Origin of the sequence: Wolbachia endosymbiont (group B) of Schoenobius gigantella, from assembly GCF_964031005.1 — a bacterium.
In the GTDB taxonomy this organism is placed as follows: Bacteria; Pseudomonadota; Alphaproteobacteria; order Rickettsiales; family Anaplasmataceae; genus Wolbachia; species Wolbachia pipientis.
Genome location: NZ_OZ035002.1, coordinates 1,499,457 through 1,557,127, shown reverse-complemented (window position 1 = coordinate 1,557,127; position 57,671 = coordinate 1,499,457). Strand labels below are relative to the sequence as shown.

At 35.3% G+C, this 57,671-nt stretch carries 44 protein-coding genes and 12 pseudogenes (2 of these 56 cut by a window edge); 24 read left to right on the top strand and 32 right to left on the bottom strand.

Annotation, left to right across the window (positions count from 1 at the left end; all coding sequences use genetic code 11):
• The 4 genes in view from ACQH2O_RS07335 to ACQH2O_RS07320 are tightly spaced (at most 4 nt apart) and all read right to left on the bottom strand, a layout consistent with a single transcriptional unit that may run on beyond the window.
• A protein-coding gene (locus ACQH2O_RS07335; protein WP_425385180.1) for a complex I subunit 4 family protein crosses the window boundary here: on the bottom strand, window positions 1-1,397 show its 5' portion. 46 nt of this gene lie to the left of the window's left edge; the window shows 1,397 of its 1,443 coding nt (coding positions 1-1,397); its start codon is at window positions 1,395-1,397; its stop codon lies beyond the left edge, outside the window.
• Window positions 1,398-1,400: 3 nt separating this feature from the next.
• Window positions 1,401-3,248, bottom strand: a complete 1,848-nt coding sequence (nuoL, locus tag ACQH2O_RS07330) for an NADH-quinone oxidoreductase subunit L (protein ID WP_022626390.1) — start codon at window positions 3,246-3,248, stop codon at window positions 1,401-1,403.
• A 4-nt stretch (window positions 3,249-3,252) separates the two neighbouring features.
• Window positions 3,253-3,561, bottom strand: a complete 309-nt coding sequence (nuoK, locus tag ACQH2O_RS07325) for an NADH-quinone oxidoreductase subunit NuoK (RefSeq protein ID WP_010962953.1) — start codon at window positions 3,559-3,561, stop codon at window positions 3,253-3,255.
• The gene (locus ACQH2O_RS07320; protein ID WP_010962952.1) at window positions 3,552-4,139 is read right to left on the bottom strand and encodes an NADH-quinone oxidoreductase subunit J; all 588 of its coding nucleotides are present in this window, start codon (window positions 4,137-4,139) and stop codon (window positions 3,552-3,554) included. The genes nuoK and ACQH2O_RS07320 overlap by 10 nt, the downstream gene beginning before the upstream one ends.
• Window positions 4,140-4,351: 212 nt before the next feature.
• Here ACQH2O_RS07320 and ACQH2O_RS07315 point away from each other — a divergent pair, with 212 nt between their 5' ends.
• Window positions 4,352-4,780 (top strand): WD_0964 family protein, encoded by a 429-nt coding sequence (locus ACQH2O_RS07315; protein WP_010082321.1) that lies wholly within the window; start codon window positions 4,352-4,354, stop codon window positions 4,778-4,780.
• A 127-nt stretch (window positions 4,781-4,907) separates the two neighbouring features.
• On the top strand, window positions 4,908-6,824 hold the full coding sequence (locus tag ACQH2O_RS07310) for an ATP-dependent helicase (RefSeq protein ID WP_425385179.1): 1,917 nt from the start codon (window positions 4,908-4,910) through the stop codon (window positions 6,822-6,824).
• 223 nt (window positions 6,825-7,047) lie between these two features.
• Here the strand turns inward: ACQH2O_RS07310 and ACQH2O_RS07305 are convergent, their stop codons facing one another.
• The 6 genes from ACQH2O_RS07305 to ACQH2O_RS07280 all read right to left on the bottom strand — a co-directional run bounded on the left by ACQH2O_RS07305 (window position 7,048) and on the right by ACQH2O_RS07280 (window position 11,124).
• Window positions 7,048-7,191, bottom strand: a complete 144-nt coding sequence (locus ACQH2O_RS07305; RefSeq protein ID WP_022626389.1) for a Putative reverse transcriptase — start codon at window positions 7,189-7,191, stop codon at window positions 7,048-7,050.
• A gap of 162 nt (window positions 7,192-7,353) precedes the next feature.
• Window positions 7,354-7,590 carry a hypothetical protein gene (locus ACQH2O_RS07300; RefSeq protein WP_238513961.1) on the bottom strand — a complete coding sequence of 79 codons (237 nt, stop codon included), beginning with the start codon at window positions 7,588-7,590 and terminating at the stop codon, window positions 7,354-7,356.
• A gap of 179 nt (window positions 7,591-7,769) precedes the next feature.
• The gene (locus ACQH2O_RS07295) at window positions 7,770-7,973 is read right to left on the bottom strand and encodes an IS5 family transposase (protein WP_007549940.1); all 204 of its coding nucleotides are present in this window, start codon (window positions 7,971-7,973) and stop codon (window positions 7,770-7,772) included.
• Between the two features lie 91 nt (window positions 7,974-8,064).
• The gene (locus ACQH2O_RS07290) at window positions 8,065-9,231 is read right to left on the bottom strand and encodes an aspartate kinase (protein ID WP_010962950.1); all 1,167 of its coding nucleotides are present in this window, start codon (window positions 9,229-9,231) and stop codon (window positions 8,065-8,067) included.
• Window positions 9,232-9,323: 92 nt separating this feature from the next.
• A complete protein-coding gene (locus ACQH2O_RS07285; protein ID WP_425385178.1) occupies window positions 9,324-9,488 on the bottom strand; it encodes a hypothetical protein in 165 nt (54 codons plus the stop codon).
• Between the two features lie 169 nt (window positions 9,489-9,657).
• Window positions 9,658-11,124 (bottom strand): hypothetical protein, encoded by a 1,467-nt coding sequence (locus tag ACQH2O_RS07280; RefSeq protein WP_208571710.1) that lies wholly within the window; start codon window positions 11,122-11,124, stop codon window positions 9,658-9,660.
• Between the two features lie 135 nt (window positions 11,125-11,259).
• Between ACQH2O_RS07280 and ACQH2O_RS07275 the strand changes: the two genes are divergently transcribed.
• Window positions 11,260-12,534 carry an APC family permease gene (locus ACQH2O_RS07275; protein ID WP_010082345.1) on the top strand — a complete coding sequence of 425 codons (1,275 nt, stop codon included), beginning with the start codon at window positions 11,260-11,262 and terminating at the stop codon, window positions 12,532-12,534.
• 213 nt (window positions 12,535-12,747) lie between these two features.
• Here ACQH2O_RS07275 and ACQH2O_RS07270 read toward each other — a convergent pair.
• Both ACQH2O_RS07270 and ACQH2O_RS07265 read right to left on the bottom strand, forming a co-directional pair.
• Window positions 12,748-13,708 (bottom strand): annotated as a pseudogene (locus tag ACQH2O_RS07270) (IS110 family transposase).
• A 320-nt stretch (window positions 13,709-14,028) separates the two neighbouring features.
• A complete protein-coding gene (locus ACQH2O_RS07265; RefSeq protein ID WP_015589289.1) occupies window positions 14,029-14,481 on the bottom strand; it encodes a hypothetical protein in 453 nt (150 codons plus the stop codon).
• A 140-nt stretch (window positions 14,482-14,621) separates the two neighbouring features.
• Between ACQH2O_RS07265 and ACQH2O_RS07260 the strand changes: the two genes are divergently transcribed.
• Window positions 14,622-15,656: an aspartate-semialdehyde dehydrogenase gene (locus ACQH2O_RS07260; RefSeq protein WP_010962945.1), complete on the top strand. Its 1,035-nt coding sequence runs from the start codon at window positions 14,622-14,624 to the stop codon at window positions 15,654-15,656.
• Window positions 15,657-16,538: 882 nt separating this feature from the next.
• Here the strand turns inward: ACQH2O_RS07260 and ACQH2O_RS07255 are convergent.
• Window positions 16,539-17,039, bottom strand: a complete 501-nt coding sequence (locus ACQH2O_RS07255; RefSeq protein ID WP_010082340.1) for a Smr/MutS family protein — start codon at window positions 17,037-17,039, stop codon at window positions 16,539-16,541.
• 92 nt (window positions 17,040-17,131) lie between these two features.
• On the opposite strand from ACQH2O_RS07255, the gene rlmB reads away from it, so the two are divergent.
• From rlmB to ACQH2O_RS07235, 4 genes are all read left to right on the top strand, one after another.
• Window positions 17,132-17,896, top strand: a complete 765-nt coding sequence (gene rlmB, locus ACQH2O_RS07250) for a 23S rRNA (guanosine(2251)-2'-O)-methyltransferase RlmB (protein WP_038199241.1) — start codon at window positions 17,132-17,134, stop codon at window positions 17,894-17,896.
• Between the two features lie 79 nt (window positions 17,897-17,975).
• Window positions 17,976-18,698, top strand: coding sequence for a Bax inhibitor-1/YccA family protein (locus ACQH2O_RS07245; RefSeq protein WP_010962942.1), 723 nt, complete (start codon window positions 17,976-17,978; stop codon window positions 18,696-18,698).
• Window positions 18,699-19,235, top strand: a complete 537-nt coding sequence (locus tag ACQH2O_RS07240) for a cytochrome c oxidase assembly protein (RefSeq protein WP_010082343.1) — start codon at window positions 18,699-18,701, stop codon at window positions 19,233-19,235. It begins immediately after the preceding gene.
• A 170-nt stretch (window positions 19,236-19,405) separates the two neighbouring features.
• Window positions 19,406-20,383, top strand: a complete 978-nt coding sequence (locus tag ACQH2O_RS07235; RefSeq protein ID WP_038199239.1) for a quinone oxidoreductase family protein — start codon at window positions 19,406-19,408, stop codon at window positions 20,381-20,383.
• Between the two features lie 348 nt (window positions 20,384-20,731).
• Here the strand turns inward: ACQH2O_RS07235 and ACQH2O_RS07230 are convergent.
• From ACQH2O_RS07230 to ACQH2O_RS07220, 3 pseudogenes are all read right to left on the bottom strand, one after another.
• A pseudogene (locus ACQH2O_RS07230) lies at window positions 20,732-20,890 on the bottom strand (IS5 family transposase); the annotation flags it as partial.
• Window positions 20,891-20,912: 22 nt separating this feature from the next.
• A pseudogene (locus ACQH2O_RS07225) lies at window positions 20,913-21,745 on the bottom strand (IS5 family transposase).
• 61 nt (window positions 21,746-21,806) lie between these two features.
• Window positions 21,807-22,501 (bottom strand): annotated as a pseudogene (locus ACQH2O_RS07220) (transposase); the annotation flags it as partial.
• Between ACQH2O_RS07220 and ACQH2O_RS07215 the strand changes: the two are divergent.
• A complete protein-coding gene (locus tag ACQH2O_RS07215) occupies window positions 22,397-22,786 on the top strand; it encodes a hypothetical protein (protein WP_179943772.1) in 390 nt (129 codons plus the stop codon). The pseudogene ACQH2O_RS07220 and the gene ACQH2O_RS07215 sit on opposite strands and share 105 nt — an antisense overlap.
• Window positions 22,787-22,811: 25 nt before the next feature.
• Window positions 22,812-23,794, top strand: a pseudogene (locus tag ACQH2O_RS07210) (IS4 family transposase); the annotation flags it as partial.
• Between the two features lie 193 nt (window positions 23,795-23,987).
• Here the strand turns inward: ACQH2O_RS07210 and ACQH2O_RS07205 are convergent.
• Window positions 23,988-24,919, bottom strand: a pseudogene (locus tag ACQH2O_RS07205) (IS110 family transposase).
• A gap of 216 nt (window positions 24,920-25,135) precedes the next feature.
• On the opposite strand from ACQH2O_RS07205, the pseudogene ACQH2O_RS07200 reads away from it, so the two are divergent.
• The 4 genes and pseudogenes from ACQH2O_RS07200 to ACQH2O_RS07185 form a co-directional block, all read left to right on the top strand.
• A pseudogene (locus ACQH2O_RS07200) lies at window positions 25,136-25,543 on the top strand (IS4 family transposase); the annotation flags it as partial.
• Between the two features lie 378 nt (window positions 25,544-25,921).
• Window positions 25,922-27,313 carry a hypothetical protein gene (locus tag ACQH2O_RS07195; protein ID WP_425385177.1) on the top strand — a complete coding sequence of 464 codons (1,392 nt, stop codon included), beginning with the start codon at window positions 25,922-25,924 and terminating at the stop codon, window positions 27,311-27,313.
• 177 nt (window positions 27,314-27,490) lie between these two features.
• Window positions 27,491-27,838 carry an IS630 transposase-related protein gene (locus ACQH2O_RS07190; RefSeq protein ID WP_022626382.1) on the top strand — a complete coding sequence of 116 codons (348 nt, stop codon included), beginning with the start codon at window positions 27,491-27,493 and terminating at the stop codon, window positions 27,836-27,838.
• 167 nt (window positions 27,839-28,005) lie between these two features.
• Window positions 28,006-28,341: a transposase gene (locus ACQH2O_RS07185; protein WP_049973597.1), complete on the top strand. Its 336-nt coding sequence runs from the start codon at window positions 28,006-28,008 to the stop codon at window positions 28,339-28,341.
• A gap of 416 nt (window positions 28,342-28,757) precedes the next feature.
• Here ACQH2O_RS07185 and ubiB read toward each other — a convergent pair whose 3' ends face one another.
• Together ubiB and ACQH2O_RS07175 are read right to left on the bottom strand one after the other, a co-directional pair.
• Entirely contained in the window at window positions 28,758-30,188 is a 1,431-nt protein-coding gene (gene ubiB / locus ACQH2O_RS07180; RefSeq protein WP_070356945.1) for a 2-polyprenylphenol 6-hydroxylase, read from the bottom strand.
• Window positions 30,185-30,925, bottom strand: coding sequence for a metal ABC transporter ATP-binding protein (locus ACQH2O_RS07175; RefSeq protein WP_038199232.1), 741 nt, complete (start codon window positions 30,923-30,925; stop codon window positions 30,185-30,187). Before ACQH2O_RS07175 ends, ubiB begins: the two co-directional genes overlap by 4 nt.
• Between ACQH2O_RS07175 and ACQH2O_RS07170 the strand changes: the two genes are divergently transcribed.
• Window positions 30,917-31,798, top strand: coding sequence for a zinc ABC transporter substrate-binding protein (locus ACQH2O_RS07170; protein WP_010962934.1), 882 nt, complete (start codon window positions 30,917-30,919; stop codon window positions 31,796-31,798). The two genes, ACQH2O_RS07175 and ACQH2O_RS07170, sit on opposite strands and share 9 nt — an antisense overlap.
• 224 nt (window positions 31,799-32,022) lie before the next feature.
• On the opposite strand, the pseudogene ACQH2O_RS07165 reads toward ACQH2O_RS07170, so the two are convergent.
• Window positions 32,023-32,866: pseudogene (locus tag ACQH2O_RS07165) on the bottom strand (IS5 family transposase).
• On the opposite strand from ACQH2O_RS07165, the gene ACQH2O_RS07160 reads away from it, so the two are divergent.
• Complete coding sequence (locus ACQH2O_RS07160) at window positions 32,762-33,052, top strand: hypothetical protein (RefSeq protein ID WP_425385396.1); 291 nt, start codon at window positions 32,762-32,764, stop codon at window positions 33,050-33,052. The pseudogene ACQH2O_RS07165 and the gene ACQH2O_RS07160 overlap by 105 nt on opposite strands.
• A 188-nt stretch (window positions 33,053-33,240) precedes the next feature.
• Here the strand turns inward: ACQH2O_RS07160 and ACQH2O_RS07155 are convergent, their stop codons facing one another.
• Together ACQH2O_RS07155 and rpmG are read right to left on the bottom strand one after the other, a co-directional pair.
• Window positions 33,241-33,516 (bottom strand): helix-turn-helix domain-containing protein, encoded by a 276-nt coding sequence (locus tag ACQH2O_RS07155; RefSeq protein ID WP_010082632.1) that lies wholly within the window; start codon window positions 33,514-33,516, stop codon window positions 33,241-33,243.
• 25 nt (window positions 33,517-33,541) lie between these two features.
• Window positions 33,542-33,742 (bottom strand): 50S ribosomal protein L33, encoded by a 201-nt coding sequence (gene rpmG / locus ACQH2O_RS07150; protein WP_010082633.1) that lies wholly within the window; start codon window positions 33,740-33,742, stop codon window positions 33,542-33,544.
• A gap of 149 nt (window positions 33,743-33,891) precedes the next feature.
• Here rpmG and ACQH2O_RS07145 point away from each other — a divergent pair, with 149 nt between their 5' ends.
• The 5 genes and pseudogenes from ACQH2O_RS07145 to ACQH2O_RS07125 all read left to right on the top strand — a co-directional run bounded on the left by ACQH2O_RS07145 (window position 33,892) and on the right by ACQH2O_RS07125 (window position 40,818).
• Window positions 33,892-35,655 carry an Rne/Rng family ribonuclease gene (locus ACQH2O_RS07145; RefSeq protein WP_095742804.1) on the top strand — a complete coding sequence of 588 codons (1,764 nt, stop codon included), beginning with the start codon at window positions 33,892-33,894 and terminating at the stop codon, window positions 35,653-35,655.
• A gap of 86 nt (window positions 35,656-35,741) precedes the next feature.
• Window positions 35,742-37,664 carry a molecular chaperone DnaK gene (dnaK, locus tag ACQH2O_RS07140; RefSeq protein WP_010962930.1) on the top strand — a complete coding sequence of 641 codons (1,923 nt, stop codon included), beginning with the start codon at window positions 35,742-35,744 and terminating at the stop codon, window positions 37,662-37,664.
• Window positions 37,665-37,743: 79 nt separating this feature from the next.
• Window positions 37,744-38,028: a BolA family protein gene (locus tag ACQH2O_RS07135; RefSeq protein ID WP_010962929.1), complete on the top strand. Its 285-nt coding sequence runs from the start codon at window positions 37,744-37,746 to the stop codon at window positions 38,026-38,028.
• A gap of 7 nt (window positions 38,029-38,035) precedes the next feature.
• Window positions 38,036-39,269, top strand: a pseudogene (metC, locus tag ACQH2O_RS07130) (cystathionine beta-lyase).
• Window positions 39,244-40,818, top strand: coding sequence for a UDP-N-acetylmuramoyl-L-alanyl-D-glutamate--2,6-diaminopimelate ligase (locus ACQH2O_RS07125; protein ID WP_070356941.1), 1,575 nt, complete (start codon window positions 39,244-39,246; stop codon window positions 40,816-40,818). Before metC ends, ACQH2O_RS07125 begins: the two are co-directional and overlap by 26 nt.
• Window position 40,819: 1 nt before the next feature.
• Here ACQH2O_RS07125 and ACQH2O_RS07120 read toward each other — a convergent pair whose 3' ends face one another.
• From ACQH2O_RS07120 to ACQH2O_RS07095, 6 genes are all read right to left on the bottom strand, one after another.
• Entirely contained in the window at window positions 40,820-41,674 is an 855-nt protein-coding gene (locus ACQH2O_RS07120) for an ankyrin repeat domain-containing protein (protein WP_182282677.1), read from the bottom strand.
• A 67-nt stretch (window positions 41,675-41,741) separates the two neighbouring features.
• Window positions 41,742-42,467: a ComF family protein gene (locus tag ACQH2O_RS07115; protein WP_208571762.1), complete on the bottom strand. Its 726-nt coding sequence runs from the start codon at window positions 42,465-42,467 to the stop codon at window positions 41,742-41,744.
• A gap of 227 nt (window positions 42,468-42,694) precedes the next feature.
• Window positions 42,695-43,009, bottom strand: a complete 315-nt coding sequence (locus ACQH2O_RS07110) for a hypothetical protein (protein WP_010082388.1) — start codon at window positions 43,007-43,009, stop codon at window positions 42,695-42,697.
• 54 nt (window positions 43,010-43,063) lie between these two features.
• The gene (uvrA, locus tag ACQH2O_RS07105) at window positions 43,064-45,859 is read right to left on the bottom strand and encodes an excinuclease ABC subunit UvrA (protein ID WP_095742771.1); all 2,796 of its coding nucleotides are present in this window, start codon (window positions 45,857-45,859) and stop codon (window positions 43,064-43,066) included.
• A 616-nt stretch (window positions 45,860-46,475) separates the two neighbouring features.
• Entirely contained in the window at window positions 46,476-46,988 is a 513-nt protein-coding gene (locus ACQH2O_RS07100; protein ID WP_022626376.1) for a hypothetical protein, read from the bottom strand.
• A 95-nt stretch (window positions 46,989-47,083) separates the two neighbouring features.
• A complete protein-coding gene (locus ACQH2O_RS07095) occupies window positions 47,084-50,182 on the bottom strand; it encodes a phosphoribosylformylglycinamidine synthase subunit PurL (protein ID WP_425385176.1) in 3,099 nt (1,032 codons plus the stop codon).
• Window positions 50,183-50,281: 99 nt separating this feature from the next.
• Between ACQH2O_RS07095 and ACQH2O_RS07090 the strand changes: the two genes are divergently transcribed.
• A complete protein-coding gene (locus tag ACQH2O_RS07090) occupies window positions 50,282-53,080 on the top strand; it encodes a WPE palindromic element domain-containing protein (protein ID WP_425385395.1) in 2,799 nt (932 codons plus the stop codon).
• A 117-nt stretch (window positions 53,081-53,197) separates the two neighbouring features.
• Here the strand turns inward: ACQH2O_RS07090 and ACQH2O_RS07085 are convergent.
• Window positions 53,198-53,798, bottom strand: a pseudogene (locus tag ACQH2O_RS07085) (transposase); the annotation flags it as partial.
• 57 nt (window positions 53,799-53,855) lie between these two features.
• On the opposite strand from ACQH2O_RS07085, the gene ACQH2O_RS07080 reads away from it, so the two are divergent.
• Both ACQH2O_RS07080 and ACQH2O_RS07075 read left to right on the top strand, forming a co-directional pair.
• A protein-coding gene (locus ACQH2O_RS07080) for an IS5-like element ISWpi1 family transposase (RefSeq protein ID WP_094189578.1) occupies window positions 53,856-54,688 on the top strand; the annotation gives its coding sequence in 2 pieces (ribosomal slippage) (window positions 53,856-54,225 and window positions 54,225-54,688; 834 coding nt in all).
• A 232-nt stretch (window positions 54,689-54,920) separates the two neighbouring features.
• A pseudogene (locus tag ACQH2O_RS07075) lies at window positions 54,921-55,304 on the top strand (IS66 family transposase); the annotation flags it as partial.
• A 28-nt stretch (window positions 55,305-55,332) separates the two neighbouring features.
• On the opposite strand, the pseudogene ACQH2O_RS07070 reads toward ACQH2O_RS07075, so the two are convergent.
• From ACQH2O_RS07070 to pnp, 3 genes and pseudogenes are all read right to left on the bottom strand, one after another.
• A pseudogene (locus ACQH2O_RS07070) lies at window positions 55,333-56,184 on the bottom strand (IS630 family transposase).
• Window positions 56,185-56,273: 89 nt separating this feature from the next.
• Window positions 56,274-57,106 (bottom strand): IS5-like element ISWpi1 family transposase gene (locus ACQH2O_RS07065; RefSeq protein ID WP_264374449.1). Its coding sequence is split into 2 segments (ribosomal slippage): window positions 56,274-56,737 and window positions 56,737-57,106, totalling 834 coding nucleotides; the frame shifts between segments, so codons are not numbered across the junction.
• 59 nt (window positions 57,107-57,165) lie between these two features.
• Window positions 57,166-57,671: the end of a polyribonucleotide nucleotidyltransferase gene (gene pnp, locus ACQH2O_RS07060; protein ID WP_425385175.1), read on the bottom strand. The gene runs 1,768 nt beyond the window's last position; the window shows 506 of its 2,274 coding nt (coding positions 1,769-2,274); its start codon lies beyond the right edge, outside the window; the stop codon is at window positions 57,166-57,168.

Here is a 57,671-nt window from a genome sequence, read left to right as displayed (position 1 = left end):
AAATAATTCAGTGCAAGGGTTGGGTAAAATCCAAGCAAAATAACAAACACTGCAAGCAGAATTAAGACAGAAAATTCTATGCTATCCAAACGGTTATTTAATAATTTAGAATAGCTAACCCCCCATATTATTTGCTTACATAAATTCAGCATATAAACTGCGCTTAAAATAGTGCCAAGTGCGATAAATCCTGTAAAAAACCCTATGCTCTTAAACATTCCAACCATAGCCAAAAACTCACCTGCGAACCCAGATGTTCCAGGTAGCCCTATTGAAGCCATTGAAAATAAAATGAACATAAAACCAAATTTTGGCATTGTGTTTACTATGCCAAAATATTTTGCAATCTCCAAAGTTCCAGTTCGAGTATATAGCATTCCAACACATAAAAATAAAGCAGCAGAAATAAGGCCATGACTAATCATTTGAAATATGCTACCCAGTACTCCTTCCTCACAAAATGAAAAGAGGCCAGCAGTAACGATCCCCATATGTGCTATTGAAGAATAAGCTATTAACTTCTTTATATCATCTTGAGCAAACGCAACTAGAGAAGCATATATCACCGCAATAATGCTCAGCACAACAACGAAATTTGAAAAATACAAACTTGCCTGAGGAAGAATTGGAATAGAAAACCTTAAAAATCCATATCCCCCCATTTTAATAAGCAAGCCAGCTAAAATCACAGATCCAGAAGTTGGTGATTGCACATGTGCATCAGGAAGCCAAGTGTGAAATGGAAACATCGGTACTTTTATTGCAAAAGAAATAAAAAATGCAATCCACAGCAATGACTGCACTTCAAGATCAAGGCTTGGCACTAATGTAGCTAATTTTTGTATATTAAACGTTCCAAAAATGTTATAGATGTAAACCAATCCAAGTAGAAATAATAATGAGCCAGTTAATGTATAAAGAAACAACTTAAACGTTGCATATACCCTGTGTTTTCCTCCCCAGATGCCAATAATAAAGAACATTGGTATTAAAACAGCTTCAAAAAACACATAAAAGCTTATAGCATTCAGTGAAACGAAAAAACCGACTACAAAACTCTCAAGCAGTAGAAACAATGCCATATAGGCTTTTAGGGTCGTATAACTCATTTTGCAGTTGTAGAGTATACAAATTACAAACAAGAAAGTTGTAAGCAGAAGGAAAAGCAACGATATACCATCTATCCCTATTCCAACATTTCTAATTGGGTAGCTGACAAACTGAAAGTCCGCATTGTTATAATCAAATTCTATACAAGCTACAATGCTAAGCAAAAATGGAAGTACAGCAAAAAATAGAGCAAGGAATCTTAAGTGTATAGATTGATGATTAATCCTGATTAAGGATAAAATCAACGCTCCTATCAGTGGAAGCAAGAATATACTAAGTAACAACACCTTCTATTTAATTCCAATAATATATAAAGCACCGATTATTAGAGTAACAAACATAATAAATGCATAATCAAATATATAACCAGTTTGTAACTTTATAGAACTTTTTGAACATTCATTAACCAACCTTACAACACCATTTGGTCCAAATGAATCAATAGCCTTAACATCAAACTTCCATAGAAGCCTAGATATAAACCTTATCGGTGCAATTATAACAAACTCATACACCTCATCAAAGTACCATTTATTCTGCAAAAACTTAAGTAAAAATTTACTCTTAATTTGCCTAATTACTTGATATTGGTAAATTAGGTACGCAAGTGCTATTCCACTTAGGCTTGCTAAGGTTGGCAGTAGTTTTATAAAGAAATTATGAACTCCATGCTCATCAATCATCACTAAACTTGATTTCCAAAACGCATTACTAGTTATGTTCAAAATATTTGCTCCCCATATTCCAGAAAATACTGATCCAAAAGCGAGTATCAGTAATGGTATAAGCATAATCTTTGGTGCCTCATGTATATTAATTTTACTTTGTTTTTGGCTGTGGAACACAAGAAGCAATAACCTCCAAGAGTAAAACGCTGTGAAGAATGCAACAACTAAGCTTATTACAAAAGCAAAGCTATCCGTGCTATAAGCATGTTCAATTATCAAATCCTTTGAATAAAAACCTGCAAATGGGAATATCCCAGAAAGCGCAAGAGATCCAATCCACATGAGAGCGTAAGTGCAAGGGATTTTCTTCCAGCAATTTCCCATTTTCTGAATGTTTTGCTCATGATGCATTGCATGAATCACATTGCCAGCACCAAGAAATAGTAGAGCTTTAAAAAAAGCGTGTGTCATTAAATGAAAAATAGCAACATTGTAAGCAGAAAGCCCACATGCCATGAACATATAACCAAGTTGACTGCAGGTTGAATAAGCAATTATTTTCTTTATATCGTTCTGAGTAATTGCAACGGTGGCTGCAAAAAAAGCAGTGAGTGCTCCAACGATAACTATTAATTCTCGTGCCACATTTGATAACTCAAACAATGGAGAACACTTTGCTACTAAAAATATACCTGCTGTTACCATCGTTGCTGCGTGAATAAGTGCAGAAACAGGAGTTGGCCCTTCCATTGCATCTGGCAACCAAACATGTAAACCAAGCTGTGCAGATTTACCCATACAGCCAATAAAAAGTAATATGCATATTATATGAGTTACTTTGAATTCACAGCAGAATGCCCTAATGTTCTGCGTGCCAAGAAGATCAGTTGTGTCAAAAACTTCAGTAAAATTCAAAGAGTGAAATGTATAATAAATAAGAAAGATTCCAATCAATAGTGCAAAGTCTCCTACCCTATTCACAACAAATGCTTTAATTGCTGCATTATTTGCAGAATATTTTTGGAACCAAAATCCTATGAGTAAATAAGAACATAGGCCAACCCCTTCCCAGCCAAAAAAAAGCTGCACGAAATTATCGCTTACAACCAGCACAATCATGCAAAACGTAAATAGCGATAGGTAAGAAAAAAACCTCGACTTCCCCTTATCATGCTCCATATAACCGATAGAGTAGAGATGTACTACCAGTGAAACGGTGGTAATAACAATAAGCATTAAGGATGAGAGAGCATCCACACTAATTGCCCAATTTACTTTTAAGATGCTCAATGAAAACAAAGGAAATAAACTCAAGTGATAATTTTCAGAGAAGGTGAGAAAAACATACCAAGATAAAACTGCAGATATTCCAATCCCTGCCGTTGTAACTAACTGACTTTTTCTAAAAAGTGCTGCAAATAGCGAACCAAAAAGTGGCAAAAATACTATTAATTTCAGTATATCCATCATACTTTCATTCTTTCATTAAATTTGCTTGTTCAACATCTATATTGCCACGGCTTCTATAATATACAACCAATATTGCAAGCCCAACTCCTGACTCTGCTGCCGCAACAGTCAACACAAACATCACAAAAATTTGCCCAACTATATCATTCATAAAGGCAGAAAAAGCAACTAGATTGATGTTAATCGCCAACAATAATATTTCTATTGATAACAATATATTGATTATGCTCTTACGGTTGATGAAAATACCGCACACCCCAACAGTGAACAAAATAGCAGCAACTATCAAAAAATGATTTAATCCTATTTCCATTCCACTCCTTTTCCAAATTTAGCCTTAACCAATTTTACAGATGAAGATTGCGTCAATTGCTTTAATACATTCTGTTTTTTAACTCCTTTTTTCTTGTCCTGCAAAGTAAGAGCAATTGCACCGACAATTGCAACAAGTAGCAAAATTCCAGAAAGATGAAAAGCGTACATGTAGTCAGTGTAGAGCAAATTACCGATAGCTTTCACGTTATTGGCATTATAGTTTATAACATTACTTATATTCAGCGTTGAGCTGCGGATTACAAAACTGATAATCAAAAAAAACACACCACACAATATAGCACCAAGAGTGAAATGCTTCGCAAAACCCTGGCGCAATCTTATGTAGTCAATATCGAGCATCATAACTACAAAGAGGAACAACACTGCAACTGCACCGATGTATACTATCAGTACCATCATAGCGATGAATTCAGCTCCAAGGAGAATGAAAAGCACTGCAGAGTTAACGAAGGTGAAAATTAAAAATAATACTGCATGCACAGGATTTCTTACACTAATTACGCATACAGCAGATAAAATGCTAAGAATTGCAAAAAAATAAAAGAAAAAAGGCATTGATACTTTAACTGCAACAATAGTTACTAATTTAAAGTGACTATCGTTGTAAAGTCAATATTATATTAAACGTTTGAAAACATTGTACTACAAAGCTCCAGCTCCATTTTAAATTATTATACAGAGCGCTTTCTAAGTGCTTAATCAATACACTAAGTCCTTAATTTATCAATATATAATATGTGTATGTTAGTAATTAATGGCGGCTCAAAATGTACAACATATTTGGTTATTTTAAAAGCAACAATAGTTCTAACGCACAAAGTAGCAGACTAGATGGAGAAAGTTATCAATACACCACAAGAGACTATATGACAATTTACTTTAATAACACACTAGCAAGTTTCAGTAGATCATTGAGAGAATTTAAAGAAAAAGCGTATGGATTTATGTATGATATCGGAACTTGGTTGAAAGAAACATATGAAAATCTCACTGAACGACCTGCAACGCATAATCGCTATACCCCAAAAGAAAAACCCCTTGTTGAAGTTGAAGAAATAGAAATGAAGGAACTAAACCGTACATATAAGCCATTCCAAACTCCACTTATCCACCCAACAAGCAGAAGTTCTGGTGCCAATACCTCAAATCAAGTTGTTGTTACTCGACATACACCTGAAACTACTAAAACAAAATAGATGTAAAACCTACGTTTAAATATGTAGTACTTGAGTGAAGCATTCTTTAACTGTTCTATTCAATAAAACCTTTACAATATTTCAATCATAGGTTTAACTTTACGAAGTTATAATCTATAGGGCTACGATGAACGATTATCTCTCACTGCTAAATCCAGAACAACAATCAGCTGTAACTAACATAGATGGACCAGTTTTGATACTGGCAGGAGCCGGGACGGGAAAAACAAGAACGATTACTTCAAGAATAGCACACATAATTAGAAACGGTCACGCTTATTCTGATGAGATATTAGCAGTTACATTTACAAATAAAGCAGCAAATGAGATGGTATCAAGGGTACTTGAGCTAACGGGCACAAACATACCATGGCTTGGCACTTTCCATGCAATTGCAGCAAAAATCTTGCGCCTGCACGCAGAAATTGTGGGCTTAAACCCCAATTTTACAATCATTGGTGTGGATGACCAATTACAGGTAATAAAAAATATTATCAATGAAATAAATCCTGATTACCTATCAGAAAAATGTAAGACCATTATGAATATTATTCAGCAATGGAAAGAGAAGTGCTTATTGCCATCTGAAGTGGAAGATATTCAATCATTTAGGCCAGTATATGTAACTGCACTCAAAGTCTATCACCAGTATCAGGAAAGGTTGAAATTCCTTAATTCTGTCGATTTTGGTGACTTATTGCTATATAACATACAGCTCTTTAATCAAAAGACCGAAGTTCTGTCCTACTACCAAAACAAGTTTAAATATGTTATGGTAGATGAATATCAAGATACAAATGCGATACAATATCTTTGGCTAAAATACCTTGCAAAAGAGCACTCAAATATTTGCTGTGTAGGAGATGATGACCAGTCGATATATAGTTGGCGTGGTGCAGAAGTTGAAAATATTTTGAAGTTTTCTGATGATTTTAAAAATGCAAAAACCGTTAAACTAGAGTGTAACTACAGGTCAACATCCCACATACTTGCAACTGCGTCATATGTTATCAATCACAATAAGACTCGCTTAGAAAAAAAATTGTGGACAACAAACATTGAAGGGGAAAAGTTAAATCTAATAAAATTATGGGATGGGAAAGCTGAAGCAAGGTTCATAAGCGAACAGATATTGAAACTCAATAAATACAGATTTAGTGACATTGCAGTGCTGGTAAGGGCCACTTTTCAAACTAGAGTTCTCGAAGAGTATTTTATAAAATATTCAATTCCCTACAAGATTATAAGTGGCGTAAAATTCTACGAACGTCAGGAAGTCAGGGATATAATTGCATATTTAAGACTTGTTACAAACAATAACGATGACTTAGCTTTCGAAAGGATAGTAAATCGGCCAAAAAGAAGCATAGGAGCTACAACTCTAAAGAAAATATACACGACTGCTCAGGATAACAAAATTTCTTTTTTTGAGGCAGCAAAAATATTAGTTAATAGTAATCAGGTAACCGAAAGAATTAAACTCTCACTCAACGATTTTTTAAATAAAATTAAAGCTTGGGAAGAAATAGTAAGCGTAAAACCACTGCATGAATTCGTTAAAATCGTAGCAAACCAATCAGGATATATTGAAATGCTTGAAAATGAGGAGGTAACAGGCTTAGCACGAATAGAAAATGTTAAAGAGCTCATCTCATCTTTAAAAAATTTCGATAATGCCACAACTTTCTTGGAGCATATAAGTCTGGTGATGGAAGTGGATAATATGAATAACGATGACACCGTATATGTTATGACTCTTCATGCAGCCAAAGGACTTGAATTCCCGTGCGTGTTTCTACCTGGTTGGGAAGAGGGATTATTTCCTCATCAAAGATCTTTTGATGACAAAAGTGGTAAAGCTTTAGAAGAAGAAAGGAGACTCGCATATGTTGGCATAACCAGAGCCAAAGAAAGGTTAATCATTTCATGTGCAGATAGGAGGGAAATTAACAACCAGTGGCAACCGATGCGCACTTCTCGGTTCATTAAAGAATTGCCAAGAGAAAATGTTGAGGTAATTAAAAGCAACATTGCCTACTGTTGAAGCTATAATTGCAGATAAACATATCTTACAAATCTGAATTACTTTAACTATATGTTTCTCCTGGCAAAAATTCTGTAACCGTTCACACTTAATTCTTCAATCTCATACCAATTTCTATTACATAACAAACAAATAGACAATAGAAGTGAGAAGGTTATACTAAGGCAGTATAATGATGGAGTTTTGGAATAGCATTGGTATCAGGTTGCAATTTTAGCTTACATTATGCCAATCTTTCTTCAATTGCTGCTCGCATAAATTCTGCCTGTCTTTTAGTTCTGCAGTGCACTATCGCATCATCCACATATCTTTCAAATGGTACTGTTGGGTGATTTTGTTTCATCCATATATCAAATGCATGGTGCATAAATATGTTTGAAATGATTGGGCTTATTGAACCTCCTTGCGGAACTCCTTTTTTCCCTAACTACCTTACTGCCATCTGCTTGCTGAATAGGGGATTTCATCCACCTTTCAACATACAGTATGACCCATTTGCAGTCTGTGTGCTTCTTGATAGCCTGCAGTGCTAAATTGTGGTCCAGATTGTCGAAAAATCCTGTAACATCAACAGCTTTCTTGGTAATCGTATCCTGTCTCCAATAAACAGCGGTTTTGCTATGTATCCTTGATCAGCAAAAAACTTACGTAAAGTTGGAGCCTTGTATTTAGCTTGAGTGAAAAGATTTAGAGCACCATCACGATCTTGAACACTTGCACTATGAACATCAGCCGCAATAATTAAGCCCACTGTATCTACAACAATATGACGTTTTCTACCCTTTATTTTTTTTTCAGCATCATATCCTCTGGATCCCCTTTTTGAGTGGTTTTTACTGATTGACTGTCAATTATTCCTACTGAAGGTGTTTCATTTTTACCAAACATTTTTCTTACCTCTTTTACTAGCATATTATGTATTTTTTCCAATTTGCCATTACTACGTCACCTGAGAAAATAGTCATACACCGTCTTCCATGGAGGAAAATCTTTCGGCAGCATTCTCCATTGACAACCACCTCTCATTATATACCTTATTGCATTAATAATTGTTCTGATATTGTGCTTTCTTGGCCTCCCTATCTTTCCTTGTGCAACATGTGGCTCCAAAATTTCCCATTCCTTATCACTTATATCACTTGGATACAATTTTCCCTCCTATTTTTTACTTACACTATCATATTTTTTTCCTCATTCCTTTTTAAGACATACTCTTAGACAACTGGACGTCAAGCCTATCCTAGTGCTGCATATCAAGCTCATACTCAGTATGTAAATCTTTGACTAAAGCTACAGCGCATTCTTTTTGAACAATTATACTGATTTTGATTTCAGATGTTGTGATAGCAAGTATTTCTATCTTTTTTTCGCTTAAAACCTTGAGTGTGCGGTGCATCACTTCAGTGTTAGACATAACACCAATACCAATTATTGAAATTTTAGCTACATTATCGTTTATAGCATAATTTTCATTCTTATTCAGTAACTTTTCCATTAAATCAATATCAAATTTGGAGATAACAAAACTTGACCCATGTATCATATCAATTTTAACGTTTGCTCCTGCTATATCTCTTAAAGTACGCAAGTTATTTGCAAGGTTAGTGAAAGTTACAAGAGCTTCATTAGTGCTATAAGTTATTCCAGTAATTAAGTATCTCTCTAGTACATCCCTTTTGTGTAGCACTGTGGTGCCTTCTACTTCCTTAAAAGTGGATAGCACTTGCACTTTAATGTTATGTTTCATTGCAAGTTGTACTGAACGATTATGCAGTATTTTAGCACCAGATGACGACATTTCCAACATTTCATCGTAAGAGATAAATTTGAGCTTGCGTGCCTTTGGAACAATTCTCGGGTCTGCTGTATATATTCCATCAATATCAGTAAAAATTTCGCAAGTTCTAACACCAAAGGCTACCGCGAAGGCAACTGCTGATATATCAGAGCCTCCTCTTCCAAAAGTAGTGATTCTATCATCATTTATACCCTGAAAACCAGCAATGATCGCAGCAGTATAACCCTCAGCAAAAGATCTTTTCACACGTTCAATCTTTATTGTTTTTATTTTAGACTCAGAATAAAAATCATCAGTTACAATTGGTAACTGCCAGGCAAGCCACGATTTAGCATTAACTCCGATCGATTGGAGAGTGATAGCTAATAGACCGCAAGAGATTTGTTCTCCTGCTGAAAGCATAACGTCATACTCTGATAACTCTTGTCTATAACTTAAATTTGAGATTTGCCTAGCCTGAAAAACCATTTGGTCAGTAAATCCTGCAACAGCAGATACAACAACGATTACATTACAACCTTTCTCAATATCGTTTTTTATCAAATTTGCAACTCGGTTTAAATCAGTTAGCGAAGTCCCACCAAATTTTTTTATGATTATTTTGTCCATAGTTACAATATAACTCTCTTCTGAAGAAAAATATAGTTTTTGTAGAGATAGCAGCTTGCAAGCCATTCAGAAAAGGGAAGACAAAGCTATAGCTAACGCGTCATACCACGATTCATTCCATAGCTGTACGAACATTCATTTTTGAAGGTAAATTGCACAGCAAATGGTGTCATCCCAGTGCTTAGACACTGGGATCCAGAAGACTTAATTTCAACCAAGTGGCTGCATAATAAAGGCTGGATTCCAGTGCCAAGCACTGGAATGACACCCTCCCTTGTGGAAATTGCTCTCAAATCACAATGTTCGTACAGCTATGGATTCATTCGCGGTATAGATTCCGCTAACTAGTAGCGGAATGACGAATTTGTTGTTTTAAAATTGTCAGTAAATCTAAGTCAGTTTAGCTATATAGCACGAACTAAACCACTAAGCAGCAGAAGACCTTGCATGACCTCCAAAAAATGTTTTTACTCTTTCAAGATAAGTAAGTGGTTCTGCAGGAATTTCTATCTCGTCTATCTTATAAGATATTGCTGCATCTATGACTTCATCTGTTATTAATTCTCTTAGCCTTTGTTTTATTTGCCCTCTCCGAATATGTTCTCCATAGTCGTTATAAAACTTTACATATAATTCCTTAAACACAAATTCTTTTATAGCATCTCTTGTATAAGAAATGCCATCCTTTACTTCATCACTCACGCTGCTCAAATCCACCCCAGAACTTGGTGAATACAAATTATCAAAATTTTCTTTCAAAACTTTTATTTTATGGTAGTGCTTATCCACATATTTCTCAAGAAATCTTTTAGTAGCATCACTAGCCAACTTTCCTATTGGCTGAGGCTCTAGTTGAGCTGCAAAATTATTTTCCGCTTTAAGACCACTTAATGCATAAATGATACGGTTGAGCATTCCAGGACCACATTGGCGATTACTTTCCTCAAAGCGAACCAGTAATATAGACTTCAATAATTCTATATCTGCATTTTGCTTTCTTGCCGCAATTAAAACTAAATTTATAGCCTGTGTCAATGTCAATCCGGTTTGTGAATCTGCCCAATTTACCCACTCCCCAGTTTCATAACCATCCAATCTTAGATAAGGTTCTATCATTCGTTTTTGCTGACTTGTTAAACCGCTTATATAACTTTTAAACTCTTCATCCAACTCATTTAACGGCGTACCATGTTCTTCCTTTAATTTTTTGGCACATTCAATAACGCTTTGCTGAAAACTTCTAGTATGAACGCTCTGACTACTAGTACCCACATCACTTACATTAAACAAAAAGCTTAGCTGCTTTACATTCAAACCCAAAGGTGAAAAGAGTTTTACTGATGGATATTTTATTAACTCAAGAAGTGCTACTGGAATTAGCAGTGCATAATTTAACAATAATAAACCAAAATTAAATATAAGAAACCCACGTAGAGCTGATACCTTTGATGCAATATACAAAAATGGAAGCTGTAGGTAATATATCAAGTGTATACTGAAGAATAAGATTTTGTCCTTTAATTTTATTGTTGGATCTTTATAAACCTCAAACAACATGCTATTGCTATCAATATTGTTGTTTTTAAAGGAGGTATAGTTGTTTATGATCTTCTCTTGCAAGGGAAGAAGCATTTTATTCAGGCAAATAAACGCAGCAATAACAATAAAACCTGTAGCCAAAAATGCTAGTGCAGGGCTAGAAGTGCTTGTAGATAAATAGGCATAAAGACCATCAACAATTAAGTTTTTGTATAATCTTTCAAAGGGACGAACTAGAATCGGGTCAAGGATATAGTTAACAAGAAGATTTAAATAATACACGAGAAACAAAAGTGCAATCAAAAATGCAATAATACTACAAACAACCAAAAATGCTTTTAATCTCGGATTCATAACCCCCTCTTAATAATCTGTTAATATAATCTATTTTAGGAATAAATTGAAAAAAATGCAAGTTTTTATGTTAAAAGATCAATTGAAATTTCTGAGTTTAGGGTATATTGTTAATCTATTTAGATAAGAATTATTGTGTCAAATAAAATAGGTTTTTGGGCTATTTTTGCCTTAGTGATTAGCAGCCAAATTGGCTCTGGAATTTTTATGCTTCCAATTAGCCTTGCTCCATATGGCATGTATAGCCTTATAAGCTGGATAATATCAGGGCTTGGTGCTATATCTCTTGCTTTAGTTTTTGCCTCACTCTGCGCAAAATTTCCGGAAACGGGTGGCCCTCACGTCTATGTAAAGCATGCTTTTGGCCCTGCTGCAGCTTTTTTTGTTGGTTGGACGTATTGGGTGATCTCATGGGTTAGCACAACAGCCGTAATAGTTGTGGGTGTTGGTTATCTTACACCATTTTTCCATGAAGATATTCAAAACGTACATCTGTTTTTAGAGATGTTATTACTTACAATTATTACACTAATAAATTTTAGAGGAGTAGCTACTGCTGGACGTGTTGAGTTTTTATTGACGGTGATAAAAATTTCTGTATTGCTTGTAATACCTATAGCAGCATTGTTTTTTTTTGATAGAAATAACTTCATCATAAGTGAAGAAATATCAAATCTTACAACATCGCAGATTCTTGCCCGTTCTACACTTATTACTCTATGGGGTTTTATTGGAGTTGAATTGGCAACAGCACCTGCAGGGTCAGTTGATAATCCAGCTAGAACAATACCAAGAGCTGTGGTACTTGGAACAATCTCTGTTGCTGTTGTGTATTTTATCAACAATCTTGCAATTATGGGATTAATAAATGGCAATGATTTAGCAAGTTCAAGAGCACCATATGTTGACGCAATAAAAATTATGGCCTCTGGCAATTGGCACTTGATTATTTCTATAACTGCGTTCATTTTTTGTGTTGGTACTTTAAACGCTTGGGTACTAGCTAGTGGACAAGTGGCCCTTGGCCTTGCAAAAGATAAACTGATGCCACAGTTTTTTGCTCAAAGAAACAAGCACGGTTCTCCTTTCTGGGGCATAACAACTAGCTCAGTTGGAACTGCAACTTTACTAATCCTCACTTCAAGCAACAATTTTGCTAAGCAGATCACATCAATTATCGACTTTTCTGTAGTTTCATTTTTATTTGTTTACCTTGCATGCAGTCTTGCTTTTCTCAAAGTTATTGTGCAAGAAAAGAGTTGTTACAAATTTTTAATTGGCAGTATAGCAACAACCTTTTGCTGCTGGGTAATATTTGAAACTTCTGTGAATACCTTGCTGATCGCAAGCTTATTCACTGCAAGTGGCGTACCTCTTTATTTATTTTGGTATCGCAGAGTTTCTGTATAGCAAATGTTATGTATCTGTTCAGCAGAGTGGCAAAATAAGGTAGACGAGAAAAGACAACTATAGGAAGAAATGGGTGTCATGCCAGTGCGTGACACTGGCATCCAGTTCTTTCGCGCAGTTCCATCAAAAACGTTGTAAAGGATTAATCGCTTTCGTGTTTACCAACTTAGTGCCCAATCTGGATCCCAGATACTGTCTCTGCTGTCAAACAAATTATCCAACAAAATTACAATTAAATGGTTGATTATTTTTAAGAATACCAAAAAAGACATGCATTAATTTTCGCATTAACGCAAGAACTATGACTTTTGGACATTTGCCTTTACTTGCTAGACGCTGACAAAACTTTTGAAAATGATTATTATGGTTTTTGACTACTATAGCTGGCATATAAAGAGCTTTTCGAATACGCTCAGATCCTATTTTGCATATGCAACTTCTCTTACTTACTGACGATCCCGATTGATAATGTCCTGGATTTAGACCAGCAAAAGCTGTAAATTGTTTAGCATTGTCAAAGTTATCAACTGATGGCATTTCTGCGACAACAGCAACAGCAGTAAGATAACCTATACCTTTTATAGTCTTAAGGTTTTCCACCATATTTTTTAGATGTGGATAGTTATTTATATGCTCATTAATTTCTTTTTCGAGAACAATAATTTGCTCCTCTATTGCCAAAATTACTTTAGATATAGCTTCTTTGCAACTGGAATGCATATTTTTGTTTTCCAAGCGATTTGTCTGTTGCACCTTATCATCTTTTAGCGATTGCATGCAACGGTAAAGCTCCCTCAAATGACTCATTTCAGGTGCAATGGGCTTCCAAAGAGCAGGTTTGTTGGCGATACAAAATCTAGCTATCATAGCTGCATCTGATTTATCTGTCTTATTTCTGAGCAGCTCACTTTTGCCAAAAGCTTTCTGGGTTTACTATACTGACATTATGTCCTAAATCGTGCATAAAAGTAGCCAAATCTTCTCCATACCAACTAGTTGCTTCAAGACATAAATGAGTAAGATTTGCTCCATGGCCATTGCACCAAACTACAAGTTTTGCAAAACCATCTTGATTATTTTGAAAGACTTTGTGTCGTTTTTTACTGTCCACTAACAAACAAACATCAAATTTCTTTTTTGAAATATCCACACCCAAAATAGCATTTACTTGCATAAAATTGCCTCCAAGACTATAAATAAACTGAGAGTTTAGACTAACCTTGTAATACGGGATATAATTCCAAAAGATACTGTTCAGTCTTTAACTCTATGGGAGGGAAGCAAAATCTGGCTTAATGGCATTAGTGTCGCATCAGCTTCACCCTCCCTGTGAGGTATTTTAGCTCTAATGCCTCACATCATAAAGATACAAGTGTCACGCACTGGGATGACGAGAAAGGAGCACTGGAATTTTTGTTTCAATATTTGTACATGAGCCATGCATCTGAACAGATACAATGTTATAACTAGAGATAATTTTTAAATGATTGATATTTATGAACTACGACTTTTCTTGTTGTCCACTTGTTCAACATTACCCTTCTCAAGTTTACTATCTACTTCTTTTGTGTGTTCATCATCTATACTAGTTTCATCTTTTATCTTACTAGGGTAATCTTCCTGCGATTTTTTATATGCTTCCATGTTGTCATATATAGGGTTACTGATGATTTCTATTTTTTCAGGTGTGAAAATCCTTGCTAAAAATCTCCTTATTATTGGTATTGACCTTAAGAGATCTCTTAGCTTTGAAGATTCTTGTCTTTTGTTTAGAGACTGTTGGTCTATTTTAGAGGTTTTTACACCATACTTTTTATCATCAAAATTTATTGTAGGCTTTCTTTTATTCGAAAGAACACTTTGGGCCTTTGATCCATTGGTTCCTTCAGGCCCTTGAGGTGTAGACATTGCAGGTTTAACCTTAGTTTCATCGTATTCCTTACTCATCTTTCATTTCATTATGTAATATTACTAATATTGCATAATAATAGCTAAATTACAATTAATTGCAAGGTAAAAATATTAAAACAATTGTAAATTTTGTCAGTAAAAATATAATAGAACTTTAAAATTAGAGGTTCATCTATATGAGATACAAAATTGCTGTTATTGGAGCAACCGGAAGAGTAGGGCGTGAGGTATTAAGCACGCTTGCTGAATTTCAAGATGAGGCGATAGATTGCGTTATTGCACTTGCATCGAAAAAATCAGAAGGGAAGAAGGTGAGCTTTGGTGACAAAGAGTTAACAGTTTTATGCCTTGAGGATTATGACTTCGTTGGAACTAATGTAGCCATTTTCTGTGCTGGATCTCATGTTTCTGAAGAGTATGTACCAATTGCAACACAGGCTGGATGCATCGTGATAGATAACAGTTCCCATTTTAGAATGAAAGAGGGTGTGCCACTCATTATTCCAGAGATTAATAAAGAAAAAATTATGGAATATAAAAACCACAACATAATATCCAATCCAAACTGTACTACAATACAGATGCTGCTAGTACTACATCTATTACACCAAAAAGCAAAAATAAAGAGAATCGTTGCTTCAACTTATCAATCAACTTCTGGTGCAGGCAAAGCAGCAATGGATGAGCTCTATGACCAGACAAAAAAAATCTTTATGAACGAAGCTAAAAAACCCAAGATATTCTCTAAGCAAATAGCATTCAATTGCATTCCCCATGTAGGAGAATTCATGGAAAATGGCTCTACAGAAGAGGAATGGAAAATGCAAGAGGAGACAAAAAAAATTTTAGAGGAAGATATAAAAGTTACTGCAACTTGTGTAAGGGTACCCGTCTTTATCGGTCACGCTATGGCAGTAAATGTGGAATTTGATCAACATATCACTGAAGAACAAGCTCGTGAAGTGCTAAGTGAAGCCGAAGATAGTGGAGTTTTAGTGTACAACAGGCGTGAAGATAGTGAATACATAACTCAAATTGATGTTGTACAGGAGAATGCTGTATATGTATCGCGTATTAGAAGAGACAATACTGTTGAGCACGGATTAAATATGTGGATAGTGGCTGACAACCTGCGCAAAGGCGCAGCATTAAATATAGTGCAGATTCTTGAGATTTTGATAAGAGAGCATTTGTCAATCAAGTGCATATAGAGCGCACGTACGTTGTAATTCGAAGGAAATTGTATATCACATGGCAGCGCGTGACGCTGGAATGGCTTTGTTGCATCGCTACTTATGAAAGGCTAACTATAATTAGGATTATAAGCAACTTATTGAAAATCTTGTTTTTTTTGCAATCAATCTGATCAAATTTAAGAATAGTAACTTGTTATTTATATTAATAAATTTAATTCTATTGAAAATAGCTAAAGCATTGAAATTCTTGAATTTTAGCCGGATTAGTGAGTGGTAGTGAAATTTCTTTTACTCAAATTTAGGTATTCACTGACCGTTCTTGTTATAAATACCAGAATAATAAGCTACTGATATTCTCCACCTTTTTTATCTTTAATCCATCATAGCTAGCGATGCAACAAAGCCGGCTGGATTCCAGTGTCAAGCACTGGAATGACACCATTTGCTGTGCAGTTTACCTTCAAAAATGAATGTTCGTACAGCTATGGAATAAATCGCGGTATGACGGTTCGCAGCGGTATAGTAACTCGTCACCCCGCTATTTGTTAGCGGCTGAGATACCGCGGCGGTATGACGTAGAAGCTATACTTTTATACTCACCAACTCAGTATCCAATCTGGATCCAAGTAGTCAAGCTATTCGGATGACACCCTCATAAAGTGAAATGAGATCCCGCTAACACGTAGCGGGATGACGAGAAAGGGGCTACTCGGATGACACCCTCATAAAGTGAAATGAGATCCCGCTAACACGTAGCGGGATGACGGGAAAAGAGGTACTGGGAGACATCCTTCCTGGTAGACCCAAATCACAATGTTCGCACAGTTGTGCGTCACGCGCTGCCGAACACTGTATGGTTATACAAGAAAAATTAAGGCTTAAAAGGAATTTTAAGTATCAGGACTCAAGGTTTTTATTCCTTCTTAATAAAACATAAAAAGCCCCTTTACCACCATGTTTTTTCGTAGCTTGTTGGTAGTATAGAACCATATGCTGGATTTTAGTGTCATTTAACCATTTATTTAAGTTACTCTTTATAGTGTCTGTTTTGTTTGTTGCACTGCCGTATCCCGTAATTACCAATAAACATCTATTTCCTGCTCGATAATTTTTGATAATAAAATCTATCAATTTACAGTAAGCATCCTCTATATTATAGCCATGCAAATCGAGCTTATCGCTTATAAAATATTTACCCCTATCAACTTTTGATTTTGTGTTTTGGTCAAGACAAAATGATGAGTTACTATTATTGGTATTAAGAAAATTCCCTTGTAAGTCGGAGGTACCTTTATCAACCATAGACTTTATATTTACTTTATGATCAACTTTCAAAGTAACTTTTCCACATTTTATTGGCTTAACATTTTTTTGCCAATCCAACTCATCGTCCGACATAAACGCATTAATCGAATTGTATAATTTTACAACAATATTCAAACATAGTAAAATGTTGCTTATTCTATAAAAACCCGATTTTCAATAATACGATGAAATCGTCAAAAACTAATGAGAATTTTTGGCTGTATGGAAAGCACACCTGCATGTCAGCACTGAAGAATAAAAATAGGCGGTGTATAGAACTGTTAGTAACAGAAAATTTCTATAGAGAACACGAAAAAGAAATTAAGCAATATGCAAATAGTAAGGGCATTAAAGTTCGATTAGTAGAAAACAAAATACTTAATGACGTTTTACCCAAAGGTGCTAACCATCAAGGAATTGCTTTAAATGTTGCCCCTATTCTTTATAACTTAAGCATCGAAGAAGTAGCTGAAAGCTCAAACGACAGTTCTACTATAGTCATTTTAGATCAAGTCACTGACACGCACAATATTGGATCAATTTTAAGAACTTCAGCTTGTTTTAATGTTGACGCATTGGTTTTACCACATAACCATTCACCGAGTGAAAATGCATCTATTGCAAAAGCAGCAAGTGGGGCTTTAGATATTGTTCCGCTAATATACGTTACAAATATAGTAAAAACTATGCAGTATTTAAAAAAGGTCGGCTACTGGTGTTACGGGTTTGATTGCAATGCTAAAGAAAATATAGATGAAATAAAGAGTTTTGAGAAAAAAAGAGTAATTATTTTTGGTTCTGAAGAGAAAGGAATGCGGAGGTTAGTTAAAGAAAATTGTGATTATCTTTTAAAAATCCCAATGTCAAATGCAATTAACAGTTTAAATGTTTCAAACGCAGCAGCAATAGGCCTATATTCTATTTATATTAAAACAAATGCCAGCGCATAGCTGTTTATAATAAAAACACTTGATAAAAATATGGTTTTATATTATAATGTGTTAAGTAATGGATAAAAGGAGTTATATTATGTCTTATATGAGAAATGAACAGGATATTCGCTCTCAAGGCGTTTATTATAGTGCTGGGCTTAGAAGTTACCTAACTAAAGTATATAATTACATGGCTTTAGCTTTGGGCGTCACAGGGCTTGTTGCATTTTTAACAGTATTTTCTGGTCTTTTTCAAGTAATTTATTCTAATCCCGTTCTATCGCTTGTGGTAATGTTATCTCCGGTTGCATTGGTGTTCTACATGTCTTATAGAATTCAACACCTAAGTGCTCAGTCTGCCGTTACTATATTTTTCTCGTTCTCAGTGTTAATGGGGCTTTCCTTATCTTATGTTTTTATAGTTTATACTGCAGAAAATATAGCAAGGGCGTTTTTCATTACATCAATCATGTTTGGCTCTATGGCTTTATATGGCAATACTACAAAAAGAGATCTTACAAGTATGGGCTCTTTCTTGATTATGGGAGTTTGGGGGTTAATCATTGCGTCTATAGTAAATTTATTTCTTGGAAGTAGTCCTCTCCACTTTGCAATATCGTTCATATCAGTAATAGTCTTTACCTTAATGACTGCGTATGATGCTCAAAGAATCAAGGACGTTTATTATAAACATAATGACGGATCAGAAGTTGCTACTACTAAATTGGCAATACTCGGTGCAACTAATCTTTATTTTGACTTTATTAATATATTTCTCAATCTACTCAGGTTACTTAACTTGTTCAACAATAGGGATTAGATGTTTTCCTTTTTAAGGAAAGGCAGTAAGAATTCTATAGTTTTCTTTTTAGTATCTTTAGTTGTGTCGATGATATGTCTTGCATATGCATCGGTACCTCTATATAGCATTTTCTGTAAAGCTACTGGGTATGGTGGCACAATAAGAAAAGTAACTAACACAACAACAAATATAACTAACCAAAAGATCAGGGTCCATTTCAATGCTGATATAATGTCCGATCTACCTTGGGAGTTTAAATCAGAAACTAACTACGTTGACGTAAACATAGGAGAACAAAGTTTAGCGTTTTATTACGCAAAAAATCTATCTGATCAGCCTTCATTTGGTATGGCGGTGTATAATGTTACGCCTTTCAAAGCAGGTAAGTATTTCAATAAAGTTGCATGCTTTTGTTTTGAAGAGCAAATGTTGCTACCAAAACAAAAAGCAGCTATGCCCGTATCTTTCTATATAGATCCTGAGATAATGCTTGATAGTAATACAAAAGATTTGGGCGAAATAACACTATCATACACGTTCTTTAAGCTTAAGTAACAGAATGTTTGCAAACCGTGTCATTTCAGTAATCAATAGGGTGTCATCCAAGTAGCTGACACTGGAATGACAGGAGGTAACGCAAGAAGTCTATTGATTGTGAAAACAATAACTTTGCAAAATATTAATTGTTAGATAACATAATCAAAGTTTTTATCTTAATATTCATCATGGTTAGAGCTATACAAATTAAAAAAACTGGGGGACCAGAAGTATTAGAATTTGTAGATAAGAGTATAGGTGAGCCAAAAGGCGAGGAAGTTTTAGTACGTCACACAACTATCGGCTTAAATCGTTATGATTTAGAGCACAGAAAAGGTACGCGCAAAATTAAAAATTTACCATCAGTGCTTGGGGTAGAAGCAGTGGGAGTTATTGAAAAGCTTGGTAAAAAAATCAGTGATGGATTGAAGGTTGGAGACAGAGTTGGATATTGCACAGCTCCTCCAGGGGCATATTGTGAAAAGCGCATTATACACCAGAAATATCTGATAAAAATTCCAGATGACATATCTGATGAAGTTGCTGCTGCAGTGCTGTTTAAAGGTATGACAGCTCACTATTTAGTTAATCAATCTTATAAAGTTAGGCCTGGTGCTTTCGTGCTAGTTCATGGGGCTAATGGTGGTTTAGGACAAATAATATGCCAATGGGCAAAGGATAAAAAAGGTGTAGTGATAGGTTCTGTAAGCTCTGATGAAAAAATGAAGATAGCTTTACAAAGTGGCTGCACATACGCAATAAACTACAATGATAAAGACTTCGTTTCTAAAGTTATGGAGATTACGCAAAACAGAGGAGTAGGTGCAGTGTATGACCCTATAGGTTACGCTACAAGCAAGCTTTCTTTTGAATCTTTAGGCAGGTTCGGCATATACGTTTCCTATGGGCAGATATCAGGTAACGCTCCTATTAGTTTTTCTTTACTTAGTTCACGTTCGTTATTTGCAACTGGAACCTCAATATACCATTATAAGCATGATAGATTCACATTAGTGCTTACCACAATGGAAATCTTCGAGATGATAAGAAAAAAACTTTTAACTGTACGGATCAATAAAAAATATAAATTTGATGAAATAATTCAAGCACATCGTGATATGGAAAATAGAAAAGCGAGTGGGTTAAATATTATCAAAATCTCTTAAATAAATTAGTAATTTAAACTAACCATTCATTAAGTCATATCAACTAGAACTTCACATATTTAATTCTCCTTTTGGGGGAATTAAAAGCATATAGCTAAACTGACTTAGATTTACCGACAACCGTCATCCCGCTACGTGTTAGCGGAATCTATACCGCGAATAGACTTCTTGCATAACCCAAATTAAGTAGAAAAAGGTATCATCCGAGTAACTGACACTGGTTCCTTTATGACGGTAGTAGCCCCCCTTCTCCTGTCATTCCAGTGCTCCCTTTCTTGTCATCCAAGTAGCTGACACTGGGATGGCTTTGTTGCATCACACTTTATGAGATGGTGATTTATGGTAAATTCATGTAACTATCTCAAATTTAGCCATACCAATATCAGTGAACTTATTGAGCAAATAGCATTTAACAAGTAGTTCCTTCTCTCTATTTGTCTCAGATTTATTCCTAAAACTAAACCCGAATGTTTGTTTCAGTTGCGAGAAAAAACTTTCTATATAAGAGGTTGTCCGGAAACTAGTAAATTCAAGCATATTCCCTCTTTAACATAACCCTACTCATAGCTAGGTATATGAAATTCTCAGTGGATGTTGTGAGTAAATCATACTCCTTCGATAGCCTTCTATTCCTATTAACCCAAGCAAAAGTCCTTTCTACAACCCATCTTCTTGGCTGTACTTTAAACCCTTGTTCTCTTGTTGGTAGTAGCTCAGGTGGCGTATCTTTGTGCACCCAAAATCTACATGGAGGCCTTTTAACAATTTCAATATCTATGTCATATTCTTCCTTTATGTGATTCTTTAAATTTCTTCCTTGGTATCCCATGTCAGCCCACATTTTTTTAACTTTAGTATATTTTGTTCTCATATTGTTTAATGCTATTTTAATACCATCTCTATCATTTTCGTTAGCAGCGCCTACGTAACAACCTAGTATAAAACCCTGAGTGTCTGTAATTATATGCCTTTTTCTACCCTTTACTTTTTTACTTCCATCATAGCCTTTGATCCCCCCTTTTCTGTAGTCTTTACAGATTGACTATCTACTATACAGGCACTCGGCTGCTCATTCCTTCCTATTTTTCTTCTACTATATTTTGTAATTTCATAATTCATTTTCTCAAAAATTCCCTGCTTCTTCCATTGCCTGAACTGCTCATACACAGTCTTCCATAGCGGAAAATCATTTGGTAAATACCGCCATTGACACCCTGTACGCAATACATAGAAAATTGCTTCTAATATTTCTTTTTTGCTATACTTTGGCGGCCTTCCTCCTTTCTTGTATGATACTCTGAAGTGTTTTTCTATTCTTGCCCATTCCCTTTCGCTTAGATCTGTTGGATACTTTTTTCTCATCTTTACCCCGTACTAAAATTTCAGATATTATAGCCTTTTACTTGTTTCCGGACAACCTCTAAGATCTTTTTCCATAACTCATCTCTTTTTTCCACTTCTTTATACCATCTTCATCATATGACTTTATGAGCTTGACTGCAGAATTTCTCTCAGCCATATAGTCTAACTTTGGATGCTCTGCTGCGTTGTTTTTCGGAGGAATTTTCGTTTTTATACCATATTGATTACACAGCTTATAGAGCTTTTCTCTGTCATATGCCCTATCTGCATATAGTACTTTTATGACATACTGAAAATCGACTTCTTTTAGCAAATCACAAGCTCCATAGTGATCAGCCGTTACTGTATTTTACAGCTATGGCTTTTTTGTTGTTTATATTCAACATTACGTGCAATTTTCTCGTTTGCTCATAGCCACGATATTTTCTGTCAGTGCTATTTTCCTTGCTGTGTGTTGTTGTATATACTAATTCCTGTACTGTCTATAGCAATTTCGATATCTTCTATATTATTTTCTGCAATCATTTATCTTAATATTAAGTTTCTTTTGATGCTTGTGAATAGCTGCAAATCTCTTCCTATTTGTTGCAAATACCCTTTTATAAACCCGACTGTTTGTCTTAAACCAATTCTAAAGAAACTGACGATTATATGCACCAAAATCACAACTTTATCACTATAAATATAGTTGCCGCCCTGCATTTTTGGACAATTCTCGTACCAATTTTCTATGGCGTCATTGATATAACAAAAAATGCTTCCTCTTTCTTGGAGAAATTTGTTATATTCATGGCAGTTACTGACTCTCATTTTTTGTGGCATATTTTTTCTTCAACAGTTAAATGGCTATTTATAATGAATTTTGTCAGTAACTGCCAGTTCTTTTCGCTTGAGCGATGCAACAAAGCCCACTGGGATCCAGTTTCACCTTGTGATGGTGTCATGAAAGTAGCTGACACTGGTTTCCATCCAAGACGGTGTCATTCCTTACTATTACCCACAAATATAAATGGACTAAAAAGTAAAATATTACAATATTAAAGTTTGCAAATATTGAGGGTGTAAAATGGCAAGTAAAAGTAGTGAATGGGCTAAAAATGAATTTGGAGATAAAAGGTTAACTGAGCGATTAGTAAAGATTGCTGATATGTTTGACAAAATTACCTGAAAGTTAGATTAATCAAGCATGTGAAAGTTGGTCAGAAGCAAAAACAGCATAACGTTTTTTTCAAAATGAGAATGTAAAAGAAAGTGATATTTTAGCTACACATATTAATAAGACGGTTGAGAGAACAAAAGCTCACAAGAGGGTTCTTGTCATTCAAGATACCAGTTACATTGTATATAATAACCATAAAAAAACAAGCGGATTAGCAAATTTGTCCAGTTATGATACTGCAAAAGGTATTATAATGCATACAGCTCTTGCCGTTAGTATAGAAGGTTTGGTACTAGGGATACTAGATCAAAAAGTTTATTCAAGACCTGAAGAAACTGAGAACCTTAAAAAAAAGAGCGATCGCATTGAAGATAAAGAAAGCGTAAAGTGGTTGGAAACTTTAAGAAAAACAAATAATATTATTGATCCAACTCAAACTGAGACTATAACTGTATGCGATAGAGAAGCAGATATATATGACTTTTTTGAGCTTGCACATAATCTTAATTCGGCAGTGCTAGTTAGAGCATGCAGAGATAGAGCAGTAAATAGAAAATCTCGATATCCTGAAAAAGGTGAGCAGAAGTTATGGGCATTTATTAAATCCTCTCATTGTGCAGGTACGGTAGAAGTTGAAGTTCCTGTAAAAGATAATAAGCCAAAAAGAACAGCACGTTTGGAAGTTAGATTTGGAAAGTTTATGATGAATCCATCTAAGAATAATATTAGGCATAAGACGGAAGAACTACCTAAATTACCACTTTATGCAGTTTATGTTGTTGAGAAAACTCCCCTTCCCTTAAAAAAAACCGCTAGAATGGATGCTATTAACGAATCTTTCAGTTAATACTTTCGATGAAGCTGTTGAAAAAATTAGTTGGTATCAACTATGTTTTTTAAAAATTTTTTTATTTGTGTAATTTTGCAAATTATATGGGCAATAAAAACCCGTTTGTCATAGAAATAGAATTTTATATCAAACAGCTACCACAGCAATTTCTGCTTAAGCTAATGAATATGTGCTTTAAGTCTGTGTGGACGCACATATTCATTAGCCAATTTCAGTTACCGTTGTGAAGATTTTTAAGTATGCAAATTAATTGCTTCTTTAAGTCTTGTATTAGCAATTACTATAATTTTACGCATTAGGGCTGTTATAGCCACCATCTTCTTCTTACCACTTTCAACAAGCTTAGAATAAAAGGCGCCAAGTATAGATTTTGACCTTGTAGCAGCCATAGCGGCTGTAAAGAGCTTTGAACGAACGTTACTTCTACCACCTGTAATCCTTCGGTAACCAACAGCTTTACCACTTTCTTTTGGATGCGGTGCAACTCCGGCAAGACTTGCTACTTCTTTTCTATTTAAGTAACCAAGCTCTGGCATTAAACACAAAAAATCTTGTGATAACTTTTCCAGGAACTGTTTTAAGAATTTTTTGGCGTTGTTGTAATTCGCGGCTTTCATCAATAATCTTTTGTATAGTATCATTGAGTTCGTTTATTTGACTATCGAAAAACTCAATGGTCTTTTGACAGCTTTCTTTTATATGATCATTTTCCGGTGCTTCAAGTCTGCATTTTTCTTGAGTTCTCATTTGCGTAATATCATCACGACGTTGACAAAGTGCAGCCAAAGTTGATTGTTCTGTAGAGGTAGGTACAAATAGAGAGATAGTTCTATGGCGTTCAAATCCATATTGAGCAAGAGCTCTTGCATCTAGACTTTGCTAAAGTTCCGTGAGATAAAATAAAGCTTTTTACTTTACGAGTATTAGCTCGATGCACGGCAATATTTTTGTCGGTAAGAAAATGTGATAAGCCAAGCTCATATTTCCCTGTATTTTCTAAAGTCACTAAAGCATTAGGTAGAATATCTGAAAACTCTTGAAATAATTGTTGCCAACCAGAAGCATTATTATCAAATTCGACAGCATTCTTCTGTTTGTGAATTGCAACGATATTTTTAAATTTTCCGATGTCAATGCCAATAAAATTTTGATAAGATGTAACCATAATAAACCTCGATAGTTTTAGTTAATTTAAGATTGTAAACGGGTGCATATATATGTCCCAAGCAACTATTCAAACGTATCGAGAGATAGGGCTAGCGTACCTTGATACCAACGGTTGTAATACCAATTTCCTTTCGGTCGCGCACGCCCGCTATTCCTAGTGAGCAGGGTTATCTTTCTCTCTTATCTCTTTTATATCACGTTTTTAACTTACAATTGCCTTAGATGGAAAATAGAGATATTACATAAAATTTTAAATCCGGTCTCAAAGTTGAAGAATGTAGGCTTGGAATAGCAGAAAGACTAATGAGATATCTAACAGTTATGAGTATTATTGCTTGGAGGATCTTCTTTATTACATCAATTGCAAGAGCTAACCCAACATTACCATGTACTACCTTATTAGCTGAAGAAGAATGGAAAGTTTTATACGTTAAAATACACAGAAAACCATGTCCAAGTGTAGTTCCCAACATAAAAGAAGCTGTTTCATGAACTTGGAGGCCATTTAGCAAGAAAAAATGACCCAAAACCAGGACCAATTACTCTTTGGAAAGGATATAAACGTCTCTTTGATTTAGCAGAAGGATGGCGACTTGCTCACGAACTTTATATTTGTGGGTAATAGTAAGTTGTTAGGGGGATCTGGAGATACCGCGGCGGTATGACGTAGGGAAATCTTACTTATTATAGCTATAGTTCTACATGAATTACAAAAGTAATATTTACTAGATCTTAATATTTTAGATCTATATTTTAATAAATAATGAGCTGTAATTAGTATGAATAATCCATTTAAAAGTGAGAACTATAAAAAAATCTCGATTCTCTGATCAAAGCTGTAAAGCTAGGAAATGCAGAGAAACAATATAACAAAACGTTAAGGGATTTATCTCATGCATTAGAAGGTTTTACAGGTGAGGCAAAAGGTATAGCTGAGTTTGTTATATATACTGACTTGAACAATTATGTAGAACAGCCATTAGGTCTTTTTAAAACATTAATGAATAGAATTTTGGGAAAAAATTTTCCAACCAAGAACAGTAGTATAAGTAATTTTGTAAATGATGAGTTGTCAAGTTTCACTTTAGAAACAGCAGCTAAGTATACAAGAATTTTAAAAAAAATTGATCTCTTGGAACAATTAGAAAAAGATTTCAGAAAAAATAATATTTTAAAAGATTCTTTAAATTTAGAACAAAGTGAAAAGAGTCAAGGAAAAGATAGATCACACGAAGTGAGTTTGGAAGGTAGAAAGCAAAAGGAAGGTACTTTTGAGCTGCGAAAAGAAGAACAGCCGAAAGAAAAATTAGGTGGTAATCGCATGAGGCAAATAAAGCGACCAACAACAGCACCTCCGGCTGCTCCAGATTCGAGGAAGGTACGCTTTAAATCAGAAATATCCTCAGATGGAGAAAGCAAGGCAAAGTCTACATCTTCTTTACTAAAAGGAGCTAATAGTTTTAGTATGCCTGATGCTAAGGAAAATCCTTCTGAGGATTCAGGCTATGAAAGTTCATTAGATCAGGGGTCTGAATATGAAGACATATCAAATTATCAAGAGAAAAAGCAAAAGGAAAATCCTTTATATGAGCAGAGAGAAGATTCAGGCTATGGAAGTTCATTAAATGAAGAGTCTGTATACAAAGAGATATCAAATTATCAAGAGAAGAAGAGTAAAATTTTAATAGAAAATTCGCAGAGTTCAAAATCGCCCAAAGAAGAGCCAATTTATGCAACAGTTCCTAAAGAACATATAGAAGCAAAAAGAGAACGTAAGCAGAAACAACAACCTCAATCCCTCGTACCACCAAAACCACCGCAAGTGCCAAAAAAAATGTTTACTACTGGTCAAGAAGTTAGACAAGAATCGAAAGTGGTAATCAAAGATAAACCTGCAGTACCGCCAAAGCCTAAAAATCTAAGCCGTGCTAATCAAAAAGTAAGCACAGAGCCAAAAGTAGTAGGAGTAATTCTTAAAAAATCAGCTGAAAGAGTACCACTAAAATCTGAAAATCAAGACAATAGGAAATCAGCACAAAAAGCTGCTGGTAAGGCGATACCAAAAGTAGCAGCAGCTACTATGAAAGGAGGAGCTAATCGCGAGATGGGCAGTAAAGTAAAGGCATTAAAAGAAAAATTTGAGCAAAATCAAGCAAAAGGAAATGCTAATGTACAGCTTGCTGAAAGCAAAACCACTCCAGCAGCACAAGCGGATATCGGTGTGAAGAAAAAACAATCTCATTCATTTCTAACAGAGAATAAAAGATCTGCAACGAAACACGTAACAGCAAAATCTGATCCAAAATCTCATGTCAGCAAAAATTCCCTTCTCACGCATGCAAATGTAAAGGAAATGGTTGCACAAATTGAGAAAGGAAAAGGAGGAAGATAGTAACATTTGGGAAAAAAACATATGTGTCAAGTCAAGAGATTGTGAGCAAATTTAGGAAATTATAGCTAAACTGACTTAGATTTACCGACAATTTGAAAAACCGTCATTCCGCTAACTATAGTATTTTCAAAAGCGAATGATAAAGGTATAATATGTTTTTTTAAAGTAGGGAAAGCGATGGTATATAGTGTAGATTTAAGGGAAAAAGCAGTGTCTTTGGTAGAAAAAGGAAAGTCAAAGGTTGAAGTTGCAGAGGTTTTTGAGATAGGGATAGCAACACTATATAGATGGCTAAAAAAGAAAGCTACTGGCCAAGGTCTCAAAGCGGTAAAAAGTACTGGTTTTATTCGAAAAATAGATCCAGAAATACTCAAAGAATATGTCAAAAAACACCCAGATCACACACTAGCAGAAATGAAACAAAACCTTGGCTTTGGGATAAGTGCAATTTGGTATAGATTAAGACAGCTAAAAATAACCTTTAAAAAAAGTCACATTCTATCAAGAGCGCAATCAAGAAGATAGGCAGCAATTTATCGATAAAGTCTCAAAAATAGACCACTGTAGCATTTTATATATAGATGAAGCAGGAGTTGATAATAGACTATACCGAGAATATGCACGAGCTCCAAGAGGAGAAAAAATATATGCTGATGTTCCAGGAAAAAAGCGGGAAAGAGTGAGTATAATAGGTGGATGAGAAGTTTATTGCACCAATGACCTTCACAGGAGGGTGTAATAAAGATATATTTAATGTATGGTTAGAGCGAAGATTACTTCCACAATTACAGCGTGATACAACCATAGTTATGGATAATGCTACATTCCATAAAACTCCCAAAACAAAGTCATTAATAGAGTCTTTTGGCTGTCATTTGCTTTATCTTCCAACATATTCACCTGATCTAAATCCGATAGAGCATTGTTGGCACACCATCAAAAGTTGCCTCAGACCTCTAATGCATCAATGTACAGACTTACACCTTTTAGTTGGTAATACCATTTTAGACGTTTATCATTCGTTTTAGAAAATACTATAGTTGAAATAGCGCAGTTACTCACCCCATAAATTTGGTGCTCTCTTTCAATCAAAGGTGTCTTGCTGCTTGAAATGTTTTCTTTGTAAAAATTTGGCTTATCTTTATATCATCTCATTCAAACAGCATTAACATAACTTATGCCTTTTTTGGATGTAGAAATTTTCTAGGAATTGTCTTTTTGAATTCTATGGTATTTTGTTTAACATTGAAACAAGAGGCCAGTGTCACGCACTGGCATGACACCCATTTGTTCCTATAGTTGTCTTTTCTCGTCTACCTTATTTTGCCACTCTGCTGAACAGATACATAAAGAAAGTGGAAAATTGGACATTCTCAACTCGGCTCCTGCAGATTAAAAATTAAGTTGAATAAAAATTGGATTTGACGCAGTTTTTTCCCATAGTTTAAGAAATTAAAAGTTTAACGATTAGAATTATAATTACAAACCACAATAAAAAATAGACTTTTCCATTTGATTTATTTTTAATTTGGATGTTTTCTAATTTTTTATCAGCTATTAGGTTTAATTTTTCTATAAGGCTAAATATCCCTTGGATTGTTTTTACAGGATAAGAACTTCTAATTTTTTCCCTATACCCTATTTTATTTTCATGTTGACTGCTTATCCACGCTTCAACTACTTTCCACATATTGATTTCTGAGTAGATCTTTCTACATGTCCCTTCCAGTAAAATCATAGTTTTCTGCAGCAATAACAATTGTGTTTGAACTTTCATATCAAAATCACCAGTTATTTTTAATAGCTGAGCAAGTAAACTAGCAAATGAAATCTTCTGTATAGGCTGCCCAATAATGGGTTCACCTATTGCCCTGCAAGCTGTGACAAAATTTCTATGCTGTGATGAAACATAACCAGCCCTAAAGTGCATTTTTGCAACGTGATCATAATCCCGATTTAAAAAGCCTTTGAGTATCTCTATAACGTAATAGCATGTCTCACGATCTATTCTACCCATGATTCCACAATCCAGGGCAATAATATTGTTATTACTATCAACCATTAGATTTCCAGGATGCATATCAGCATGAAAAAAACAATCCCTGTATACTTGATTGCAAAACGATTCTATAAGATTGATAGCTATTTGCTTACGATTATTCAGTTTTTCAACTTCGTATATTGGCGTTGCTTCTATCCATTCTAATGTTAAAACCTTTTTCGAAGTTCTATTCCAATCTATTTCAGGTACGTAAAAACCTCTGTCATTTTTTGTGTTTTCCTTTAGTTCCGAAGAGTGAGCAGCTTCAAAACGTAGATCTAACTCTAATCGGCAAATTTCAGCAAAAGTTTTGACTAATTCAATTGGCCTCAGCCTTTTTGATTGTTCGCTAAATTTTTCTGCAATTTCTGCAAGCCAAGAAAGCATTTTTATATCCCTTGAGAATGTTTTCTCAATATTTGGCCTTAAAACCTTCACAGCAACTTCCTTACCCTCAGTTGTAACCGCTCTATGCACCTGAGAAATCGATGCTGCTGCAATTGGCTTTTCAGAAAAGCTTGAAAAAATGTCGCTCAATTTACAATTAAACTCACTTTCTATAGTTTTAACTGCTATTTTATGTGAAAATGATGGCAATCTATCACATATCAATAACAAGTTATTTGTTATATCCTCATTTAAAACATCAGTACGTGATGAGATAGACTGCCCAAACTTAATGAACACCGGACCTAATTTTTCAAGAGCACACTTTAGCTTGTGGCCTTGTATTTTATTTATTGATTTTTTTGATGGTGGAAGTAAATAAGGTAATATATTGTAACGCGTCAGCACCGTAGTTATGTGCAGAAGACGCAAAATATTTTGAATCATTTCGCTGCGTAACTGCTAAATATTTCATTTAGGGTTCTATTTTTCATAATCTCATCAGGCTTGCCTTGGCAATAGATAGTATTATTTATACAAATTATGTAATCTGAGGATGGTAGAGCAGAGTTAAGATCATGAGAAGTCATAAGAATCGATACCAATCGTTTTTTTGCTATTTTATTTATAATATCATAAAATTTAGCCCGCGCGTTAATATCCATTGCACTAACTGGTTCATCTAGAATGATCAAGTCAGGCTCTGCAATTAAACAACGTGCAAGCAGTAATAATTGTGTTTGCCCTGCAGAAATTTCTAACACTTGATTTTTCAAAATGTTACCGATACCAGCCAACTCTATCGTTTCTGTAATAATGGATTGATTTTTCTTTAGTCTTTTCAAGGAGCTATTTAAAAGAAAATATTCAACTGTTATTGGCATCAAATTACTAATACTAAAATTTTGCGGCATGTAGCTAATTTTTGTGTTCTCAGCTAACACAATATTTCCAGTATAATTTTTATTTATACCAGCAATTGCTTTCACTAAAGAGGTTTTACCTCCACCATTTGGACCAAGTATTGTAATTATGTCTCCTCTTTCCATGAACATATTGATATTGTCAAGGATTCTTTTACCATCATATGCGAGAGCAAGATTTTCTATTTTTAGAACACGATTATTGACATTATTCAATTTATTGACAAAATTTAACTTCTTCTCAACGTTTATATGAGACATTTACTGGCTTTTTTTCTATTACTTTCACTTACACTATACTATAATATTGCCTTTTCATCCAATTTAAAAGTTGTAGCTACAATCAAACCTATCCACTCACTTGTAGCTTCTGTTACAGAAGGGATTTTAGAACCGGAATTGCTTGGCTATGCAACATCTGCACATAATTATATATTAAAGCCATCTGATGCGAGTAATTTAGAATCAAGTGACGTTATATTTTATGTTGACGATAACTTAGAGACGTTTGTTCAAACTTTCGCCAAAAATAATAAAGAACTAGTGCAATTGTCAAAGGCAATCAACCTACTTCCTACTCGGCCACATTCATTTTCTAGAAAAATCACTCACATTCAAGATGAAAAAGATTTACACATGTGGCTGAGTCCCGAAAATGCAAAGAGCATGATACTTTCTATAAGTGCAACATTGTCTGACATAGATAAAGGAAATTCCCATCGATACAGTTCTAATGCAACAAAAGCTATAAAAAAAATAGACCAAGAAGTAAAAGAAATCATGAAAGAACTGAATGATTTTAAAAATCAAAAATACATCGTTACTCATGATGCTTATCAATATTTTGAAAAATATTTCGGTCTAAATCATCCAAGCGCTATTCTTTCCATAGAAGAGGATTCTTACATAGGTATGAAGAGTTTAATGAAGCTAAAAAAGATAATGAAGGAAGAAAACGTTAAATGTATATTTGCTCATTCACAGGAAGATAGCATAAAGCCTAACGCCCTTTCTAATGACGCAAAAATGGTAGTTCTTGATCCTATTGGATCAGACATAGAGCCTGGAAAAGATGCATATCTAGCTATAATCAATAGCATTGCACAAAATTTTAAGTCTTGTTTTGTTGAGTAATAAGTTCCCTTTTAGCTTACTGTTTTATTGTTCTACAAATCAAGAAGAAGTGAGTTTACAACAAATGGTGTCATTCCAGTCTGGAATCCAGCTTTTTCATAATCATCAAAACGTTGTATTTTAACATAAAATGGCTGCTTTTATGCTTACTAACTTAATAAAATTCCTGGATCCCAGTGGGCTTTGTTGCATCACACTTTATGAGATGGTGATTTATGGTAAATTCATGTAACTATCTCAAATTTAGCCATACCAATATCAGTGAATTTATTAAGCAAATAGCATTTAGTTCTTTTTCTCGATTTATCTCAGATTTATTCCTAAAACTAAATCCGAATATTTGCTTTAATCTTGAGAAAAACCCTTCAATATAAGATCTTTTCCCATAATTTACTTCTTTTTTCCATTCTTTCATGCCATCTTCACCGTATAATTTTATTAACCTAATAGCAGCATTCCTGTCAGACATATAATCTATTTCTGGATGTTCTGCCGCATTGTTTATTGGTGGAATTTTTGTCTTTATATCATATTCGTTACACAACTTATAAAACTTGTGCCTATCACATGCTCTATCTGCATATAGTGCTTTTATGGCATGCTGAAAATCAACTTCTTTTAGCAAATCACAAGCTCCATAGTGATCAGCCGTTACTGTATTTTACAGCTATGGCTTTTTTGTTGTTTATATTCAACATTACGTGCAATTTTCTCGTTTGCTCATAGCCACGATATTTTCTGTCAGTGCTATTTTCCTTCAGGAGTGTTGTTGTATATACTAATTCCTGTACTGTCTATAGCAATTTCGATATCTTCCATATTATTTTCTGCAATCATTTATCTTAATATTAAGTTTCTTTTGATGCTTGTGAATAGTTGCAAATCTCTTCCTATTTGTTGCAAATACCCTTTTATAAACCCGACTGTTTGTCTTAAACCAATTCTAAAGAAACTGACGATTATATGCACCAAAATCACAACTTTATCACTATAAATATAGTTGCCGCCCTGCATTTTTGGACAATTCTCGTACCAATTTTCTATGGCGTCATTGATATAACAAAAAATGCTTCCTCTTTCTTGGAGAAATTTGTTATATTCATGGCAGTTACTGACTCTCATTTTTTGTGTCATATTTTTTCTTCAACAGTTAAATGGCTATTTATAATGAATTTTGTCAGTAACTGCCAGTTCTTTTCACTTGAGCGATGCAACAAAGCCATCCCAGTGTCAAGCACTGGGATGACATCGTAGGGGTGCTGGCCTGATAACCGTCATCCCGCTACTTGTTAGCGGGATCTAGAGATACCGCGAATGAATCGCGGTATGACGGTTCGCGGCGGCATGACGATAAGGTTTATACCTTGTCATCCCAGTGCTTGACACCGAGATTGATTTATCTTGTCTACCTTATTTTGCCACTCCGCTGAACGGATACCATATTATGCAGGTTTAGAATTATGCTTTATTCTTACGTTTATGTCTTGGCCCAATACAATCAATAAGTTAAGCAAGTATTCTAAGGAGAACCCTTCGATTTTTGACCTATTGATTTGAGATACTTTAGGTTGATCAATCTTTAGAGCGTTTGCTGCTTTTTTCTGTGTTGTGTACTTCTTACTTATTAATTGTGCAATGACCTTTATTAATTTCAGTTTTGTATCTTTCACATCCCCCAACTCTACTATTATAGGATAACTTAATTGTAAATTTTGCATAATAATAAAATTCCTTATAAAAAAATTACTTTAGTTTTTCTTCTTTAAATAACACATGCCTTCTGACTACTGGGTCATACTTCCTAAACTCCAGTTTTTTGGTGAGCTTTTTTGGATTACGCTTTTTTACATAAAAATAGCCAGTTGATTTTTCTTCACCAGTTTTTGTTATCTTGATTGCAGTGCTGACTAACTTAACGAGCAAAGAAGCATTTTTTTTCGCCATACTTATAATGATATAATAAATTCTATGCGAGTTTATTACGCAAAATACTAAAAGTCAATCGAATAATGCAGATTGCAAAATCCTTGACAATCAACAGTGCATTAAGTAGCATAAAGTTAACTTCAGAATAAAAAGCAAACGGTAAATAAGTGACAAATAGTGGTAAAAGGGTATTATTGATAGAAAATTCTATCTGTTCTAATGAGGTAAGAGTTGCCTTGTCAATTAATAACAAGGTTGTAGAATTTGAACAAGAATTCAAGGAAAAAAAACAATTAAGAGGTAATATATACGTTGCTTATATAAAGCGTATAGAGCCTTCTTTGCAAGCCGTATTTATTGAATATGGGAAAAATAAGCAAGGTTTTTTGTCTTTTTCCGAGATATCTCTAGATTACTTCAACATTCCAGAAAAAGAAAAGGAAACTATCTTTGAGGGCTACTCAAATGACGATTGTATAGAAGAAGCCTCAGCAAATGTTTCTTCAGATTCTGCAGCTAGTAAGAATGTCAACGGATCAGGTAGTGGTTTTGTAAGAGAGGTACCTTTATATAAAAAATACAAATTACAAGATGTTATTTCAGTAAATCAAAAAGTATTGGTCCAGCTAACTAAAGAGGAACGAGGCAATAAAGGAGCTTCATTTACAACATACATAACTTTAGTGGGTAGATACTGTGTTTTCATGCCAAATTCCATGAGCAAAGGTGGAGTGTCCCGCAGAATTGAAGATGCTAATGTCAGAAAGCAGTTAAAGGAGATACTGAGTTCAATAAACTTGCCAAAAAGATCAGGTTTAATAGTAAGAACTGTTGGTTCAGGAAAAAATAAGAAAGAAATTGAGCAGGATTACAATTACTTATCCTCATTATGGCAGAGCATTCAAAAAAATGCCTTCTCTGTAAACGTTCCATCATTAATTTACAATGAAGCAGATGTAATTATGAGATCTGTTCGTGATTTTTGTAGCGATGGTATAGAAGTTATAGTGTCTGGAAAGGAAGCTTTTGAGGCAGTTAGGCAATATGCTAACAATGCACTAAAAGGTAGTAAGTTGCGCTATAGATTGTATAGAGGTTATGCTCCGATCTTTACTTACTACGGAATCGAAGATCAAATTTCTGAGTTATATAGCAATAGAGTAGAATTGCCATCTGGTGGGTCTTTGATAATAACTTTAACTGAGGCGTTTGTTTCAATAGACGTAAATTCAGGAAAGATGACAGGAGAAGATAGCATAGAAGAAACAGCTTATAGAACCAACATGGAAGCAGTACCTGAAATATCAAGACAGGTGAATCTTAGGGGCCTATCAGGATTAATAGTAGTCGATTTTATTGATATGTTGAAATATCAGTATTGCAGAGCTGTTGAGTCTGCTATAAAGCAAGCGTTTAAAGATGATAAAGCTAAAGTTCAATTTAGCTACATAAATGACTTTGGTTTAATGGTATTTTCAAGGCAAAGAATTAAACCAAACATACAAGAAATTAATACTACAGAGTGTTTACACTGCAAAGGTACTGGAAGAGTAAAATCAAACGAAGTAATTGTTTCATCAATACTAAGGGATTTACAACATATTGCTAACAAGAATCGAAATAAGTCTTTTGATTTAGTAGCACACAGTGCAGTTATAGCGCACATTTTTAATAACAAACGCAATACAGTTTCTACAATCGAAAAAGAGTTTAATATTACATTGAACGTTAGTATTGATAACAGTTTAGATGTAAATACATTTGTTTTAAAACAAGGAGATGATGTTAATTTAAACGGTTATAAGCCATTACAGAACTCTGGATACCAAATTGGGGATAGCAGCAATGAAGAAGCTGATAATTCAAATAAACTACGAGGCAATTTTTGGCTGACTAAGTGGCTTTCGCGCCTTTTAAGTTCTAATAACTAATTAGAAACCTAAATTGGGCTTGTAATTAATGAGCCCTATACTTATATATTCTTATATCAGATAATATTTACAATGGGGTACTCATTATGGGAAGAGCAATAGGCATAGATCTCGGAACAACAAATTCTTGTGTTGCAATAATGCAGGGCAAGGATACAAAGGTAATAGAAAATAAAGAAGGGGCAAGAACTACTCCATCTATAGTTGCATTGACTTCTTCAGGAGAAAGGTTGATTGGTGCTCCAGCAAAAAGGCAAGCAACCACCAATGCAAGTAATACCTTTTTTGCTACTAAGAGATTAATAGGCCGTCAATATAGTGATCCTGAGATGAAAAATCTAAGTGTACCATACAAAGTATTTGCAGCAAAAAGTGGTGATGCATGGGTTAAAACAACTGATAATAAAGAATATTCTCCTAGTCAAATTGGTGCATTTATACTGCAAAACATGAAAGAGGCAGCAGAAGCTTATCTTGGAGAGGAAGTAAAAGATGCTGTGATAACAGTGCCAGCATACTTCAACGACTCTCAACGTCAAGCAACAAAAGATGCAGGAAAAATTGCCGGATTAAATGTACTCAGAATAGTAAATGAACCGACTGCTGCAGCACTTGCTTATGGTCTTGATAAGAAACATGGGCACACAATAGTAGTATATGACCTTGGTGGTGGTACATTTGACGTTTCAATACTTGAAATAGGTGATGGAGTTTTCGAAGTGAAAGCAACAAACGGTGATACCCATCTTGGAGGTGAAGACTTTGATAATGGAGTAGTGAGTTATTTACTAGATGAATTCAAGAAAAGTAATGGCATTGATTTGAAAAATGATCCAATGGCTATGCAAAGAATCAAAGAAGCTGCTGAAAAAGCGAAAATTGAATTATCAAGTGCAATGGAAACGGAAATAAATCTACCGTTTATTACAGCTGATGCAAGTGGTCCAAAACACTTAAATATGAAATTAACGAGAGCAAAACTTGAAAGCTTAGTGAATGATTTAATCGAAAGAACTATGGCTCCTTGTAAAAAAGCTCTTGAGGATGCTGGTTTATCTGCTAGTCAAATTGGCGAAGTGGTTCTTGTTGGTGGCATGACTCGTATGCCAAAAGTCATAGAGAAAGTTAAAGAATTCTTTGGCAAAGATCCACATAGAGGAGTTAACCCTGATGAAGTTGTAGCAATTGGAGCTGCAATACAGGCGGGGATCATTCAAGGTGATGTAAGAGATGTGTTACTACTTGATGTGACCCCACTTTCTCTTGGTATTGAAACTCTAGGAGGAGTATTCACTCCACTTATTGAGCGTAATACTACAATTCCTACTAAAAAATCTCAGGTGTTTTCAACTGCAGAAGATAACCAAACAGCTGTTACAATTAAGGTGCATCAGGGTGAAAGAAAACTGGCAGTTGATAATAAGCTACTCGGTCAGTTTAGTTTGGAAGGGATACCTCCTGCTCCGCGCGGAAGGCCACAAATTGAAGTGACATTTGATATAGATGCAAATGGAATAGCACACGTTTCTGCAAAAGATAAAGCTACTGGAAAAGAGCAAAAAATACGCATTCAATCTTCAGGTGGTTTATCTGATAATGAAATAAATCGCATGGTAAAAGAAGCTGAAGAAAAAGCGCAAGAAGATGAAAAGCGCAAAAAGTTTATTGAAGTGAAGAATCAAGCGGATAGCTTAGTCCATTCTACAGAAAAGTCTCTGACAGAGTATGGTGATAAAGTTTCACCAGAAGATAGATCTGCTATTGAAAATGCAGTTAACGAATTAAAAGAAGTTAGTAAATCTGATAACATTGATGACGCTGATTCAATACAGCAGAAAGTTACTAATCTTTCTCAATTATCTATGAAACTTGGAGAAGCTATGTATCAAACATCTCAACAAAATAGTGCTGAAAATGGCTTTTCATCAGAAGGAAATCCAAATGATAAAGAGGAAAAAGTAGTAGATTCTGATTATCAAGACATAGATAATAAAGAAGAGAATAAATAATTGTGATCACTTTTCCTGTCATCCGAGTAGCTGACACTGAGATGACAGGAGGAGCATATTGTTGCTTAAAGAAACCATTATGGACATTATTAAGGCAATAGAAGAAAAGATACGCGATTCGATAGATGTAATTGATATCAACATTATCGATGAATCAGCAAAGCATGCTGATCATTATTTTGCTTCATCTTCAACATTACCTTCGCACATTAAATTAATATTAATATCTGACGGCTTTATTGGAATGAGCGTTCTAAAAAGACACAAGTTGATTTATGAGTTATTGAAGGGTGAGATAGAGCTAATACATGCAATTTCTCTTCACTTGTATACGCAAGATGAGTACAATTTAAAAAATAAATAATAAAAATGTGAAGGAAGAGTCTATATTAGTTAAAGCAGGAAGAAAATTTAATGACTATAAAGGTTCCATGAACCCGCCAGTTTATCATTCTTCTACCATATTATTCCCTACTTACAAGGACTACTTAAATGCAGCAAATGGAGAAAGTATATACGATGTAATCAACGATGGTGTTGCAAGGGATTATAGCTACAGTAATGTTGGTACTCCTACTGTTCATTATCTTTCAAATGCACTGGCTGAAATTGAAGGGAGTGGACAAGCGCTTATTTATCCTTCCGGACTATTTGCACTTACTTTTGCTATTCTAACTTTCGCTAAAGCAGGCTCGCACGTTTTAATTCAAGATAATAGTTATTATAGGCTTAGGAGGTTTGCAGAAAATGAGCTACCAAAAAGAGGAACAGAAGTAACTTTTTATGATCCAACACAGGATATAACTGATTTAATTCAGAGTAATACTTCATTGATAATGATCGAGACTCCTGGTTCTGTAACGTTTGAGATTTCGAATATAGAGCATATAGTAAAAGTTGCTAAGGAACATAAAATTGTGACCGTTTGTGACAATTCATGGGCCACTCCTTTGTTATTTAAGCCGCTTGATTATGGAGTTGATGTTGCACTATATGCGGTGACAAAGTATCTAGCCGGTCACTCAGATTTAGTGATGGGGGCTATTATTGCTGAAGGTGAAATTTTTAAATTGCTTTATGAGAGCTATAAAAATTATGGGGTAACCATTCAATCGCACGACTGCTACCTTGCACATAGGGGACTTAGAACATTGTACACACGTATGAAAAGGCACCAAAATACAGCAATGGAAGTGGCAAAGTGGCTAGAAAAACATTCAAAAATCAAAAAAGTTTTGTATCCAGCACTTCCCTCCCATCCTCAACACGAATTATGGAAAAGTTACTTCAAAGGAGCAAGCGGCACATTCAGTATAGCACTAGATAGAGAATATTCATGTGAAGAACTAAGCTGCATGGTTGATCACATGAAAATTTTTGGTATCGGTGCTTCTTGGGGAGGATGCGACAGTTTGATATTACCAATAGATCGTAGATCTATGTCAAGATCTGTAATGAATTCAGATTATGGTGGAAGTTTTATACGGATATTTTGTGGACTGGAAGATCCTGAAGATTTAATCTCTGATTTAAATGCTGCACTAGCAAGGTTGCCATGTTTGAACACTAAAACTGGCAGATGAAACTGAGAGAATTACTGCATAACATTATTGATGTTAACTTTGATATTGAAATCAAGGGCGTTACATGTAATCCCAATAGAGTAAAGGAAGGTTATCTTTTTGTTTGTGTGTCTGCGGTGTCATTCCAGCGCGTGACGCTGGAATCTAGAAAACCAGCATGTATCCAGATTTTTCCTACTGAATCCCAGTATCACGCACACGACTGTGTAGACGTTGTCATACAAGGAACCAAAAAAGATGTCATCCCAGTGCTTGACTACTTGGATCCAGAAAATTTAATTGCAAATGAACACACTAAGCAATTGCATAATAAAAACTGGATTCCAGTGTCAGCTACTTGCATGACAAATACTCCGAGTTTTGCAGTGCTTGACCACCCAAACCCTCAAGAAATATACAGAGAAATAGTCAGCAGGTTTTATCAATTCAAACAGCCCAAATATGTTGCTGCTGTAACTGGTACAAATGGTAAAACTTCAGTAGTAGAATTTTGCCGCCAGATCTGGCAAAACTCTGGCTATAATGCTGCGTCTATTGGAACACTTGGAACATGCATCAATAATGACAGAGAAGATAATAGCGATAATCTTACCACTCCAGGCGCAGATGACCTTTATTCCACATTATGTGGTATAAATAGTAAGAACGTAGAACAATTAGCATTAGAGGCTTCAAGCCATGGAATTGACCAATACAGAATTCATGGACTTAGGTTCACTGCTGCAGCTTTTACTAATTTCTCGCAAGATCATTTGGACTATCATAAGAGTATCGATGAGTATTTTGAGGCTAAGAAAAGGTTATTTTATGAGGTACTACCAGAGGGAGAAACAGTAATTTTAAATGCGGATATAAATGAGTACCATGCATTGCTTAAAATAGCTGAAAAACGCAGCAACAAAGTTATCACCTATGGAAAAACAGGTTCTGATATTACTTTATTAGAGCAAACACCAACCCCTAATGGTCAATACCTTACAATTAAAATTGGCGATGAAATTTATAACATGTTTTTTCCAGTTTTGGGGCAATTTCAAGCATATAATCTGTTGTGTGCAATTGGTATAGTTACCTCGTCTGGACTGAATTACAGAGAAATATCTATAGGTAAACTCGTTTCTCCACCAGGAAGAATGGAAAAAGTTAAACCTTTTGCATTCGTGGATTACGCACACACTCCAAGTGCGCTTAAACAAGCCCTGTTGTCTTTAAAATGGCACTTCAACAAAAAAATAGTCCTAGTTTTTGGATGCGGTGGCAATCGTGATCGGAAGAAGCGTTCAGAAATGGGTAAAATAGCACAAATGTATGCAGACAAAGTAATAATCACAGATGACAATCCGCGTGATGAAGATCCTGCAAAAATTCGCCACGATATTTTGCTATATTGTCCTAGTGCACTGGAGATAGGGGACAGGAAAGAAGCCATAGAAAAAGGCATAGATATTGCCTATAACGAGGGTATGATTCTGCTGGTTGCAGGAAAAGGACATGAGAAATTTCAAATCATAGGGAATCAAACCTTTGAGTTTAGTGATGTTGAGGTTATTAAAAGTAAAGTTTTATCTTGACCTATATACTCTGACCAATTTCCTGTACAGAGCTCTCTGTTCCTTCCATTTTAGTGTTAGGTTTTGACATTACGTACGCAATGCAAACAGATACTAATGCAATGGATACAGATATACCAATAGTTACTAGTATAGGTAATTCAACAATGTATCCAATACCCGCCACTATCAATGCAGTTGCAATACCACCTACAGCAATCATTTTTGCTTGCCTTTTTTTCTTACATTCCATTTCTCTCTTATGTTTTTCTTCTTCTGCTTTCTTTAAAGCAGCAGCATTTTCCTTATGCTTCTCTTCTTCTGCTTTCTCCAAGACAGCAATCACCTCTTTGTCTGTAGCAAACATACTGGGAATGGAATTATTATTATCTAGTGCTAAAGGACTAGCTCCTTTATTTAACAGGCACCTCACTGCATTTATATGATTATTAGTAGCAGCAAAATGCAGCGGTGTTGAGCCAAGTTTAGAACATGAGTGAATATGTGCTCCTTGCTCCAGTAGTAATTCTATTATTTCCGTATTACCGCTGCTAGCGGCACAATGCAGAGCAGTGTGTCCACCACCATCGCGTGTACTAACCTCTGCACCTTTCTCCAGTAGACGTCTTACTGTTTTTACTAAGCCTTTATGAGCAGCAATGTTTAACGCAGTAGTATAATACCTAGAAGCATGGGTAATCTCTTGCCGTATTTCAAATAAATGATCTATGTGAAAATTAAGTCTTTTCCACTGATTGTATGTATCTTGGTTACATGCGAGCAGCTTTTGCTTAATTTCTTCAATTATGTCACTTTCTTTTGATTCTTGCTCTATTTCTTGGAATATAGCATCAATTTCTTGCTCTTTTATACTCATACGCTCCCCAACAACTATTCAACTATAAATTATAATTTTATGGATATAGTAAAAGCAAGCCAAGATTTTATGTAATAGCCTCACAATCATTCACCGTTCTTGCAAGTGATAGCACTCTCACTTCTTTTGCACCGGAGTTTAAAATTTCCTGAGAGCAAGATCTTACAGTTGCTCCGGTTGTTACCACATCATCAACTAATATCACGATTTTATTTTCGATAATTTTCTTGTTGCTTGTTTTAAAAGCCTTCTTTAAATTTTTTTCACGCTGTTTAAGTGAAAGACCAGCTTGAGGCGCAGTATGGCGAAGGCGTTTTATTGCAAATGGCGTATAGGATAAATTGGACAACTTACTCAATTCTTTTGCAAGCAGTGCTGCTTGATTATATTTACGTTTAAACAAGCGCATTTTATGTAACGGTATAGGGATTATGATCTCTGCGTTCTGAAATGTATCCTGATTAGCTTGGTGTATCCACTTTGCATAGATTTTTACGTAATTCAAATTATCAAAAAATTTGAAATTTATAATCATGTTTCTACTATGTTGATCATAAGCAAAAACTGATCTTAATACTTTAAACGGTGGAGGATTGATGATGCACTTACCACACGTATAAATATTGTCTGAGATTACTACGCCACAAACATTGCAGTAATGCTTAGTTAGAAAATTGATTTTTTTGTTGCATTCACTACACAGATTAAGATTTTCATCAATGATACATTCGCAACTTACGCATACGCTTGGAAATATGAGATTTGTAGCTTTTTTTAGTAAGAGAAGGTTCACAACTCATTAAATATATTATAAAATAATTTATATAGTATAGCTAAAGTAACTTAAGCTTACACTCTTTCACTTTTTATTCCATTTCAATATAGTTCAAACTGAGCCACTGCTGGGTGCTGTAGCTAGTGCAAGTCAGGTTTTCCTACGTCATACCGCCGCGGTATCTCTAGATCCCGCTAACAAGCAGCGGGATGACGAATTTGTCGTTTATCAAATCGTCGGTAAACCTAAGTCACTTTAGTTATAGTATCAAACATAAAGGTTGCAATATTATGTTGGCTGCTAAAATAGCACCAAGTGCACACAATGAATACACTTTCTCTGCCCTGTGACCCACGTTTATCATTATCTTGATAATACTTGTTATAATTGTCTTTACTCTCAACTCCACAAATTACATCTTTCACAGGTCCTAGCACATTATCAACGTAACGTACAGATTTATAGAAACTATTTTCTGGAACTAGTGTGTTATCTTCTGCTTTCTTAGCAGGTACAACTCCATATTCAACGTACCTTCTAAAGTATCGATATACTGACATTCTTATCTCCAAATCATAAATATGCAACCTAGCCTAATATAATTAAGAAATAGTTTATAATAAATACGTTTTAAGATACCTGCCTGTAACACTTTCTGGAATTTTTACCACTTCTTCTGGAGTTCCAGTAGCAATCACTTCTCCGCCTTTTATTCCGCCCTCTGGTCCGATGTCTATTATATAATCTGCAGTTTTTATAACGTGCAAATTGTGCTCGATAACTATAACAGTGTTTCCCAGATTGACTAATCTATGGAGTATTTTTAGTAAGTTATTTATATCTTCAAAGTGTAATCCAGTTGTTGGCTCATCAAGAATATACAATGTTCTTCCGGTAAATCGTTTTGATAGCTCTTTGGACAGCTTTATTCGTTGTGCTTCACCCCCAGACAACGTTGTTGACGACTGTCCGAGTTTTATATAGCCAAGCCCTACTTCCTGTAAAGAAACCAACTTTTCTTTTACCATTGGAAGGTTTTCAAAAAAATCACAAGCCTGATCTATCGTCATATCAAGCACATCAGAGATTGATTTTTCTTTATAAGTAACTTCCAATGTTTCCCGATTATACCTTCGCCCTTTACATTGCTCACACTTCACATAAACGTCCGGTAGAAAATGCATCTCTATCTTTAAGTGCCCATCACCTTTACAAGCCTCACACCTTCCCCCTCTGGTATTAAATGAAAACCGGCCTATATTATATCCCCTTGCTTTTGACTCCGAAAGACCTGCAAACCAATTTCTTATATGAGTGAACATACCAACATATGTTGCTGGATTTGACGCAGGAGTTCTACCAATTGGCGACTGATCAACTTCTATAACTTTATCTATATATTCAAGGCCTTCTATTCTATCACACTGACCATACCTTGCAGACGAATGATGTATCTTATGTGCTGAATATTTATATAACGTTTCTATGACTAAACTTGATTTTCCCCCTCCTGATATTCCAGTAACACAAATAAGATTCCCTATAGGAAATTTAACGTTTACATTTTTTAAGTTATTTTCACATGCATTTATTACTTTTATGAACTGAGTTGCTTGCTTTCTTCTCCTTGGAATTAAAATTTTTTTCTCTCCACTCAAATATTGCCCTGTTATGCTCCCTGAATTTCTTTGCACCTGGTCTGGTGTTCCTTCTGCAACAACTTTTCCACCATTTACGCCAGCTCCAGGACCAATATCAATCGCATAATCAGCAGCCATTATTGTATCTTCATCATGCTCAACAACGATTACAGTGTTACCCATGTCTCTTAAGTTTTTTAGTGTGGCAATTAACCGATCATTATCACATTGATGAAGGCCAATCGAGGGTTCATCAAGAACATATAAAACCCCCGTTAATCCTGAGCCAATTTGCGAAGCAAGTCTGATCCTCTGACTCTCACCGCCAGAGAGAGTGCTAGATTCTCGATCAAGCGTTAGGTAATTCAACCCTACATTCTTTAAAAATGTTAGCCTCTTGATTATTTCACTTAGTATTTTATTTGAGATTTGCTTCTGTTGTTCTGTGAGCTTGTCTGGCAAATTTTCAAACCACTTAAGGGATTCATCGATACTAAGCCCTGATATTTCACCTATATGTTTGCTATCAATTTTTACTGTAAGCGCTTCTTTTCTCAATCTATAGCCAGTGCATTCTCTGCAGTGAGTGACAGAGCAATATCGCTCAACAAGTGTTTCATCATAATCCATCTGGTTCTCCAAGATACTGATCAAACCTTGAAATTTATTAGAGCCAAAGAGTATCATATCTTTTACTTCTTGATCTATGTTCTTCCACGGAATATCAAGGTTAAATTTGTAGTTTTCAGCCAGTGATAGAATTGCACTTTTTAGAAATCCATAACCTGTGTGCACTTGGCGGAACATTGATCCCACTGGCTTTAAAGCACCCTCAGATATTGAAAGAGTTTCATCCGGTACTATTAGCTTTATATCAACACTTAGTTTTTTACCAAGCCCATTACACGAACCACATGCACCGTAAGGGCTGTTAAAAGAAAATAATCTTGGTTCTATTTCCTCAAGAGTGAAACCAGACTCGGGGCATGCAAAATTCTCTGAAAAAGTCAGAATTTGACCATTTTTATACTCGGAATTATGGTTGTCAGGTAGGTTTACTATTTCTACATACATTAGACCATTACCAAGTTTTAGTGCGGATTCTATACTACTTGGCAGTCGATTTCCTATATCGCCCAATATTGATATTCTATCTGCAACCACAAAAACGTCGTGTTTCTTGTTCTTATCGAGTTTAGGCAAGTCATCTACATTGTACACTTCACCATCTATTTTGAACCTTACGTAACCTTGTCTTTTAATTTCCAATATCTCTTTAAGATGTTCTCCCTTTCTACCACGCACAACAGGGGCAAGTATATATATCTTAGTTTCTAAAGGTAACGCAATTATAGTGTCTACAATTTGAGACACCGTTTGTTTTGTTATTGGTAATCCAGTTGCAGGTGAATAAGGAACTCCTATTCGTGCATATACTAAGCGCAAGTAATCGTAAATTTCGGTAACAGTTCCAACTGTTGACCTTGGATTTTTTGAGATCGATTTCTGGTTGATAGATATTGCAGGAGAGAGACCTGTAATCGACTCAACATCTGGTTTATCCTGAATGTTGAGAAATTGACGCGCGTAAGCTGACAGGCTTTCAACGTACCGGCGTTGGCCTTCTGCATAAATCGTATCAAATGCAAGGCTAGACTTGCCAGAACCACTTAGCCCAGTTATAACAACTAGCTTATTTTTCGGTATATTGACGTCTACACCTTGCAGATTATGTTCCCTTGCGCCCTTAACTCTGATAAAATCGTCCATATTATACCATATAACGTATTAACCATTATAGCCTCAAAATACGTGAATTTATAGTGATATATTGATTTTCTATTGATTTTTTCAACTGTTACGGAAAATTAGGCAGCGTTTGATAAATCGTCATTCCGCTACTTGTTAGCGGCTGAGATACCGCGACGGTATGACGGTTAAGTAGGCCAGTGCCCCTATGATGTCATCCCAGTGTCAAGCACATAGCTGTACGAACGTTGTAGTTTAGGAGCAATTCCCACCAGTGGGCCAGTGCCCAGACACTGGTTCTATGCAACTTAATTAAAAACGTTTGTTTTAGCGTAAGACAACTACCTTTAGCTCATCAGCTCAGTTATAAGCAAAATTTCTGGATTCCAGACTGGAATGACACCATTTGCTGTGCAATTTACCTTCAAAAATGAATGTTCGTACAGCTATGTGTCAAGCACTGGGATGACACCATTCTTTTTTCTGGATTCCAGACTGGAATGACACCCCCCTGATAGGCTCAAATCATAATGTTTGTACAGTTGTGGGTTTAGGCTACCTATAAATTCTAAACTGTTGTTACGCACCAAATACACCCCTAGGACCCAAAGTCAGTTTAGCTATATCAGAAAACAGGTTATGTGGAAATCTTAAAATACTTCTTGTTTGCCAAGCAAAATAAATACATTCCTACAAACAAACAGATGCTCAATACTGACGCATAAGAAAACTTAAAAATTAAGTCTCTAGTATATATTGATAGGCATTTACCTGCAGAAAATTTGTATAGTAATCCAACACATACAACGGCACTATCAACCACTGATGCTATAATTAAAGTAATGAAATTTGCCATATGAAAATTCAACTTGGACTTCAATTTTTCAAAAATAATTATGCTTGAGAGAAGAGATACTAAAATTGCAGTATATGAAATCAATATCATCAAATTAAAACTTTGCCATTTAAAAACACAACATAGCGCTGTACACACTATTAAGTTGTACGTAGCTTTGCTTCTGCCATAAAATTCAACCATTGAATTTACAACTAAAGCAGCTCCCACAAATAAGGCAGCACATATCATCAATTTATTTGAAGTGTTGAGTAAAGAAAGACTGATAAACAGGAGTATCGATAAAATAGACATAATTACCTACCCAAAATTAATAACATACATTCATTCTAAATAAACATTACATATAGTAAAAGAGTTATTTAGCATAATAAGAAAAATATTTTATATTAGCATGCCACATCTTTCAGATCTACTTTTAAAACATCCTTTATGTTTAGCACCTTTTTCTCTGTTACTTTGCCAATACATGAATAAACTGCACCTTCAAACAATTCTTCAAACCTCTTCTGATTTTGTGGTGCAATAGTAACCAAAATTCTACTTTGCGATTCAGAAAACATTATTATCTTGTTTATTATGTCTGTATTTTGTATTTTTCCTATTGGCACTAGTGAAAGATCGATTTCAGCACCAAGGTCTCCTGCAATTAGCGATTTTGCCAGAGCAATAACTAATCCGCCTAAGTTTGGTGCAATTGCAGAGGCAATTATGCCATCTTTTATTGCCTGGTTGTAACGCTCATACAACTTCCTAGCGCTCTTTGCATCAACTTTTGGTACGTTGTTATTACCTATTCCACTATATAACTGATATTCAGATCTACCAAGTTCATCAAGTGTTTCTCCAAGCACATATATCAAGTCCCCTGGCATTTTTACATCAAGCGATACCGCATTTTCAATATTTTCTATAATTCCAATTGCTGAGATGAGTAATGAAGGTGGTGCAGAGATTATCACTTTCTCGCCATTTTCATCATATCCCTTGAAGTCATTGAACATACTGTCTTTTCCGGATATGAATGGTGTTTTAAATGCAGTTGCGAAGTCGTAACAAGCCTCTGCAGCTTTCTTTAGTTGCCACAACCTTTCTGGATTATAAGCATCACACCAACAAAAATTGTCGAGCAACGCTAGATGATTTATATTTCCTCCTGCGGCTACATAGTTGCGTATCGCGGTGTCAATTGCACATGCTGCCATGTGGTAGGTGTCAATTTCTCCATAACTTGAGCCAAATCCTTGCGATTTTACAACACCTTTATTTGAAGAAAGGATTGGCCTTGAAACAATAGCTTCACTGCACACTCTTCCCTTGCCCTGCAGTGGTTTCAGCACTGACGACCCTTGAACCTCATGGTCATATTGCACCACTATGAACTCTTTGCTGCAAATGTTTGGTCTGCTCAGCATTTCTTTTAGTTCAATTGCTAAAGAAGGCGAACTTGTTGTCATTCCAGCGCATAGCGCTGGAAGCCCCTTAGACCACGGTTTCGTCTGTAAATGCACTTTGGGATTACCATCATGCAGAAATTCAGTTTCGATGTCCATTATTACTGTCCCTTCAGGACATTTAACAACAGCTTTACCACTCTCATTAAACTCTCCAATCACACAAACCTCCACATCATGTTTTTTCATGATTTGCTTAAACATAGGGAGATTTTCTTCTGGCACTGCTAAGGTCATTCTCTCTTGTGATTCTGATATCCATATTTCCCACTGAGCCATACCATCGTTTTTAAGGAGAACCTTGCTCAAATCAACTTCAAATCCGTCTTTTCCCATTTCACCAATAGACGACGACAGCCCACCTGCTCCGTTATCCGTTATTGCATTATAAAGATCAAGATCTCTTGCTTTTATGACGGCATTGGATAATTTTTTTTGTGTTATAGGGTCACCAATTTGCACAATTGTTGAAGGGCTATTTCCCGATAAAGCCTCTGAAGAGAACGTTGCACCGTGAATTCCATCTCTTCCAACTCTTCCGCCAATAATTACAATCTTATCGCCATTTTTTGGTCCTTTAATGTGTGAAGGTGCATTATTTATATTGCGTGGAATAATTCCAATGCTTCCGACAAAAACTAATGGCTTGCCACAAAATCTATCGTCGAAATATACCGATCCAAGTTGTGTTGGAATACCAGAGCAATTACCAGCAACATTAACACCGTGAATCACTTCTTTCATTATATATTTTGGCGGTAAGATCTCATCAGTGCGCTCTTTATCCCTATAAAATTTGCCTTTTGCTTCTTTGGCAAAGCAAAAGTAATAGGTATTCATTATAGGCTCTGCGCCTTTCCCGAAACCCACTATATCGCGATTAACTCCAAGCACTCCGGTCATTGCTCCACCAAATGGATCAAGAGCTGAAGGGCTATTGTGAGTTTCAACTTTATCTACAATCAAGTAATCGTCATCAAAAATTATTCCTCCTGCGTTGTCGGAGAAAACTGACACGCATATGTCAGAATTTATCTCACGCGTTGCACGCTTAATATAATGAGCATATAGACCGTCTTTTATTTCATCAATAGGGGAGCAAAAAATATTGTGTTTACAATGTTCAGACCAAGTCTGTGCCAGAGACTCAAGTTCAATATCATATGGATTTCTACCAAGTTTTTTAAAGTAATCCTTTATAGCTTTCATTGCTGCCAGCGAGAGCCCTAAAGTGCCATTACCATCGATTCCATCTCTGCTGATTTTCTCAAGTTCTTGGTCACTTACATTTAAATCAACAGATTTAGCCCCATTACTACTTGATATCACTCCAGTGCTCTCTTTTGTCATCCCAGCCTTTTTTTCTGTCATCCCAGTGCTTGACACTGGGATCCATTCTTTTTTTTCCTGGTCAAGCGCTGGAATGACACCGGAGTGGGTATTTAATGACTTATATTTACCATAATATTTCCAGCTATAGTTATTATTTTCTTTACAGATAAGTGTGCAATACTCAGTGATGGGGTTGAACTCTTGTTTTATACCATCTTCGGTTGGTAAATCTCCTTGACTTAGAATCAATTTTGAACTTCTTGCTTTGATCTCAATTGGTGTCATTCCAGCGCGTGACGCTGGAATCTGCGTTTTCTCTTTCTGGATCCCAGTGTCAAGCACTGGGATGACAAAAGAAGGGGCTGGGATGACAGGCTGGTCGATATAGCCTTTGCTTATTAAATACTCTCTAACAATTTGTTTCACTGTGTTGCCTACATTATCGGTCATGCCAGGTAGGAAGCTTATTTCCAAGCCCCACTTTGCTTGTGGTTCTATGAAATCATACGGAACTTCTTCAAGGTTTTCATTGTAGGAATAATAACGGCAGTCTTGTATGACTTTATTATAAAATAGCCCGCAAATTTCTTCATATAATTTGGATGGTAATTCTTTGCGTATGTAAATCGAGTAAACGTTGACTAACCATCTGCAGCCAATTTGCTCGCATTTATTTAAAACTTCTATTCTAATGTTTGCCATGTAATGTTATAAAAAATTTTAATATATAATAGCATACAAGCACGTTTATATTTTGAATAATTTCTATACAATAAAATATTGTATTAATTGTTACTGTTAGTGGGAAGAGTTTTTACCGTTAATGTGGATGAATCTCTTTTTGATGTGCTGGTTCAGCACATATTTTCTGAATATGAAAGAGAAAAAATTCCTGAAGTAAAAATCATACTTCCTTGCAAGAGGGATGTGATAGCGCTGCTGAGTGCATTCAAGAATCATAACGCTAAAAAATGCATAATTTTGCCAGAGATAGTTTCGCTAGAGAATATTGATGAGGAAGATTTAATATTAAATCTTGATAGGGTTAAAGTTATCAAGCCAACAAAAAGGACACTGCTACTCATTCAATTCATATTGGAGTGGAATAGAAAAAATAATGATAATTTTCCAATTGATTTAGCTTATAGCCTGCCATCACTGCTTGATAAAATTCAATCTACCCAAACAACGGATTGTTATCAATTTGATGAACATTCAAAAAAAATAGAGAATTTCATAAGCTTACTCACTGAGACTTGGAGTAAAACTTTAAAAGATTTAGAAGTAGTAGATATATTAAAACATAAGAGTGATTACATAAACAATATGATAATCTCTTTACAAAAAGACCAATATATAATCTTTGTTGGAATTGGAAAGGATAAGTCGTTAATTAGGGCTATATATGATCTGCCATTTGGAAAAATAATTTTGCCTAACTTGAATTTGAAAATTAAAGAGAAAGACTGGAAATCGCTTGATAAAAAACATTATCAATATTGCCTGAAAGATCTGCTCGATTATTTAAAAGTGGATAGAAGGGATGTGAGTTTTCTGCCAGAAGCGTGTTCTCCAGTGCCCAGACACTGGGATCCAGAAAACTTAACTTTAAATGAGCGCACCAGGTGGCTGTATAATGAAAACTGGATCCCAGTGTCAGCTACTTGGATGACAGAAGAAAGGGCTGGGATAACAGGAAGTCCTGAGGAATATCTAGATTACGTCTTTGATACAACTGCCGATCTAAGCAAAGTTAGTAGTGGATATGTTGGCAATATTGAAGTCATCACTTGTGATTCCAGAGAGGAAGAAGCACAAGTGACATCATTAATTATAGAAAATGAAGGTTATGAAAACATTTCTTTGGTCGTCTTTGATAAATTACTTGCAGCTCGTATAGCATGTTTATCAAGGCAACACAGTGCCATACCGGAAAATTACCCTTATATAACGCTTCTGCTTTATAGTATCGAAGTTTTGACCTCAAATTGGAGCAGTGTGTCATTACTTTCGCTCCTTAAACATAGGCTAGTGACTTTTGGTTACACTCAAGAAGAGTACACTCGGATTTTATCTGAATTTGAAATAGAGATATTACGCAACTTTAGTACAAATGGTCTGAGCGATATTATAAATGCTATCAATGCCCATAAAAAGCTAAAATACAAAGAAGATATATTACTTATTATCAGTAAGTTAGAGGTTATATTTAATCCTTTACTTCGTTCTATAAATTGCTCTATTTTCGATGTGGTAGCAACTCATTTGCAGTGTATTAATATATTATCTGGTATAAATTTTTCAGAGCTAAATAGTGAAATAGGTAATTTTACCTGTAATTTCTCAAATGCATGTGAGGGTGTAGGAATTAAATGCTCCTTAGAGTTATATAGCCAAATTCTGACCTTATTTTTAGAGAAAGAGTTTTTCTTTGTAGCAAGTGACTTGAATAAATTCAGCTTATATCACAACAAAGTTGTAATACTTGCTGGATTTAATGAAGCGCCAAGCTTTCAAAGTCCGCTTTTGAATGCACTTACGAGAGAAAAATTTAATCTTCCTTCTGCACAAGAAGAGCAGGGGTATTTTTTTTATACTTTACACAATTTGTTTTGTGCAAGTAAGGTTTATATTACAAGATCGCTAAGCCATAGAAAGCCAATTCTATTGCAGCGTTTGGAAATTCTACTCAAGGAGGGGAAGCAGCCGTATCGTGATTGGCTAAGGATATTAAATACGCCTGAATGTACTGTTCCATGTACTCAGCCTATGCCAAAACCTCAAACCGAAGTTAGAAAAGAAAAAATGCAGGTGATGTCTTGCAGTGCAATAGAAAAGCTAATTCGTAATCCTTATTCATTTTACGTTGAATATATACTGGGTCTTAAACAATTAAGAGACTTGAATTTCAAGCCATCGATATTGGAATTTGGCACTATGGTACACAACATTCTTGCAAGATATTTACGCAACAAAAAATCTCCAATGAGCATTGCACGAGAAGCATTCTCGACTAGTCAGTTTAATTTTTCAAATATGTGGTGGGTAAGACTACAAAAGATAATTCAATCTTTTGTCGAATTTGATGAAACTCGAAGCAATTATGTTGAGTTGGAAAAGAACTTTTCCTGTCCGATATTTCATATTCCAGCGCGTGACACTGGTTCTTGTGATCAGTATGAAACTGCTTGGATGACAAATAAGCCACAAGAAATTTCACTGATAGCAAGATGTGATAGAGTTGAGTATCTACCAAGTGGGCAAGTGGCAATTATAGACTATAAGCTTGGTACACCACCTTCCAATGAAGAAGTAATGTCGGGATTTTTTCCGCAATTAATTTTACAAGCCTTAGCGGTAGAACATATAACAAAAAGAGAAGTCTCAGAACTTGCTTATTGGAAACTTGATTATGATAAAATAAAAGTTATTTCTATACAAAATTATAGATACAAAATGCAAGAATTAAAAAATGATCTGCCTGGTTTTTTATCTAACTATTTAAGTAATTCCACACCCTTTATTGCCTCTCCATATTTTGATAAATTCCTGAGATTTAACAGCTATAAACAGCTAGAAAGGGTAGGAGAGTGGTTGTAAATGGTGTCATCCGAGTACCTGACACTGGTTTCCATCCAAAAGGGTGTCATCCCAGTGCCCAGACACTGGGATGGCTTTGTTGCATCACACTTTATGAGATGGTGATTTATGGTAAATTCATGTAACTATCTCAAATTTAGCCATACCAATATCAGTGAATTTATTAAGCAAATAGCATTTAGTTCTTTTTCTCGATTTATCTCAGATTTATTCCTAAAACTAAATCCGAATATTTGCTTTAATCTTGAGAAAAACCCTTCAATATAAGATCTTTTCCCATAATTTACTTCTTTTTTCCATTCTTTCATGCCATCTTCACCGTATAATTTTATTAACCTAATAGCAGCATTCCTGTCAGACATATAATCTATTTCTGGATGTTCTGCCGCATTGTTTATTGGTGGAATTTTTGTCTTTATATCATATTCGTTACACAACTTATAAAACTTGTGCCTATCACATGCTCTATCTGCATATAGTGCTTTTATGGCATGCTGAAAATCAACTTCTTTTAGCAAATCACAAGCTCCATAGTGATCAGCCGTTACTGTATTTTACAGCTATGGCTTTTTTGTTGTTTATATTCAACATTACGTGCAATTTTCTCGTTTGCTCATAGCCACGATATTTTCTGTCAGTGCTATTTTCCTTCAGGAGTGTTGTTGTATATACTAATTCCTGTACTGTCTATAGCAATTTCGATATCTTCCATATTAGAGGTTGTCCGGAAACAAGTAAAAGGCTATAATATCTGAAATTTTAGTACGGGGTAAAGATGAGAAAAAAGTATCCAACAGATCTAAGCGAAAGGGAATGGGCAAGAATAGAAAAACACTTCAGAGTATCATACAAGAAAGGAGGAAGGCCGCCAAAGTATAGCAAAAGAGAAATATTAGAAGCAATTTTCTATGTATTGCGTACAGGGTGTCAATGGCGGTATTTACCAAATGATTTTCCGCTATGGAAGACTGTGTATGAGCAGTTCAGGCAATGGAAGAAGCAGGGAATTTTTGAGAAAATGAATTATGAAATTACAAAATATAGTAGAAGAAAAATAGGAAGGAATGAGCAGCCGAGTGCCTGTATAGTAGATAGTCAATCTGTAAAGACTACAGAAAAGGGGGGATCAAAGGCTATGATGGAAGTAAAAAAGTAAAGGGTAGAAAAAGGCATATAATTACAGACACTCAGGGTTTTATACTAGGTTGTTACGTAGGCGCTGCTAACGAAAATGATAGAGATGGTATTAAAATAGCATTAAACAATATGAGAACAAAATATACTAAAGTTAAAAAAATGTGGGCTGACATGGGATACCAAGGAAGAAATTTAAAGAATCACATAAAGGAAGAATATGACATAGATATTGAAATTGTTAAAAGGCCTCCATGTAGATTTTGGGTGCACAAAGATACGCCACCTGAGCTACTACCAACAAGAGAACAAGGGTTTAAAGTACAGCCAAGAAGATGGGTTGTAGAAAGGACTTTTGCTTGGGTTAATAGGAATAGAAGGCTATCGAAGGAGTATGATTTACTCACAACATCCACTGAGAATTTCATATACCTAGCTATGAGTAGGGTTATGTTAAAGAGGGAATATGCTTGAATTTACTAGTTTCCGGACAACCTCTAAGAGTAAACTTCTTGCGTTACCTCTCGTCATTCCAGTGCTTAACACTGGAATGACACCCTTTCTGGTGAAGGTTGTTCTCAAATCACAATGTTAGTACAATTGTGGTGTTAGCTATAGCTAACCCAAGGTATCCGTTCAGCGGAGTGGTAGAATAAGGTAGACAAAGTGATCTAAAAAGATAATCATAGAGCAAAAGTGAGGTAATGTGGTAAACCTTTTAGAACTTTGCAAAAATTTACAGCAAAAAATAGAAAAACTGAAAGCAGAGATAGAAAACTTAAAAGCAGAAAATAAAGCTTTAAAGATAGAGAACGCTGAATTAAAGGAAAGGCTTGGTTTAAACTCGAAAAATTCATCTCTACCGAGCTCTAAAGAATTGTACAAAACAAAAAAGGACAAGCCAAAAAGCGAAAGGAATGTTGGCGATCAGGTTGGGCATAAAGGAAATTTTCATGCTACAATGGAAGCGGATAAAGTAGTAAAAATAGAGTTGCCTAATATTTGCGAATGCGGAGGAGAGCTTGTAATATGTGAAAAACCTTATGTTCACCAAAAAGTTGATCTTCCGGAAATTAGGCCTTATGTAGTATAGCATTTCTCATAATAGTCCGAACAGGTCATAGGAAGGCAGAATCAACAGCACGACGAAAGGATTCGAATAGAGGAATGTTTTTCCTGGCTCTGTTTTTTATAGCAAATCAATGATGCTCAATTTTGTTGAAATCTGGAGAATAAGGCGGCAGATACAAAATTTCTGCACCAACCCCTTTAGCAAGCTCGATAATCTTATCAGACTTATGAAAAGTAGCATTGTCAAGAATGACAGTCTGTCCAGGTTCCAAGATCGGTGTCAAAAATTGCTCAAACCATCCATTAAAAACATCCATATTACAGTGGCCTTCAAAGGTTAACGGAACAACTATCTTTCTTCCACTTAAGGCTGCAACCATACTGATTCGTTGAGTTTTCTTTCCAGATTTTAAGGCATAAAACCGCTGTCCTTTCTGGCAATATCCGTAGTTCGGTGTTATCAATGCCAGACTCATCTATATACACTAAGTTTTTAGGTTCTTTTGTCGCTATAATTTTCAAAAATTCAGCACGTTTTTCTTCGTTTCTTTCCTTGTATCCATATGTCTTTTTTTGCGCGTAAATCCAATTTTTTTAAGGGCTCGATAGATCGTTTGGATACTAACGTTGTTCCAAAGTTTAGCCATTTCCGATAGAGTCTTTCCTCCGTGTTCTCTGGCAAATTTGGCAAAGGTATCCCAGTCGGTAATTTTGTGATTGTAACCCCCATTTCCAAGTTTTTTTGATTGAAAGTCTCCTGTTTCTTTTCTTCTTTGCTGCCACTCCCATAAAGTAGTTCGTCCAATCTTAAATCTTGCTGCCACTGTTTCTCTGCTTTCTCCTTCGTCTAGCGCTTCCATTGCTTTTTTTCTTAAATCATAACTATATGCTGCTGGCATTCAACCTCCTTATCATCATCTACCCTTATCCTATCACATCCGGACTTTTATGGAAAGAGCTATAAGAGGTTGTCCGGAAACTAGTAAATTCAAGCATATTCCCTCTTTAACATAACCCTACTCATAGCTAGGTATATGAAATTCTCAGTGGATGTTGTGAGTAAATCATACTCCTTCGATAGCCTTCTATTCCTATTAACCCAAGCAAAAGTCCTTTCTACAACCCATCTTCTTGGCTGTACTTTAAACCCTTGTTCTCTTGTTGGTAGTAGCTCAGGTGGCGTATCTTTGTGCACCCAAAATCTACATGGAGGCCTTTTAACAATTTCAATATCTATGTCATATTCTTCCTTTATGTGATTCTTTAAATTTCTTCCTTGGTATCCCATGTCAGCCCACATTTTTTTAACTTTAGTATATTTTGTTCTCATATTGTTTAATGCTATTTTAATACCATCTCTATCATTTTCGTTAGCAGCGCCTACGTAACAACCTAGTATAAAACCCTGAGTGTCTGTAATTATATGCCTTTTTCTACCCTTTACTTTTTTACTTCCATCATAGCCTTTGATCCCCCCTTTTCTGTAGTCTTTACAGATTGACTATCTACTATACAGGCACTCGGCTGCTCATTCCTTCCTATTTTTCTTCTACTATATTTTGTAATTTCATAATTCATTTTCTCAAAAATTCCCTGCTTCTTCCATTGCCTGAACTGCTCATACACAGTCTTCCATAGCGGAAAATCATTTGGTAAATACCGCCATTGACACCCTGTACGCAATACATAGAAAATTGCTTCTAATATTTCTTTTTTGCTATACTTTGGCAGCCTTCCTCCTTTCTTGTATGATACTCTGAAGTGTTTTTCTATTCTTGCCCATTCCCTTTCGCTTAGATCTGTTGGATACTTTTTTCTCATCTTTACCCCGTACTAAAATTTCAGATATTATAGCCTTTTACTTGTTTCCGGACAACCTCTTAATAAAAACCTGATGATGAATCATTATTACCAAATTTCGGCCTATTTCTGTTGCTGAAACCAGAACGAGGACGAGGAGGCCTCTTATGGTGACTTCCTCCAGGTTTTCTACTAAATGAATTATTGTAATAATTATCCCTGTCATTTGGACCATCTTTCCTTTCCTCGTTGTAAAGCTCACCTTCAAAAAACTCTCCCGTCTCTTGATCAACCCGACGTCTTGACAACTTTGGACACCCACCTTTTTCGAAGTCAATTACTAGTGCTTTGAAAGTATCATCTTGTTTAAGTACGCTCTCTATAGAATCTATATGTTCATTAGCTACTTCACTTATGTGCATTTTTCCTTTTCTGCCATTAAGAAATTCAAGCTCTACAATAGACTTCTCTATTCTTACAACCTTGACATCAACTATAGAACCTTGTTCTAGTTCTGTTATTGAATCAATCATCATACTCTTTGCAATTTCAGCTTCAGTGCCACTCGTAGCAAAAACAGAAACTT

Bases quoted from the DNA above. Each gene is read 5' to 3' on its own strand.
- ACQH2O_RS07235 (WP_038199239.1), top strand. From the start codon at position 19,406: ATGGTTAGAGCTATACAAATTAAAAAAACTGGGGGACCAGAAGTATTA.
- ACQH2O_RS07310 (WP_425385179.1), top strand. From the start codon at position 4,908: ATGAACGATTATCTCTCACTGCTAAATCCAGAACAACAATCAGCTGTA.
- ACQH2O_RS07290 (WP_010962950.1), bottom strand. From the start codon at position 9,231: ATGGACAAAATAATCATAAAAAAATTTGGTGGGACTTCGCTAACTGAT.
- ACQH2O_RS07315 (WP_010082321.1), top strand. From the start codon at position 4,352: ATGTACAACATATTTGGTTATTTTAAAAGCAACAATAGTTCTAACGCA.
- nuoK (WP_010962953.1), bottom strand. From the start codon at position 3,561: ATGGAAATAGGATTAAATCATTTTTTGATAGTTGCTGCTATTTTGTTC.
- rpmG (WP_010082633.1), bottom strand. From the start codon at position 33,742: ATGGCGAAAAAAAATGCTTCTTTGCTCGTTAAGTTAGTCAGCACTGCA.
- ACQH2O_RS07125 (WP_070356941.1), top strand. From the start codon at position 39,244: ATGAAACTGAGAGAATTACTGCATAACATTATTGATGTTAACTTTGAT.
- ACQH2O_RS07305 (WP_022626389.1), bottom strand. From the start codon at position 7,191: ATGCACCATGCATTTGATATATGGATGAAACAAAATCACCCAACAGTA.
- ACQH2O_RS07110 (WP_010082388.1), bottom strand. From the start codon at position 43,009: ATGTCAGTATATCGATACTTTAGAAGGTACGTTGAATATGGAGTTGTA.
- ACQH2O_RS07265 (WP_015589289.1), bottom strand. From the start codon at position 14,481: ATGAGTAAGGAATACGATGAAACTAAGGTTAAACCTGCAATGTCTACA.
- nuoL (WP_022626390.1), bottom strand. From the start codon at position 3,248: ATGATGGATATACTGAAATTAATAGTATTTTTGCCACTTTTTGGTTCG.
- rlmB (WP_038199241.1), top strand. From the start codon at position 17,132: ATGAAATCGTCAAAAACTAATGAGAATTTTTGGCTGTATGGAAAGCAC.
- dnaK (WP_010962930.1), top strand. From the start codon at position 35,742: ATGGGAAGAGCAATAGGCATAGATCTCGGAACAACAAATTCTTGTGTT.
- ACQH2O_RS07160 (WP_425385396.1), top strand. From the start codon at position 32,762: ATGCACCAAAATCACAACTTTATCACTATAAATATAGTTGCCGCCCTG.
- ACQH2O_RS07135 (WP_010962929.1), top strand. From the start codon at position 37,744: ATGGACATTATTAAGGCAATAGAAGAAAAGATACGCGATTCGATAGAT.
- ACQH2O_RS07175 (WP_038199232.1), bottom strand. From the start codon at position 30,925: ATGTCTCATATAAACGTTGAGAAGAAGTTAAATTTTGTCAATAAATTG.
- ubiB (WP_070356945.1), bottom strand. From the start codon at position 30,188: ATGATTCAAAATATTTTGCGTCTTCTGCACATAACTACGGTGCTGACG.
- ACQH2O_RS07190 (WP_022626382.1), top strand. From the start codon at position 27,491: ATGGTATATAGTGTAGATTTAAGGGAAAAAGCAGTGTCTTTGGTAGAA.
- ACQH2O_RS07240 (WP_010082343.1), top strand. From the start codon at position 18,699: ATGTTTTCCTTTTTAAGGAAAGGCAGTAAGAATTCTATAGTTTTCTTT.
- ACQH2O_RS07095 (WP_425385176.1), bottom strand. From the start codon at position 50,182: ATGGCAAACATTAGAATAGAAGTTTTAAATAAATGCGAGCAAATTGGC.
- ACQH2O_RS07120 (WP_182282677.1), bottom strand. From the start codon at position 41,674: ATGAGTATAAAAGAGCAAGAAATTGATGCTATATTCCAAGAAATAGAG.
- ACQH2O_RS07170 (WP_010962934.1), top strand. From the start codon at position 30,917: ATGAGACATTTACTGGCTTTTTTTCTATTACTTTCACTTACACTATAC.
- ACQH2O_RS07260 (WP_010962945.1), top strand. From the start codon at position 14,622: ATGAGATACAAAATTGCTGTTATTGGAGCAACCGGAAGAGTAGGGCGT.
- ACQH2O_RS07255 (WP_010082340.1), bottom strand. From the start codon at position 17,039: ATGTCGGACGATGAGTTGGATTGGCAAAAAAATGTTAAGCCAATAAAA.
- uvrA (WP_095742771.1), bottom strand. From the start codon at position 45,859: ATGGACGATTTTATCAGAGTTAAGGGCGCAAGGGAACATAATCTGCAA.
- ACQH2O_RS07215 (WP_179943772.1), top strand. From the start codon at position 22,397: ATGCACCAAAATCACAACTTTATCACTATAAATATAGTTGCCGCCCTG.
- ACQH2O_RS07245 (WP_010962942.1), top strand. From the start codon at position 17,976: ATGTCTTATATGAGAAATGAACAGGATATTCGCTCTCAAGGCGTTTAT.
- ACQH2O_RS07155 (WP_010082632.1), bottom strand. From the start codon at position 33,516: ATGCAAAATTTACAATTAAGTTATCCTATAATAGTAGAGTTGGGGGAT.
- ACQH2O_RS07280 (WP_208571710.1), bottom strand. From the start codon at position 11,124: ATGAATCCGAGATTAAAAGCATTTTTGGTTGTTTGTAGTATTATTGCA.
- ACQH2O_RS07100 (WP_022626376.1), bottom strand. From the start codon at position 46,988: ATGTCTATTTTATCGATACTCCTGTTTATCAGTCTTTCTTTACTCAAC.
- ACQH2O_RS07195 (WP_425385177.1), top strand. From the start codon at position 25,922: ATGAATAGAATTTTGGGAAAAAATTTTCCAACCAAGAACAGTAGTATA.
- ACQH2O_RS07320 (WP_010962952.1), bottom strand. From the start codon at position 4,139: ATGCCTTTTTTCTTTTATTTTTTTGCAATTCTTAGCATTTTATCTGCT.